Annotated in this window: 55 protein-coding genes, 3 tRNA genes and 2 pseudogenes (1 of these 60 only partly in view); 23 read left to right on the plus strand and 37 right to left on the minus strand. The window is 66.7% G+C overall.

Annotated elements, in window-relative coordinates; translation table 11 throughout:
* Window positions 1–336: 336 nt before the first annotated feature.
* Window positions 337–531 (minus strand): annotated as a pseudogene (locus GGR47_RS19140) (IS5/IS1182 family transposase); the annotation flags it as partial.
* Window positions 532–617: 86 nt separating this feature from the next.
* Here GGR47_RS19140 and GGR47_RS19375 point away from each other — a divergent pair.
* Window positions 618–1,253: pseudogene (locus GGR47_RS19375) on the plus strand (site-specific integrase).
* Window positions 1,254–1,267: 14 nt separating this feature from the next.
* Here GGR47_RS19375 and GGR47_RS10830 read toward each other — a convergent pair.
* The 6 genes from GGR47_RS10830 to GGR47_RS10855 all read right to left on the minus strand — a co-directional run bounded on the left by GGR47_RS10830 (window position 1,268) and on the right by GGR47_RS10855 (window position 7,175).
* Window positions 1,268–1,343, minus strand: a tRNA-Lys gene (locus GGR47_RS10830).
* A 117-nt stretch (window positions 1,344–1,460) separates the two neighbouring features.
* The gene (rodA, locus tag GGR47_RS10835; RefSeq protein WP_147034642.1) at window positions 1,461–2,570 is read right to left on the minus strand and encodes a rod shape-determining protein RodA; all 1,110 of its coding nucleotides are present in this window, start codon (window positions 2,568–2,570) and stop codon (window positions 1,461–1,463) included.
* Window positions 2,567–4,672 carry a penicillin-binding protein 2 gene (gene mrdA, locus GGR47_RS10840; protein WP_147034643.1) on the minus strand — a complete coding sequence of 702 codons (2,106 nt, stop codon included), beginning with the start codon at window positions 4,670–4,672 and terminating at the stop codon, window positions 2,567–2,569. The genes rodA and mrdA overlap by 4 nt, the downstream gene beginning before the upstream one ends.
* Window positions 4,669–5,196, minus strand: coding sequence for a rod shape-determining protein MreD (gene mreD / locus GGR47_RS10845; RefSeq protein WP_017979040.1), 528 nt, complete (start codon window positions 5,194–5,196; stop codon window positions 4,669–4,671). The genes mrdA and mreD overlap by 4 nt, the downstream gene beginning before the upstream one ends.
* 4 nt (window positions 5,197–5,200) lie before the next feature.
* Entirely contained in the window at window positions 5,201–6,079 is an 879-nt protein-coding gene (locus GGR47_RS10850; protein WP_147034644.1) for a rod shape-determining protein MreC, read from the minus strand.
* Window positions 6,080–6,134: 55 nt separating this feature from the next.
* On the minus strand, window positions 6,135–7,175 hold the full coding sequence (locus GGR47_RS10855; protein ID WP_018250722.1) for a rod shape-determining protein: 1,041 nt from the start codon (window positions 7,173–7,175) through the stop codon (window positions 6,135–6,137).
* A gap of 132 nt (window positions 7,176–7,307) precedes the next feature.
* Here GGR47_RS10855 and mutL point away from each other — a divergent pair, with 132 nt between their 5' ends.
* Window positions 7,308–9,134: a DNA mismatch repair endonuclease MutL gene (gene mutL / locus GGR47_RS10860; protein WP_147034645.1), complete on the plus strand. Its 1,827-nt coding sequence runs from the start codon at window positions 7,308–7,310 to the stop codon at window positions 9,132–9,134.
* Here the strand turns inward: mutL and GGR47_RS10865 are convergent.
* The 5 genes from GGR47_RS10865 to GGR47_RS10885 all read right to left on the minus strand — a co-directional run bounded on the left by GGR47_RS10865 (window position 9,043) and on the right by GGR47_RS10885 (window position 11,657).
* Window positions 9,043–9,540, minus strand: a complete 498-nt coding sequence (locus GGR47_RS10865) for a hypothetical protein (RefSeq protein ID WP_167509672.1) — start codon at window positions 9,538–9,540, stop codon at window positions 9,043–9,045. The two genes, mutL and GGR47_RS10865, sit on opposite strands and share 92 nt — an antisense overlap.
* Before the next feature lie 312 nt (window positions 9,541–9,852).
* On the minus strand, window positions 9,853–10,458 hold the full coding sequence (gene rplI / locus GGR47_RS10870) for a 50S ribosomal protein L9 (RefSeq protein WP_017979034.1): 606 nt from the start codon (window positions 10,456–10,458) through the stop codon (window positions 9,853–9,855).
* A 12-nt stretch (window positions 10,459–10,470) separates the two neighbouring features.
* Window positions 10,471–10,695, minus strand: coding sequence for a 30S ribosomal protein S18 (gene rpsR / locus GGR47_RS10875; RefSeq protein WP_007403456.1), 225 nt, complete (start codon window positions 10,693–10,695; stop codon window positions 10,471–10,473).
* Window positions 10,695–11,117 (minus strand): 30S ribosomal protein S6, encoded by a 423-nt coding sequence (gene rpsF / locus GGR47_RS10880; protein WP_017979033.1) that lies wholly within the window; start codon window positions 11,115–11,117, stop codon window positions 10,695–10,697. The genes rpsR and rpsF overlap by 1 nt, the downstream gene beginning before the upstream one ends.
* 195 nt (window positions 11,118–11,312) lie before the next feature.
* Complete coding sequence (locus GGR47_RS10885) at window positions 11,313–11,657, minus strand: RcnB family protein (protein ID WP_017979032.1); 345 nt, start codon at window positions 11,655–11,657, stop codon at window positions 11,313–11,315.
* 206 nt (window positions 11,658–11,863) lie between these two features.
* Between GGR47_RS10885 and fabD the strand changes: the two genes are divergently transcribed.
* The 6 genes from fabD (at window position 11,864) to mltG (ending at window position 16,777) form a co-directional block, all read left to right on the plus strand.
* Window positions 11,864–12,823 carry an ACP S-malonyltransferase gene (fabD, locus tag GGR47_RS10890; protein WP_147034647.1) on the plus strand — a complete coding sequence of 320 codons (960 nt, stop codon included), beginning with the start codon at window positions 11,864–11,866 and terminating at the stop codon, window positions 12,821–12,823.
* Window positions 12,824–12,854: 31 nt separating this feature from the next.
* Window positions 12,855–13,283 carry a GxxExxY protein gene (locus tag GGR47_RS10895; RefSeq protein WP_147034648.1) on the plus strand — a complete coding sequence of 143 codons (429 nt, stop codon included), beginning with the start codon at window positions 12,855–12,857 and terminating at the stop codon, window positions 13,281–13,283.
* Window positions 13,284–13,286: 3 nt separating this feature from the next.
* Window positions 13,287–14,027 (plus strand): 3-oxoacyl-[acyl-carrier-protein] reductase, encoded by a 741-nt coding sequence (fabG, locus tag GGR47_RS10900; RefSeq protein WP_043059642.1) that lies wholly within the window; start codon window positions 13,287–13,289, stop codon window positions 14,025–14,027.
* A 119-nt stretch (window positions 14,028–14,146) separates the two neighbouring features.
* A complete protein-coding gene (locus GGR47_RS10905) occupies window positions 14,147–14,383 on the plus strand; it encodes an acyl carrier protein (protein ID WP_017979028.1) in 237 nt (78 codons plus the stop codon).
* A gap of 158 nt (window positions 14,384–14,541) precedes the next feature.
* On the plus strand, window positions 14,542–15,798 hold the full coding sequence (gene fabF, locus GGR47_RS10910; protein WP_147034649.1) for a beta-ketoacyl-ACP synthase II: 1,257 nt from the start codon (window positions 14,542–14,544) through the stop codon (window positions 15,796–15,798).
* A gap of 10 nt (window positions 15,799–15,808) precedes the next feature.
* Window positions 15,809–16,777, plus strand: coding sequence for an endolytic transglycosylase MltG (gene mltG, locus GGR47_RS10915; protein ID WP_147034650.1), 969 nt, complete (start codon window positions 15,809–15,811; stop codon window positions 16,775–16,777).
* On the opposite strand, the gene GGR47_RS10920 is transcribed toward mltG, so the two are convergent.
* From GGR47_RS10920 to GGR47_RS10960, 9 genes are all read right to left on the minus strand, one after another.
* Window positions 16,778–17,170: a hypothetical protein gene (locus GGR47_RS10920; protein WP_147034651.1), complete on the minus strand. Its 393-nt coding sequence runs from the start codon at window positions 17,168–17,170 to the stop codon at window positions 16,778–16,780. It abuts the gene before it with no gap.
* A gap of 209 nt (window positions 17,171–17,379) precedes the next feature.
* On the minus strand, window positions 17,380–17,985 hold the full coding sequence (eda, locus tag GGR47_RS10925; protein WP_017979024.1) for a bifunctional 4-hydroxy-2-oxoglutarate aldolase/2-dehydro-3-deoxy-phosphogluconate aldolase: 606 nt from the start codon (window positions 17,983–17,985) through the stop codon (window positions 17,380–17,382).
* A gap of 16 nt (window positions 17,986–18,001) precedes the next feature.
* Window positions 18,002–18,967, minus strand: a complete 966-nt coding sequence (glk, locus tag GGR47_RS10930; RefSeq protein ID WP_147034652.1) for a glucokinase — start codon at window positions 18,965–18,967, stop codon at window positions 18,002–18,004.
* Between the two features lie 120 nt (window positions 18,968–19,087).
* Complete coding sequence (edd, locus tag GGR47_RS10935) at window positions 19,088–20,899, minus strand: phosphogluconate dehydratase (RefSeq protein WP_063685136.1); 1,812 nt, start codon at window positions 20,897–20,899, stop codon at window positions 19,088–19,090.
* Between the two features lie 124 nt (window positions 20,900–21,023).
* Complete coding sequence (gene pgl, locus GGR47_RS10940) at window positions 21,024–21,728, minus strand: 6-phosphogluconolactonase (RefSeq protein WP_116462172.1); 705 nt, start codon at window positions 21,726–21,728, stop codon at window positions 21,024–21,026.
* Between the two features lie 209 nt (window positions 21,729–21,937).
* Window positions 21,938–23,401, minus strand: coding sequence for a glucose-6-phosphate dehydrogenase (gene zwf, locus GGR47_RS10945; protein WP_017979020.1), 1,464 nt, complete (start codon window positions 23,399–23,401; stop codon window positions 21,938–21,940).
* A gap of 14 nt (window positions 23,402–23,415) precedes the next feature.
* On the minus strand, window positions 23,416–24,345 hold the full coding sequence (gene argC / locus GGR47_RS10950; RefSeq protein ID WP_147034653.1) for an N-acetyl-gamma-glutamyl-phosphate reductase: 930 nt from the start codon (window positions 24,343–24,345) through the stop codon (window positions 23,416–23,418).
* On the minus strand, window positions 24,342–24,731 hold the full coding sequence (locus tag GGR47_RS19150; RefSeq protein WP_244304909.1) for an SH3 domain-containing protein: 390 nt from the start codon (window positions 24,729–24,731) through the stop codon (window positions 24,342–24,344). Before GGR47_RS19150 ends, argC begins: the two co-directional genes overlap by 4 nt.
* On the minus strand, window positions 24,667–24,987 hold the full coding sequence (locus tag GGR47_RS10960; RefSeq protein ID WP_043059634.1) for a MarR family transcriptional regulator: 321 nt from the start codon (window positions 24,985–24,987) through the stop codon (window positions 24,667–24,669). The genes GGR47_RS19150 and GGR47_RS10960 overlap by 65 nt, the downstream gene beginning before the upstream one ends.
* Before the next feature lie 388 nt (window positions 24,988–25,375).
* Here GGR47_RS10960 and secG point away from each other — a divergent pair, with 388 nt between their 5' ends.
* Entirely contained in the window at window positions 25,376–25,735 is a 360-nt protein-coding gene (gene secG / locus GGR47_RS10965) for a preprotein translocase subunit SecG (RefSeq protein ID WP_147034654.1), read from the plus strand.
* A gap of 89 nt (window positions 25,736–25,824) precedes the next feature.
* Window positions 25,825–27,459, plus strand: coding sequence for a CTP synthase (locus GGR47_RS10970; protein WP_147034655.1), 1,635 nt, complete (start codon window positions 25,825–25,827; stop codon window positions 27,457–27,459).
* Between the two features lie 102 nt (window positions 27,460–27,561).
* Here the strand turns inward: GGR47_RS10970 and GGR47_RS10975 are convergent, their stop codons facing one another.
* Together GGR47_RS10975 and dld are read right to left on the minus strand one after the other, a co-directional pair.
* Entirely contained in the window at window positions 27,562–28,791 is a 1,230-nt protein-coding gene (locus tag GGR47_RS10975; RefSeq protein ID WP_147034656.1) for an NAD(P)/FAD-dependent oxidoreductase, read from the minus strand.
* Between the two features lie 104 nt (window positions 28,792–28,895).
* Window positions 28,896–30,620 (minus strand): D-lactate dehydrogenase, encoded by a 1,725-nt coding sequence (dld, locus tag GGR47_RS10980; protein WP_147034657.1) that lies wholly within the window; start codon window positions 30,618–30,620, stop codon window positions 28,896–28,898.
* A gap of 211 nt (window positions 30,621–30,831) precedes the next feature.
* Here dld and GGR47_RS10985 point away from each other — a divergent pair, with 211 nt between their 5' ends.
* The 5 genes from GGR47_RS10985 (at window position 30,832) to GGR47_RS11005 (ending at window position 37,871) form a co-directional block, all read left to right on the plus strand.
* Window positions 30,832–31,689 carry a protein phosphatase 2C domain-containing protein gene (locus GGR47_RS10985; protein ID WP_147034658.1) on the plus strand — a complete coding sequence of 286 codons (858 nt, stop codon included), beginning with the start codon at window positions 30,832–30,834 and terminating at the stop codon, window positions 31,687–31,689.
* A gap of 274 nt (window positions 31,690–31,963) precedes the next feature.
* A complete protein-coding gene (locus GGR47_RS10990) occupies window positions 31,964–34,588 on the plus strand; it encodes a TonB-dependent receptor plug domain-containing protein (RefSeq protein WP_244304911.1) in 2,625 nt (874 codons plus the stop codon).
* Window positions 34,589–34,685: 97 nt separating this feature from the next.
* A complete protein-coding gene (locus GGR47_RS10995; protein WP_017979009.1) occupies window positions 34,686–36,242 on the plus strand; it encodes a sodium:solute symporter in 1,557 nt (518 codons plus the stop codon).
* Between the two features lie 4 nt (window positions 36,243–36,246).
* On the plus strand, window positions 36,247–37,140 hold the full coding sequence (locus GGR47_RS11000; protein WP_183949549.1) for an N-acetylmuramic acid 6-phosphate etherase: 894 nt from the start codon (window positions 36,247–36,249) through the stop codon (window positions 37,138–37,140).
* A 2-nt stretch (window positions 37,141–37,142) separates the two neighbouring features.
* The gene (locus GGR47_RS11005; protein ID WP_147034661.1) at window positions 37,143–37,871 is read left to right on the plus strand and encodes a GntR family transcriptional regulator; all 729 of its coding nucleotides are present in this window, start codon (window positions 37,143–37,145) and stop codon (window positions 37,869–37,871) included.
* A gap of 15 nt (window positions 37,872–37,886) precedes the next feature.
* Here the strand turns inward: GGR47_RS11005 and GGR47_RS11010 are convergent, their stop codons facing one another.
* The 3 genes from GGR47_RS11010 to GGR47_RS11020 form a co-directional block, all read right to left on the minus strand.
* Window positions 37,887–38,429 (minus strand): hypothetical protein, encoded by a 543-nt coding sequence (locus GGR47_RS11010; protein WP_147034662.1) that lies wholly within the window; start codon window positions 38,427–38,429, stop codon window positions 37,887–37,889.
* Window positions 38,430–38,482: 53 nt separating this feature from the next.
* Window positions 38,483–39,592, minus strand: coding sequence for a lactonase family protein (locus tag GGR47_RS11015; RefSeq protein WP_147034663.1), 1,110 nt, complete (start codon window positions 39,590–39,592; stop codon window positions 38,483–38,485).
* Between the two features lie 84 nt (window positions 39,593–39,676).
* A complete protein-coding gene (locus tag GGR47_RS11020) occupies window positions 39,677–40,594 on the minus strand; it encodes a LysR family transcriptional regulator (protein WP_147034664.1) in 918 nt (305 codons plus the stop codon).
* Window positions 40,595–40,685: 91 nt separating this feature from the next.
* Here GGR47_RS11020 and GGR47_RS11025 point away from each other — a divergent pair, with 91 nt between their 5' ends.
* The gene (locus tag GGR47_RS11025; RefSeq protein WP_147034665.1) at window positions 40,686–41,720 is read left to right on the plus strand and encodes an aldo/keto reductase; all 1,035 of its coding nucleotides are present in this window, start codon (window positions 40,686–40,688) and stop codon (window positions 41,718–41,720) included.
* 13 nt (window positions 41,721–41,733) lie between these two features.
* The gene (locus GGR47_RS11030; RefSeq protein ID WP_147034666.1) at window positions 41,734–42,897 is read left to right on the plus strand and encodes an MFS transporter; all 1,164 of its coding nucleotides are present in this window, start codon (window positions 41,734–41,736) and stop codon (window positions 42,895–42,897) included.
* 23 nt (window positions 42,898–42,920) lie between these two features.
* Here GGR47_RS11030 and GGR47_RS11035 read toward each other — a convergent pair whose 3' ends face one another.
* The 6 genes from GGR47_RS11035 to GGR47_RS11060 form a co-directional block, all read right to left on the minus strand.
* On the minus strand, window positions 42,921–43,457 hold the full coding sequence (locus GGR47_RS11035; RefSeq protein ID WP_147034667.1) for a GNAT family N-acetyltransferase: 537 nt from the start codon (window positions 43,455–43,457) through the stop codon (window positions 42,921–42,923).
* Window positions 43,454–44,371 carry a bifunctional helix-turn-helix transcriptional regulator/GNAT family N-acetyltransferase gene (locus tag GGR47_RS11040; protein ID WP_147034668.1) on the minus strand — a complete coding sequence of 306 codons (918 nt, stop codon included), beginning with the start codon at window positions 44,369–44,371 and terminating at the stop codon, window positions 43,454–43,456. Before GGR47_RS11040 ends, GGR47_RS11035 begins: the two co-directional genes overlap by 4 nt.
* A 255-nt stretch (window positions 44,372–44,626) precedes the next feature.
* Window positions 44,627–44,703 (minus strand) — tRNA-Pro (locus tag GGR47_RS11045).
* A gap of 44 nt (window positions 44,704–44,747) precedes the next feature.
* A tRNA-Ile gene (locus tag GGR47_RS11050) sits at window positions 44,748–44,823 on the minus strand.
* 172 nt (window positions 44,824–44,995) lie between these two features.
* A complete protein-coding gene (locus tag GGR47_RS11055) occupies window positions 44,996–45,259 on the minus strand; it encodes a hypothetical protein (RefSeq protein ID WP_017978999.1) in 264 nt (87 codons plus the stop codon).
* A gap of 156 nt (window positions 45,260–45,415) precedes the next feature.
* Window positions 45,416–46,825 carry a M28 family peptidase gene (locus tag GGR47_RS11060; protein ID WP_147034669.1) on the minus strand — a complete coding sequence of 470 codons (1,410 nt, stop codon included), beginning with the start codon at window positions 46,823–46,825 and terminating at the stop codon, window positions 45,416–45,418.
* Between the two features lie 190 nt (window positions 46,826–47,015).
* On the opposite strand from GGR47_RS11060, the gene ettA reads away from it, so the two are divergent.
* Together ettA and GGR47_RS11070 are read left to right on the plus strand one after the other, a co-directional pair.
* Complete coding sequence (gene ettA / locus GGR47_RS11065; protein ID WP_017978997.1) at window positions 47,016–48,695, plus strand: energy-dependent translational throttle protein EttA; 1,680 nt, start codon at window positions 47,016–47,018, stop codon at window positions 48,693–48,695.
* Window positions 48,695–49,123: a ribose-phosphate pyrophosphokinase gene (locus GGR47_RS11070; RefSeq protein ID WP_147034670.1), complete on the plus strand. Its 429-nt coding sequence runs from the start codon at window positions 48,695–48,697 to the stop codon at window positions 49,121–49,123. The genes ettA and GGR47_RS11070 overlap by 1 nt, the downstream gene beginning before the upstream one ends.
* Here GGR47_RS11070 and GGR47_RS11075 read toward each other — a convergent pair.
* From GGR47_RS11075 to GGR47_RS11095, 5 genes are all read right to left on the minus strand, one after another.
* The gene (locus GGR47_RS11075) at window positions 49,120–49,680 is read right to left on the minus strand and encodes a Uma2 family endonuclease (protein ID WP_167509673.1); all 561 of its coding nucleotides are present in this window, start codon (window positions 49,678–49,680) and stop codon (window positions 49,120–49,122) included. The two genes, GGR47_RS11070 and GGR47_RS11075, sit on opposite strands and share 4 nt — an antisense overlap.
* A gap of 34 nt (window positions 49,681–49,714) precedes the next feature.
* Window positions 49,715–50,500, minus strand: coding sequence for an NYN domain-containing protein (locus GGR47_RS11080; RefSeq protein ID WP_043059619.1), 786 nt, complete (start codon window positions 50,498–50,500; stop codon window positions 49,715–49,717).
* 166 nt (window positions 50,501–50,666) lie between these two features.
* On the minus strand, window positions 50,667–50,909 hold the full coding sequence (locus GGR47_RS11085; RefSeq protein WP_147034672.1) for a hypothetical protein: 243 nt from the start codon (window positions 50,907–50,909) through the stop codon (window positions 50,667–50,669).
* Window positions 50,910–50,958: 49 nt separating this feature from the next.
* A complete protein-coding gene (locus GGR47_RS11090) occupies window positions 50,959–51,444 on the minus strand; it encodes a GreA/GreB family elongation factor (RefSeq protein WP_147034673.1) in 486 nt (161 codons plus the stop codon).
* 5 nt (window positions 51,445–51,449) lie between these two features.
* Window positions 51,450–53,474, minus strand: a complete 2,025-nt coding sequence (locus GGR47_RS11095) for a lytic transglycosylase domain-containing protein (protein WP_147034674.1) — start codon at window positions 53,472–53,474, stop codon at window positions 51,450–51,452.
* A 79-nt stretch (window positions 53,475–53,553) separates the two neighbouring features.
* On the opposite strand from GGR47_RS11095, the gene dapA reads away from it, so the two are divergent.
* The 4 genes from dapA to GGR47_RS11115 form a co-directional block, all read left to right on the plus strand.
* Window positions 53,554–54,438: a 4-hydroxy-tetrahydrodipicolinate synthase gene (gene dapA / locus GGR47_RS11100; RefSeq protein ID WP_147034675.1), complete on the plus strand. Its 885-nt coding sequence runs from the start codon at window positions 53,554–53,556 to the stop codon at window positions 54,436–54,438.
* Between the two features lie 80 nt (window positions 54,439–54,518).
* Window positions 54,519–55,064, plus strand: coding sequence for a DUF805 domain-containing protein (locus GGR47_RS11105; protein ID WP_078462324.1), 546 nt, complete (start codon window positions 54,519–54,521; stop codon window positions 55,062–55,064).
* A 41-nt stretch (window positions 55,065–55,105) separates the two neighbouring features.
* Window positions 55,106–55,588, plus strand: coding sequence for an SsrA-binding protein SmpB (smpB, locus tag GGR47_RS11110; protein ID WP_017978988.1), 483 nt, complete (start codon window positions 55,106–55,108; stop codon window positions 55,586–55,588).
* Window positions 55,589–55,608: 20 nt separating this feature from the next.
* On the plus strand, window positions 55,609–55,929 hold the 5' portion of the coding sequence (locus tag GGR47_RS11115) for a DUF2062 domain-containing protein (protein WP_017978987.1). The gene runs 243 nt beyond the window's last position; the window shows 321 of its 564 coding nt (coding positions 1–321); its start codon is at window positions 55,609–55,611; its stop codon lies off the right edge, out of view.

Raw genomic sequence — 55,929 nt, forward strand, 5'->3', positions numbered from 1 at the left:
CGCGAACGGCACGCCCGCCATACCCGTCACACCGCTCGACAAACGGGGTCCCTTTTGGACGCCGATAGGGGGTCCTTTTTGGACGCCGATTGACATGCAGTGATCATCGCTGCCGTGTCGCATGGGGTGCCCAATAATGTTGTCGAGGGGGGCAACCTGCTGCCGGTCATCGCCACTTTGATACCGGCGGCTGGCTGTATCATCGTCCTGAGCCTGCTTGTGCGACAGCCGGGCAGTGAAGCATCGGGAAATCAAGCTTGCTTAGGCGCGCAAGACCTTAGGCCGACGTCTTGATAGGATTGTCGGTTTATGGAGGATGCTACGGCTGAGACTCAATCAGAGCCAGAATGCGAGCGCGGTTGCGATGGCGACGCCTGAGAGGAAGTTGACGGCGAGCTTATCGTAGCGGGTAGCGACACGGCGGAAGTCCTTGAGACGGCAGAAGGCGTTCTCGATCAAGTGGCGGCCGCGGTATCTGTCTTTATCATATCGGATCGTGCGTTTGCGGTTTCGCCGTCCGGGAATTACGGGACGGCTCTGGCATCACGTAGATAACGGCGCATCGTAGCCCTTGTCGATCAACGTTCAAGACCTACACGAGGAACGGCAAGGTTCGGGTGCGCTGGCTGACTCATGCGCAGGTCGATCGTCTCCTCGGGGAACTCCCGGCTCATCAGCAGGACCTGATGCTGTTCGCGCTCGCCACCGGGCTGCGGCAGGGAAATATTAAGAGGCTGACCTGGGATCAAGTCGATCTCACCCGCCGCATCGTCACGATCGAGCACGGGGAGACCAAGAATGGCGAGGCGCTGGGCGTACCGCTCAACGATCTCGCGGTCTCGGTTCTCGAGCGGCAGATGGGCAAGTAGTGCGAGCACGTATTCACCTATGCCGGGCGTCCGATCGGGCAGGTGAATACGCGGCATTGGCGGGCTGCCTCGACGCGGGCCGGCATCGCCGATTTCCGCTGGCACGACCTGCGCCATACCTGGGCGAGCTCGCTACGGCAGAATGACGTGCCCACCTGGGTGCTTCAGGAGCTGGGTGGCTGGAAATCGGAAGCGATGGTGCGCCGCTACGCGCACATGTCGACGAAGCATTTGCAGCCCTACGCAGACCAGCTGATTTTCGAGGGCACAAAGGCTCCGGCCCGACCCTCGGGCATCAACCCCGGTCAAGGACACAAAAATGATCACAGCGAGAGACCGACCAGGCTCCGGCTCGCCGCCGAGGCGGACTTAAGTCATTCATAGTGAAGAAAAGGAGGTGGTGGACGCACTTGGGCTCGAACCAAGGACCCGCTGATTAAGAGTCAGCTGCTCTACCAACTGAGCTATGCGTCCATGACCTGGCCTGTTTGGTGGCGCTTTGGAGAGGCGCCGGCCCCGTCGGGAGGCGGCCAATTAGCAGGCGTTTCGGATCGTGCAAACCCTTTTTTGCGTTGCGGCGGATTTTTTCGCTTACCAGCGAACGCGGCGGCGATTTTCGCGGTCGATCGACATCAAAATACCTAGGCAAAACAGCACGGTAAGCTGGGCTGAGCTGCCGAAGCTGACCAAGGGCAACGGAATGCCGACGACCGGTGCCAGGCCCATCACCATCGAGAGGTTGATCGCGACGTAGAAGAAGATCGTCGTGGCGAGACCCGCCGCGGTGAGGCGGGCGAAGCGCGTGTTCGCCTGCTGGCCGACGTTCACGCCCCAGCGGATCACGAGCAGGAAGGCGAGGATCAGCAGGCAGCCCCCGACGAGGCCCCATTCCTCGGCCATCGTCGCGAAGACGAAGTCGGTATGGCCTTCGGGCAGATAGTCGAGGTGGCTCTGTGTGCCGTTGAGGAAGCCTTTGCCCCACAATCCGCCCGACCCGATTGCGATCTTGGACTGGCTGATGTGATAGCCGGTGCCGAGCGGGTCGCTTTCGGGATCGAGGAAGATGAGGATGCGATTTCGCTGATAGTCGTGCAGCGCATATTGGAAGGCGAGGGGGCCTGCGACCGCGATCCCGAGCGCGCCGCCGACGAACAGGCGCATCGGGACGCCCGCCAGGAACATCACCGCGATACCGCCGCCGGTGACCATCAGCGCGGTGCCGAGATCGGGCTGTTTGGCGATGAGCGCGGCGGGGATGCCGATCAACAGGCAGGCAGGCCAGATCGCGCCGAAGCGCCGCGTCTCGCCGGGCGGGAGCATGTCGTAGAAGCGCGCGCAGGCCAGCACGATGGCGGGCTTCATGAATTCGGACGGTTGCAGCTTGATGCCGACGTCGAGCCAGCGTTGGCTGCCGCCGCGCACGGCGCCGACCAGTTCGACCAGCACCAACGCAATGACGATGACGACATAGGCCGGCAACGCCGCCGATCGCCAGACGCGTTCGGGCACGTAGGAGACCGCCAGCGCCATGCCGAGCAGGATGAAGAAGCGGACGCCCTGCGACAGCGCCCAGGGTTGTAGGGAGCCGCCGGCGGCGGAATAGAGTACGATCTGGCCGAAGGTGCCGATCGCAATAATCAGCAAAATGACCCGCCAGGGCAGCCGCGCGATCGGATCGGGGATCAGATGGCCACGGCTCACTGCGTGTTGCCCGCGGCGTCGTCGGGAGAATCGGTGTCGCTCGGCACGTCGCCGTTGGCGACGGCGGGGCCCATCGCCGCCTGCGTCGCATTGGCGAGATCGGTCGCCGCCTCCACAGCATCCGAATCGCTGGGGACGGTGGAATCGGTCTTGGTGGCGTTGGCCGCGGGCTGCGGCGCCTGGGCGGCGCGATAGGCGGCGGCTTCGGCGGCCATGCGCGTCTTGATGTCGCCGCCCCAGGTGGGTTCGACGTCAGCGAGGCTCTTCATCGCGCGGTCGCGATCGAACAGCCACGTCATGATGTCGCGGCCGATCATCGGCGTGTCGAGATTGCGGACGGTGTGGCCATTGTGTTCGAGCACCACCGCGGCGGCATAGCGGGGATTGTCGGCAGGGGCGAAGCAGACGAACAAAGCGTGGTCGCGCAGCTTGAAGGGCAATTGCCCGTTCTTGAGCACGCCCGCGCGCCGTTCCGCCATGGTGATGCGGCGGACCTGGGCGGTGCCCGTCTTTGCCGCGATGGCGACGCCCGGGATCAGCAGCCGCGCCGCACCGCCGGTGCCGCCCTGGTTCACCACGCCGTACATCGCGTCGCGCACGATCGCGAGATGCTCCGAGGCGAGCGGCAGCGCCGGTGAGTCGAGGTGGACGTGATGCGAAAGCAGGCTCGGCTGCAACGCGCGACCCGACGCGAGCCGCGCCGCCATGACCGCGAGCTGCAACGGGTTGGCGAGCACATAGCCCTGGCCGATCGACGCGTTCAGGCCGTCGGCGACGGTCCATTTCGTCTTATATTTCCGCAGCTTCCATTCAGAATCTGGCACCGTGCCGTAACGCTGCGTCGCCAGTGGCAGATCGAACTTCTGCCCCAGCCCCATCATCCGCGCGATCGGGGCGATCTTGTCGTAGCCGACACGGCGGATCATCTCGTAGAAATAGATGTCGCAGCTCTGCTCGATCGCGCCCTTCAGGTCGAGCGGACCGTGGCCGCCACGCTTGTGGCAGTGGAAGACACCGGTGCCGACGCGCATCGCGCCCGAGCAGACGACGCGGTCGTGCGCGCCGACGCCCGCGGCGAGCAGCGCGAGACCGTTCATCGGCTTCACCGTCGATCCCGGCGGGTACAACCCCTGCGTCACCTTGTTCATCAAGGGGACGTGATCGTTATCCGACAGCATCTTCCATTCGAGATGGCTGATGCCGTCCGAGAAGCTGTTGGGATCGTAAGCGGGCATCGACACCATCGCGAGCATCTCACCGGTGCGACAGTCGATCACCACCGCCGAGCCCGAATTGGTGCCGAGCCGGCGCGCGGCATATTCCTGCAGCCCGGCGTCGATCGTCAACTTCTGCGTCTTGCCGGGGACGTCGGCACGGGTGGGCAGTTCGGCGACGACCTTGCCGCGTGCGGTGACTTCGACACGCTTCGCGCCCGGCGTGCCGCGGAGTTCACTTTCCAGCTGCTTTTCAAGGCCATCCTTGCCGAGCTTGAAACCCGGTGTGACGAGCAGGGGGTCGTGCGTCTTCTTATATTGTTCGGCGTTGGCCGCGCCGACATAGCCGGTCAGGTGCGCGACCGCGGCGCCGGCCGGGTAGTTGCGCGCGAAGCCGCGCGTGGGTGCGACGCCGGGCAGTTCGGGCTGGCGCAGGCTGATCGCGGCGAAGCGATCCCAGCTGATGTTTTCCGCCACCTGCACCGGCTGGAAGCCCGCCGCCCCCTTCAGGTCGATGCGAATCCGCTCGACCTCGTCGGGCGGCAGGTCGAGTAGCGTGGCGAGCCGGGCGAGCACGCGATCGCGACCCGCGTCGCCGCCCTCCAGCCGATCGGGGATGATGTCGACGCGGAAATCGGTGCGATTGTCGGCGATGGCGGCGCCATGACGATCGACGATCCAGCCGCGCCGGGGAGGGATCATCGTCAGGTTGACGCGATTGCTTTCGGCCAGAAGATTGTACTTCTCGTTCTGGGCGATCGCGAGATAGCCCATGCGGCCGGCGAGCATGACGCCGACGGCGCCCTGCGCGGTGCCGAGCAGCCACGCCCGACGCGAGAAGCTGTATGCCTGCATCGCTTCGGTGACGATCCGGGAGGAACGCTTCACGCGGTCGGCCCTCGCTTGCGATCGATCCAGGCGACCAGACGGGCCGACAGGGGGAACAGCATCACGGAGATCATGGTCTGTGCCAATAGCACAGTATCGACGTGCGCGCCGATGGGAACCGCGATCCAGCGGCCGATTGCGGTGCAAAAAACGATCGCGCCGCTGGCGATCAGCCAGTCCTGCCAGAAATCGCGGGTGACGAGGCGCTGCTCGATCAATTCGATCGCGATGAAGCAGAGCGACCAGAGCAGCATCGCCGATCCCAGTGGCTGGCCGCTCACCAGATCGTCGAACAGGCCGAGCGGCGCCGCGGCCCAGGGGCGCAGTGCGAAGCGCGCGAGCAGGCGCCAGCTGAGCAGCAGGATCAGCCCCAGCGGTGGCATCAACGGCAGGCTGGCGACCACCGGCACGATGGCGGTCAGCGTCGATGCCGCCAAGACGCTGACCCAGGGGAGCGCGCGCGCCCGCCCGGGGGGCAGCGGCGCCTGGAAGGGCCGATAGTCGATCGAATTGCGGGTCGTCACCGGATCACGGCACCGCCGGGCGGGCCGGCGGGGGCGGCGGCATCGGGACGTAGGGGCGCTCGACCACCGCGAAATCCAGCGCATCGGGGGCCATGAACGGCGTTGCGACGACGCTGTCCATGCCGTTGCGATCGACCTGCGCCACCGGAACGCCGGGCGCGTACAGGCCGCCCGTGCCCGAGGTCACGAACATGTCGCCGCGATTGAAACGCACGTTGGTCGCGTCGACCGAGCGGATATCGACGCGTCCGTCGCCGCGCCCTGCCGCGATCGCGGCGACGCCGTCGCGGGTGCGGCGGACGGGGACGAGGCTTTCGGGATCGGTGATCAGCAGCACGCGCGCGGCGATCGGCCCGGATTCGAGGACGCGGCCGACGAGGCCATCCGGCCCGCGCACCGGCATGCCGGGCTGCACGCCCTGCAAGCGCCCGGCGTTGAGCAGCGCGAAGCGTCGCCCACTGCTGGCGGTCGATCCGACGAGGCGCGCGGCTATGACGACTTCGGGCGTACGGTCACGGACGCGCAGCAGCGCGCGCAGGCGACGATTGTCATAGGCGATGATCCGCGCACGGGTCAGCAGCGCGCGGCTGCGCGCGACTTCGGCGCGAAGCTGCGCATTCTCGCCATGCACGCCGATCCACGTGCCGATCGCGCGCGGCACGGAGGCGATGGCATCCACCCCCGCATCGAGCACGCCGGCGATCGGTGCGGTGACGCTCGCCACGGCCATACGCGCCGTGCCGAACGCCGGCGGGTGGACCGTGGACACGACGAGCAACACGGCCCCCACCACCGCGCCCGCCACCGCGAGCACGTAGCCGATGAACGTCGAATATTGCCGTCGCCGCGAAAAACCGGTGCGACGGTCGCGGGCAGGCGCCATGCGCCGGGTCCCCCGTCCTGTAAGTGTGGGTCAGCCGTTACGTCGTTGCGGGCGCTCAGCCGGTTTGCAGCACGCCGCGGAACATCGGATCCTCCAGCGCGCGACCGGTGCCGAGCGCGACGCAGGTCAGCGGGTCTTCGGCGACGGTCACCGGCAGGCCGGTCTCGTCGCGCAACACCTCGTCCAGCCCTTCGAGCAGTGCGCCGCCGCCGGTCAGCACGATGCCCTGGTCGACGATGTCCGCCGCCAGTTCCGGCGCGGTGTTTTCCAGCGCGACGCGCACGCCCTCGACGATCGTCGCGACCGGCTCGCTCAAGGCCTCGGCGATCTGGCCCTGATTGATCTGGATCTCCTTGGGCACGCCATTGACGAGGTCGCGGCCCTTGATGTGGATGATCTTGCCGATGCCGTCGACCGGCGGCCGGGCGATGCCGACTTCCTGCTTGATACGCTCGGCGGTGGCTTCGCCGATCAGCAGGTTGTGGTTGCGGCGGACGTAACTGACGATCGCCTCGTCCATCTTGTCGCCGCCGACGCGCACCGAGGTGGTGTAGGCGAGACCGCGCAAGCTGAGCACGGCGACTTCGGTGGTGCCACCGCCGATGTCGACGACCATGCTGCCGATCGGTTCGGTGACGGGCATGTCGGCGCCGATCGCAGCCGCCATCGGCTCCTCGATCAGATAGACTTGGCTGGCGCCGGCGTTCGACGCGGCGTCACGGATCGCGCGGCGTTCGACCTTGGTCGAGCCCGACGGCACGCAGATCACGATTTCCGGCCAGCGCGCGAACTTGCGGGGGCCGTGGACCTTGCGGATGAAGTGCTTGATCATCTCTTCGGCGACGTCGATGTCGGCGATGACGCCATCGCGCAACGGACGGATCGCCTCGATCGACCCCGGGGTCTTGCCCATCATCAGCTTGGCGTCGTCACCGACCGCCTTCACCCGCTTGACGCCGTTGATCGTCTCGACCGCGACGACCGACGGCTCGTTGAGCACGATGCCGCGCCCGCGGACGTACACCAGCGTATTCGCGGTGCCGAGATCGATCGCCATGTCGTGGGACATGAATTTGAAGAAGCGGGGGAGAGCCATGGAGCGCAGGGTTCCGTGTTCGGGACGCACAAAAAGTACCGCTTCATCCGTCGCAGGCCGTGTCGGCCAGGAGGTTCGTCACGTCTTGCGTAGGGCTCGCGGGATGCGTCCGCTTGGTATAGAGCTTGCGCAGTGTCAATACGCCGTCTGCCCGAACATCTCGTCAACCGCATCGCCGCCGGTGAAGTGGTGGAAAGGCCCGCCAGCGCGTTGAAGGAGCTGGTCGAAAACGCCATCGACGCCGGTGCGAATCGCATCGCGGTGATGCTCGCGAACGGCGGGCTCGCGCGGATCGAGGTGGTCGACGACGGCTGTGGCATGGCACCGGCCGACATGGCGCTGGCGCTCGAACGGCATGCGACGTCCAAGCTGCCCGACGAAGCCATTGAAAATGTGACGACCATGGGCTTTCGCGGCGAGGCCTTGCCCTCGATCGCCAGTGTCGCGCGGCTGACGATCGAAAGCCGCGTCCGCGGCGCGGAGGGCTGGGCGCGGACGGTCGACAATGGCGTCGTCGCGCGCGAAGGGCCCGCAGCCCTGCCGCCGGGGACGCGCGTGATCGTCGAGGATCTGTTCGGGCGCGTGCCGGCGCGGCGCAAGTTCCTGCGCTCGCCCCGTGCCGAATATGCCGCCTGTCTCGATACGGTACGCCGGCTTGCGATGGCGCGGCCCGATATCGCCTTCACACTGGAGCATGACGGCCGCCGCGCGCTCGCCGCGATGCTGGCCGAGGACCGGCCGGCACGCGTAGCCGGGCTGACCGACCGGGCGCTCGCCGACAATGCGGTGACGATCGATCTGGAGCGGCCGACCGATTCGGGGCCGATCGTGCTGGGCGGGGTGGCGAGCATCCCGACCTACAATCGCGGTGTCGCAGACCACCAATATCTGTTCGTTAACGGCCGACCCGTGCGCGATCGCCTGTTGATGGGCGCAATCCGCGGCGCCTATGCCGAGATGCTGCCGCGTGATCGGCATGCCGTGGTGGCGCTGTTCCTCGACGTACCGCCGGCGGAGGTGGACGTGAACGTCCATCCCGCGAAGACCGAGGTGCGCTTTCGCGATCCCGCGATGGTGCGCGGCATGATCGTGTCGGGGCTGCGGCGCGCGCTGGATGCGGCCGGGCACCGCAGCGTGCAGCGGCCGGCCGAGGATGCGCTGGCGATGTGGCGGCCGGATCCGGTAGCGCCCCATCCCGCGGGCGCGGTGGCGGGCGAGGCGTGGGCCGCGCCGGCGATGGGGGGCGTTGCGTCTGGAGCGGCGGATGGCGCGGGGCTGTTCGCGCAGCGCTACGTTAACGATGCCCGCCCGACGTTCGCCCCGCCGCCCCCCGCCGCGCGCGCCGAGCCGGCCTATGCGCTGCCGCCATCGACCGTCGCCCATCCGCTGGGCGTCGCGCGCGGTCAGGTGGCGCGGACCTATATCGTCGCGGAAGCGGAGGACGGGCTGGTGCTCGTAGACCAGCATGCCGCGCATGAGCGGCTGGTGCTCGAACGCATGCGCGCGGGGCTGGCCGGTGGGCGGGTGGCGGCACAGGCGCTGCTGATCCCCGAAGTGGTCGAGCTGGACGAGCCTGCCTGCGACCGCCTCGAATCGCGGATCGGCGAACTCGCCGAACTGGGGCTGGAGCTGGAGCGGTTCGGGCCGACGGCGATGCTGGTGCGCGCGACGCCGGCCTTGCTGGGTCAGGCCGATCCGTCCGGACTCATCACCGATCTGGCGGACGAACTCGCCGCGTTCGACGAGGCACTGTCGCTACGCGAGCGGCTGGATGCGGTCGCCGGCACGATGGCCTGCCATGGGTCGGTGCGAGCGGGCAGGGTGCTGGGCGTCGCCGAGATGAATGCGCTGCTGCGCGAGATGGAGGCTACGCCGCACTCGGGCCAATGTAACCATGGTCGGCCGACATGGGTGAAGCTGGCGCATGGCGATATTGAGCGTCTGTTCGATCGTCGCTGAACAGCCAGGCTTCCGCTTCCGCACGGCTGAAGAAATGGGCGACGCCCTCGCGATCGGGCGGATTGAGGCGTTTGGCCTGATGGCGGGACAGCGACATGCCGACGACCATCGCGAGCCGCCGGCCCTGCCGCACCGGATCGCGCACGATGGTGGTGAAGGCGTTGACGACATCCTGCGACTGGATGCTCATGTCCGAAATATCGCAGAGCGTCAGATGCGCATTGGGCGCGCAGCGCAGGAGGCGATGTGCCTGCGCCCATTCCCGATCGAAGGCGGCGACGTCGGGCAACAGGAAGAATCCCGACAAAGTGATGTAGGTGACACCCCGGGCGGTATCCGGTTCCACGCGAAATCGAGCAGGAGAATGCAGACCCATGAATGTGTCCATATCGGTGCGGACTTTCATGGACGTTAATGCCCCGGGTTAAAGGAACATGACTTACCCGAGACACCGAGGGCGGCGGCTGTTCACGAACACGCAACCTTTGCATCGGGTGCGCATTGGGCATTGGGAATCGCAAGGACCCGATGATGAAGCAGATTTTTCCCGTCGTTCTGGCCCTGATCCCGCTGGCGGCGGTCGTGAGCGCCTGCGTGACCTGCCCCTGAGGCGTCGGTCGCCGGACCTGCCGGCGGTATGTCGGACGCACGAAAAAGGGCCGCCCGGTACGCACCGGACGGCCCTTTTTCTTGGATCGGCGATCGCCGACGCGGGGGATTAGCCCTGCGCCTGCTCCGTTTCGGCGCGATCGTCGCTCTGCACTTCGGCAGTGGCGCCCGGCTCGGCGTTGGGATCGTAATCCTCGGTGAAGCCGGCTTCGTCACGCTCGAACATCGATGCCATGACATCGACGCCCGACGCCTGCATCTCGGCCTCTTCGGGCGAGCGGGCGACGTTGACCTTGACGGTCACGGCGACTTCCGGGTGGAGCGCGACGCGCACGTCGTACAGGCCGATCGACTTGATCGGCTTGTCGAGCACGATCTGGCTCTTGGTCACCTTGTGGCCATCGGCGACCAGCGCCTCGACCAGGTCGCGCACCGCGACCGAGCCGTACAGCTGGCCGGTGTTCGACGCCTGACGGATCAGCGTGACCGACACGTCCTTGAAGTTGACCGCTTCCTTCTCGGCTTCGCCGCGACGGTTGGCGTTTTCCGACTCGATGCGGGCGCGGTTCGCCTCGAACACCTTGCGGTTGGCTTCGTTGGCGCGCAGCGCCTTCTTGTTCGGCAGCAGGAAGTTACGGGCGAAACCGTCCTTCACCTTCACTACGTCGCCGATGGCGCCGAGCTTCTCGACGCGCTCAAGCAGAATGACGTCCATGGATCGGACTCCTTACTTAACGACGTAGGGCAGCAGGCCCAGATGACGGGCGCGCTTGATCGCCTGGGCGAGTTCGCGCTGCTTCTTGGCGCTCACCGAGGTGATGCGCGACGGAACGATCTTGCCACGCTCGGACACGAAGCCCTGGAGCAGACGGACGTCCTTATAGTCGATCCGGGGCGCATCCTTGGCGCTGAACGGGCACGACTTGCGGCGGCGGAAAAACGGGCGAGCCATTATGCGGCCTCCTCTTCACGGTCACGACGCGGGCCGCGGTCGCCACGGGGGGCGCCGTCACGGCCGCCTTCACGGTCGCTGCGACGCTCACGGTCGCGCTCCTGCTTGCGCATCATGACGGTCGGACCCTGCTCCAGCTCGTCGACCTTGACGGTCATGTAGCGGATCACGTCCTCGTTGATCTGGGTCTGGCGCTCCAGCTCGGCCACCACGTTGCCGGGGGCGTCGATCTCGAGCATCACGTAATGCGCCTTGCGGTTCTTCGCGATGCGATATGCGAGGCTGCGCAGGCCCCAGGTCTCGGTCTTGACGACCTTGCCGCCATTATCTTCGATGATCTTCGTGGCGGTTTCCGCCAGCGCGTCCACCTGCGCCTGTGCCAGATCCTGGCGCGCAAGGAACGTGTGCTCGTACAGAGCCATGCCTTGTCCTTCGTTGGCCGATCGCTGACGCCGCCCCATGCGGCGCCCCTCCGGCTGTCGTCCCCGTATCGCTCTCACTCAAATCGCAATACGAACCGGGGCGGAGAGACTGGCTCTCCACCCCGGATGTGGCGTCCCCTAACGGGTTCGCGCCAAAAGGCAAGGCTTAACGGCCCGCCTGATGAACGGCCAGGCTCAGCGGAACGAGCGCTGGATCACGCGGATGACCGTGCCGTTGTTGCGGACCAGCACCGCATCGCGACCCGAGCGCGCCCAATAGGCACCGCGCGGCGGCGGGGCGAGGCGATAGGTGCGGTAGTCGCGCACGATGCGATAGTTGGCCGCGCGACGGCGATCGAAGCGCTGGCCGGCGCGCCAGCCGCGGGTTTCGGTCGTGCGCGTCGTCACCACGGTGCGGCCGTTGGCGCGTTCCTTGACGGTAGTGACCGTGCGCTGCTGCGGCGCGGCTTCGGCGACGCTGGCAACCATCGGGCTGGCGACCAGCGTGGCGGCGATCGCGCTCAGGATCAGCTTCTTCATCGTTCATACTCCCGTTGAACATGCATTGGATACTGGCGCCGTTTTTCGTGGCGTCGGAAGGAGATATGGGCGCCACCTGTCGCACGCCTCTCCCACCGATCCGTCAAAACGGTCGCAAGGTGTCGCAACTCCGCGATCTTCGTTCAGGTTGCGTGAGGCCCGCCGCGGCCCTAGTGGCGCCCTCCTGCGAATTAAGGAGAGTCCAGATGCGGGCATTCATCTTCCCCGGCCAGGGCAGCCAGGCGGTCGGCATGGGCAAGGCGCTGGCCGACGCGAGTCCCGTGGCGCGCGAGGTGTTCGGCGAAGTCGACGAGGCGCTGGGCCAGCATCTGTTCCGCCTTATGGTCGAAGGACCCGCGGACGATCTGACCCTGACCGAAAATGCCCAGCCCGCGATCATGGCCAACGCCATCGCGACGCTGCGCGTGCTGGAGCGGGAAGGGTGCGTGTCGCTCGCCGACAAGGCCGATTACGTCGCGGGTCACAGCCTTGGCGAATATAGCGCTTTGTGCGCGGCGCAGGCGTTCGACCTGTCCACCACCGCGCGCCTGCTGAAACTGCGTGGGCAGGCGATGCAGGCGGCGGTGCCGGTGGGCGAGGGCGCGATGGCGGCGCTGCTCGGCGCGGATCGCGACAAGGCGCAGGTGATCGCCGGGGCGGCGGTCGATGCGATTCTGGCGGAGGGCGGTGAGCAGTTCGTCTGCACCGTCGCGAACGACAACGACCCCTCGCAGGTCGTGATTTCCGGCCACCGTGCCGCGATCGAACGCGCGGTCGCGCTGGCCAAGGACCTGGGCGCCAAGCGCGCGGTGTTGCTGCCGGTGTCGGCACCGTTCCACTGCCCGCTGATGCAGCCCGCTGCGGACGCAATGGACGCCGCGCTGGCCGACGCGCGCATCGGAGCGCCGCTGGTGCCGGTGTTCGCCAACGTCGATGCCGCGGCGATCGCCGATCCGGGCGCGATCCGCGCGTCGCTGGTCGCGCAGGTGACGGGCATGGTCCGCTGGCGCGAATCGGTGCTGGCGATGGTCGAGGCGGGGGTCACCCAGTTCGTCGAATTCGGCGGCAAGGTCCTCACCCCCATGGTCAAGCGCATTGCCCCCGACGCTGATGCGATCAGCGTGGTGACGATGGACGACATCGAGGATTTGCTTAAGAAGGTTTGATCACGCGGAGACGCGGAGACGCGGAGAAGAAGTGAGAGACATTGACCAGATCAGCGGTGACGTGCTCGACCTTGTGTTGAGGATACGCCGCGATCTCGGTCCCGGCCTTCTGGAAAGCGTCTACGAAACCGTCCTCGCGGGCAAACTATCGGCGGCAGGCTATCGGGTCGCGCGTCAGCGACCGGTGGCTATTGAATTCGAGGGAATGCGGTTCGATGCCGCATTTCGCATCGACCTCCTTATAGACGAGCGACTGCTCGTCGAGGTCAAGTCGATCGAACGGCTGACTATCGTTCACGCCAAACAATTGCTCACCTATCTTCGTCTCACCCATCAGCCCGTAGGGCTGCTGATCAATTTTGGTGGCGCGACGCTCAAGGAGGGAGTGCGACGGATCGTCAACGACCATCGCTCCTCCGCGTCTCCGCGTCTCCGCGTGAATCAAAATCTTGGAGATTAAACGATGTTCGATCTTAGCGGCATGACTGCGCTCGTTACGGGGGCTTCGGGGGGCATTGGGTCCGCTATTGCCAAGGGGTTGGCGGCGCAGGGCGCGCGGTTGGCGGTTTCGGGTTCGAATGCCGAGAAGCTGGAGGCGTTTCGTGCGGGCCTTGGCGGGGATCACGTCGCGGTGCCGTGCAACCTGTCGGATGCCGCGGCGGTCGACGCGCTGGTGCCGCAGGCAGTCGAGGCGCTGGGTGGGCGGATCGATATCCTGGTCAACAACGCGGGCGTCACGCGCGACAACCTGGCGATGCGGATGAAGGACGACGAATGGGATCAGGTGATCCGCGTCAATCTGGAGGCTGCGTTCCGGCTGATCCGCGCCGCCGCCAAGCCGATGATGAAGCAGCGCTTCGGCCGTGTCGTGTCGATCACCTCGGTTGTCGGGCAAACCGGCAATCCGGGACAGGCGAATTATGCCGCGTCGAAGGCGGGCCTTGTCGGCATGTCGAAGGCGCTGGCGCAGGAACTGGCCAGCCGCAACATCACGGTCAATTGCGTCGCGCCCGGCTTCATCCGATCGGCGATGACCGACGTGCTGCCGGACGCGCAGAAGAGTGCGCTGCTCGGCCGCATCCCGGCGGGCGACCTGGGCACGGGCGAGGATATCGCCGCGGCGGTCGTCTATCTGGCGTCGAAGGAGGCAGGGTACGTCACCGGCCAGACGTTGCACGTCAACGGTGGCATGGCGATGATCTAACCCCTTGTTAAGGCGGTTGGCCGACGCCAACCCTTAACAGACGCTTGCCAGCCGGACGGCCCCGTTCTACGGGCTGTCGGGAATTACTGAAAACCCCCCAACGTGAAGAGGGAATACACATGAGCGAGACCGCCGACCGCGTGAAGAAGATCGTCGTCGAGCATCTCGGCGTCGAAGCCGACAAGGTGACCGAGGACGCGAGCTTCATCGACGACCTGGGTGCCGACAGCCTCGACATCGTCGAGCTCGTCATGGCGTTCGAGGAAGAGTTCGGGGTCGAGATCCCCGACGATGCCGCCGAGAAGATCACGACCGTCAAGGACGCGATCACCTACATCGACGAGCATAAGGCGTAATCGCCTGAGGCCGGGCCTTTCGCCTCGCCTCGCGCCCGCAAGGGCATGATTGAAGCGGCTCCCCGTCCCCGTTGTGAGAGGGCGGGGGGCCGTTTTTCGTAACAGCCGGGCGCGGAACCCGCGGCCGGGGACGTACATGGACTGGATGGAGTAAGGGTATGCGGCGCGTTGTCGTAACCGGATTGGGCCTCGTGACGCCGCTCGGCGCGGACGTCGAGACGGCCTGGGCCAATCTGATCGCCGGCAAGTCCGGCGCGGGGACGATCACCCGCTTCGATACCACGGGCCAGAAATGCACGATCGCGTGCGAGGTGAAGCCCAAGGATCACGAATATGGTTTCGACCCTGACAAGCGCGTCGACCACAAGGTCCAGCGTCAGGTCGATCCGTTCATCATCTATGGCATCGACGCCGCCGGGCAGGCGCTGGAAGACGCCGGTCTGACCGAGATGGACGAGGCTACGAAGCTGCGTGCGGGCGTGTCGATCGGCTCGGGCATCGGCGGCCTGCCGGGTATCGAGATAGAATCGATCAACTTGCACGAGCGTGGCCCGGGCCGGGTCAGCCCGCACTTCGTCCACGGTCGCCTGATCAACCTGATCTCGGGCCAGGTCAGCATCAAATACGGCCTGATGGGCCCGAACCACGCGGTCGTCACCGCCTGCTCGACGGGCGCGCATTCGATCGGCGACGCCGCGCGGATGATCCGCGACGACGATGCCGACATCATGCTGGCGGGCGGTGCGGAAAGCACGATCAACCCGCTAGGCGTCGCCGGCTTCGCCCAGGCGCGCGCGCTCAACATGAGCATGAACGATCGCCCGACCGAAGCGAGCCGTCCCTATGACAAGGACCGCGACGGCTTCGTGATGGGCGAGGGCGCGGGCGTGGTGGTGCTCGAGGAATATGAGCACGCCAAGGCACGAGGCGCGAAGATCTACGCCGAGGTCGTCGGCTATGGCCTGTCGGGTGACGCCTATCACGTCACCGCGCCGCACCCGGAAGGCAAGGGCGCGGAGAATGCGATGCGGATGGCGCTGCGCAAGGCGGGCATGGAGCCGTCGGACATCGATTACATCAACGCGCATGGCACCTCGACCATGGCGGACACGATCGAGCTCGCCGCGGCGAAGCGCGTGTTCGGTGATGATCTCTCGGGTGCGTCGATGTCGAGCACCAAGTCGGCGATCGGGCATCTGCTCGGCGGGGCCGGTGCGGTGGAGAGCATCTTCTGCATCCTGGCGCTGCGCGACCAGATCGTGCCGCCGACGCTGAACCTGCATAATCCCGACGAGGGCACCGAGGGCGTCGACCTGGTGCCGCTGACGGCGAAGAAGCGGGAGGTGAAGGCGGTGCTGAACAATTCGTTCGGCTTCGGCGGCACCAATGCGTCGCTGGTGATGAAGGCGATCTGAGCCGCATAGGATGCGCAAGGTCGGCTGCCTCGGTCTGCTGCTCGGGCTCGTCGCGATCATCGCGGCGGTCGTCGTCGTGCGCAGCTGGGGCGGCAGCGGCCCGGCGCAGCGGACGGTGACGGTGCAGGTGGCGGAGGGCAGCAGCCTCGCCGCCGCCGCGCGGGAATTGGAACGGGCAGGGGCGATCCCCTCCGCCGGCCGTTTCCGCCTGTTCGCCCGCGTGTTCGGGGCGGATGGCTCGATCAAGGCGGGCGAATATCGCATCCCGCCGCACACCAGCCAGGCCGATATCCTGAAGATGCTGCAGGGCGGCAAGGTGCTCCAGCGCCTCGTCGTCGTGCCCGAAGGCTATCCGTCGGTGCTGGTGCATGATGCGCTCTCCAAGGCGGATGGCCTGACCGGCAGCGTGCCGGTGCCCGCCGAAGGATCGGTGCTGCCCGACAGCTACGCCTTCCAGCGCGGTGACACCCGCGCGTCGGTGGTCGCGCGCATGCAGGCGGCGATGAAGGCGTATCTTGCCCAGGCCTGGGCGAAGCGGAAGCCCGGTATCGCGGTGACGACGCCCGAACAGGCGATCATCCTCGCCTCGATCGTCGAAAAGGAAACCGGCAAGCCGTCCGAACGGCGCATGGTCGCGGCGGTCTATGGCAACCGGCTGAAGCGCGGCATGCCGTTGCAGGCGGACCCGACCGTCATCTATCCGATCACCAAGGGGCGGCCGCTGGGCCGGCGGATCCTGCGCAGCGAATTGCAGGCGAAGAACGGCTACAACACCTATGCCGAGGTGGGGCTGCCGGCCGGGCCCATTGCCAATCCGGGCCGGGCGTCGATCGACGCGGTGCTCGATCCGGCGCAGTCAAACGCGCTGTACTTCGTTGCGGACGGCACCGGTGGCCATGTGTTCGCCGACACGCTGGCCCAGCACAATGCCAATGTGCAGAAATGGTATGCGATCCGCCGCCAGCGCGGCGAGATGTGATCAGGCGGGGGTAAGCTCTTGCGGGGTGGTGGCAAGCTGCGCCGCCAGCCAGTCACGTGCCGCCGTCTCGTCCAGAAAGATTGCCGCCGCGGTCGTACCGAGCGAGCGTTCCGCCTGCAATTTGACGAGCATGGCAGAGAACAGCAGGCAAACCGGCCGCTCCTGACTGCTCGCCCGGCCGATCACGCTGGCGAAGCCCTCGGCCAGTGCGCCGGTCTGTACCTGATATTCGCTGCAATCGACGAAGACGCCATAGCGGCCATAGCGCCGGGCTTGTCCGACGCTGCGCGCGGTCACCTCGTCGACGAAGGCCGCCAGAACCGGCGGTGTCCAGAAGCCTTGGAGCCGTATCGTGAAGATGCGAGCCTGTTCGTCGAAGGCGAAGGTGTACATGCCCTTCACCCTGCACCGATGGGATGGAGGATCGGTTAAACTAGCGGCGTGATTCGATCATCTTGACGCCGATTGCCCCGTCGAAATGGCCCCGGCGAAGGGGCGGCTGTGGCGCGCGATATAATCGTGGCGGACGGGGACCGGGGCGGCCGTTACGCACAGCGATGCCGGAACGGGCCCGGCATCGCTGATGGTGTTTGTGATGGGCCTCAGCGCCGCAACGCGCTCGCCGCGCGTGCCTTGGCTTCGACGTCGGCCATGCTGCCGCCCGTGACCCAGCTGCCGCCAACGCACAGGACGGGGTCGAACGCCAGCCAGTCGGGCGCAGACGCTTCGGTGATGCCGCCGGTGGGGCAGAAGCGGCACTGGTAGAAGGGCGCGGCGAGGGCCTTCAGCGCCTTCAGCCCGCCGCTGGTTTCGGCGGGGAAGAATTTGAAGTGCGTGAGGCCGAGGTCGAGCCCACGCATGATGTCGCCCGCCGTGGCGGTGCCGGGCAGATAAGCGACGCCAGCGTCCAGGATCGGGCGCGCGAGCCGTTCGGTGAGGCCGGGCGAAACGATGAATTCGACGCCAGCGTCGATCACCGCCTTGGCCTGCGCTTCATTGACGACGGTGCCTGCGCCGACGATCGCGCCGGGCACGGTCTTCATCTCGGCAATCGCCTCCATCGCGGCGGGGGTGCGCAGCGTAACCTCGAGAACGCGCAGGCCCCCGGCGACGAGCGCTTGCGCCAGTGGCTTGGCGGTGGCGGCGTCGTCGATCACCAGCACCGGGATGACGGCGCTGGTCTGCATGATGGTGGCGATATCGGTCATGCTGGATGCTACCTTTTTATGCGTGTTCTTGGGCGAAGGCGGCCGCCGCGCCGAACAGGCCGGGCTGCGGGTGGGTGATGAGCTTGACGGGGATGCCCGCCATCAGCGTCTGGAACCGCCCCTTGGCGACGAAGCGCTGGTCGAAACCGGAGCGGATCAATTTGTCCTTGATGCGCAGGCCCAGGCCACCGGCGATGACCACGGCCTTGGCGCCATGGGCGAGCGCGAGGTCGCCTGCCACCGCGCCCAGCGACAGGCAGAACCGATCGAGCGCGGCGAGCGCGATCGAATCGGTCCCGTCCAGTGCCTCCGTCCAGATCGCCTTGTCGTCGAGGTTCGGCACCGCGCGGCCTTCCAGCGCGGCGAGCGTTTCGTAGATCGCGACGATGCCGGGGCCGGAGCAGATGCGCTCGGTCGACACGCGGGTGAACTGGCGGCGCAGGCGCTTGACGAAGGCGTCCTCGATCCCGTCGAGCGGGGCATAATCGACGTGGCCGCCTTCGGTGGCGAGGACATGGTAGCGATCGCTGGTCTTGAACACCTGTGCGACGCCGAGGCCGGTGCCCGGGCCGCAGACGGTGGTCACGCCCTGTTCGGGCAGGGCCAGGTCGGGGCCGCAGAGATGTTCGAAGTCTTCCGCGGGCAACTGGGCCACCGCGTGGCCGACCGCGCCGAAATCGTTGATGACGGTGTAGATGTCCGCGCCAAGCCGTTCGGGGATCAGCGAGGGACGAATCACCCAGGGATTGTTGGTCAGGCGGATGATGTCGCCGGTGATCGGCGAGGCGACCGACAGCGCCGCCGCCTTTGGCAGCGGCGTGCCGTGGATCGAGGCGAAATGCTGCCATGCGGTCTGCAAGCTGGCGTGTTCGGCGGTCTTCAGCGTCACCGGTTCGCCGAGCGATATGACGCGGCCGTTCTCCACCTCCGCGATGGCGAAGCGGGCGTGGGTGCCGCCGATGTCTACGCTGACCAATTGCATTGCGTTTCCTCTCTTATCGTTCCGACCCGCCCTCACCCTGTCGCCGGCTTCGCCGTCTCTTCCCTCTCCCGATGGGAGAGGGAGGGAGGCACGCAGTGCCGGATGGGTGAGGGTAGCCGCTTACAACCCAGCCGCCGCGAGCATTCCCGACGCGCCCTTTTCGGCTTCGTCGGCGAGGCCGCGGAACATGCCGAACAGCTCACGGCCCATGCCCGTCGCCGCGCCCGGTGCGTCGCAGAGCGGGCGCTCCAGCCATTCGGCGGGGTCGACCAGGGCATCGAGCGTGCCGTTCACCGCGTCGACGCGGATGATATCGCCATCGCGGATCTTGCCGATCGCGCCGTTGCCCAGGGCTTCGGGCGAACAGTGGATCGCGCAGGGCACCTTGCCGCTGGCGCCCGACATGCGGCCGTCGGTGACCAGCGCGACCTTGAAGCCGCGGTTCTGGAGCACGCCCAGCGGTGGGGTGAGCTTGTGCAGTTCGGGCATGCCGTTGGCGCGCGGGCCCTGGAAGCGGACGACGACGACGACGTCCTGCTCCAGCTCGCCGCGCTTGAACGCTTCGAGCACGTCGAGCTGGTCGTGGAAGACGCGTGCGGGCGCCTCGATCACCCAACGCTCGCGATCGACCGCCGACACCTTGATGCAGGCGCGGCCAATGTTGCCGGCGAGGATGCGCATGCCGCCGTCGGGCGAGAAGGCTTCGGCGACGGGGCGCAGGATGCTGGTGTCGCCGCTGTCGCCGACCGGCTCCCACGCCAGCTGGTCGTCGGCGATGACGGGCTTCTGTGCATAAGCGGCGAGGCTGTCGCCGCTCACCGTCGTGATGTCGCCGTGCAGCAGACCGGCCGAGAGCAGTTCGCGGATGACGAAGGGCATGCCGCCCGCCGCCTCGAACGCGTTCACGTCGGCCGAACCGTTGGGATAGACGCGGGCGATCAGCGGCACTGCCTGGCTGAGGCGATCGAAATCCTCCCAGTCGATGACGATGCCCGCCGCGCGCGCGATGGCGGGGACGTGGAGCAGGTGGTTGGTCGAACCGCCGGTGGCGAGCAGGCCGACCGCGGCGTTCACGATCGCGCGTTCGTCGACGCAATGGCCCAGCGGACGATAGTCGTCGCCGCGCCAGCCCATGCCGGCGAGGCGATGCACCGCGGCGCGCGTCAGCTCCTGGCGCAGCTTGGTGCCGGGATTGACGAAGGCGGCACCGGGCATATGCAGGCCCATCACCTCCATCATCATCTGGTTGGTGTTGGCGGTGCCGTAGAAGGTGCAGGTGCCCTTCGAATGATAGGCCGAGATTTCGGCGTCGAGCAGTTCCTCGCGCCCGGCCTTGCCCTCCGCATAGGCCTCGCGCACCGCGGCCTTCGCCTTGTTGGGCAGGCCCGACGGCATCGGACCGCCGGGGATCAGCATCATCGGCAGGTGGCCGAAGCGCAGCGCGCCCATCAGCAGGCCGGGCACGATCTTGTCGCAGATGCCGAGCAGCGCCGCGCCTTCGAACGTGCCGTGGCTGAGTGCGATCGCGGTCGACAGCGCGATCGTGTCGCGGCTGAACAGCGACAGCTCCATGCCCGGATAGCCCTGCGTCACGCCATCGCACATCGCGGGTACGCCGCCCGCCACCTGCGCCGTCGCCCCGACCTCGCGCGCCCAGACCTTCATGAGTTCGGGATAGCGATAATAGACCGCGTGCGCGGACAGCATGTCGTTGTACGCGGTGACGATCCCGATGTTCATCGCCTGGCCGGCGCGCATCGTGTCGCGATCTTCCTCCGTCCCGGCATAGGCGTGGGCAAGGTTGGCGCAACCCAACTGCGGGCGGCGCGCGCCATTGTCCCGCTCGCGCTCGATCAGCGACAGATAGGCGGCGCGGCTGTCCTTCGACCGGGCGATGATGCGGTCGGTGACGGCGGAGACTTCGGGGTTCATGGCGCGGGTTCCTGGGGAGGGGTGGGGCGCGGGTGATCCCTCTATACCGTTCGCCCTGAGCTTGTCGAAGGGCGGTGGGTCTCACCGTGCTTCGACAGGCTCGGCACGAACGGTAGGAGGGAGTTTACGGCGCCCAGTGGATGTCGACGGGCAGCTCGGCATCGGCGAGGACGCGACCGATCGGATAGGGCGACGACGGGCCCTGCTCGATAGCCTGTTCCAGCACCTTGCGCTTGTCCTTGCCGGTCAGTGCGATCATCAGCGCGCGCGCCGTCACGATGCCCTGGCGGCTGAGCGTGACGCGCGCGACCGGCGCCTCGGGCGGCAGCGGATCGGGCATCACACCGAGCATGCGGCGTTCCTTGGGGCCGTTCAGCGCTTCGTCGAAATCGGGGCCCGGGAAGATCGAGGCGGTATGCCCGTCGCCACCCATGCCGAGCAGGCACAGGTCGAGCGGCCAGTGCAAATCCTGCATCAGCGCATCGGCGGAGCGGCCGGCGGACTTATAATCCTCGGTCTGCTTGGGCACGATCGGGATGACGCGCGCGCCCTTTGGGATGAACAGCTTGCCGAGTTGCGTCACGTTCGACAGCGGGTCGCCGAGCGGCACGATGCGCTCGTCGCCCGGCACGATCGTCACGCGCTTCCAGTCGAGCTTGGCGCTCGCGAGCTTTTCATAGGCCGGGAAGGGGGTCTTGCCGCCGGCGAGTGCGATGACCGCGGAGCCGCGCGCGTCGATCGCGCTTTCGATGACGAACTGGATGTCGCCAGCGATCGCGTCCGCGAGCTCGCCCGCGTCGTCATACTCCCACCATTCGATCTCGGTCATGGGTACAGCCTTCTCATGTCGGCGCGCGGGGCTCGCTTAGCGGAGTGGCCCACGCAAGGTAAGTGCCCCCGCATACGTATGGGGGACAGAAATGTTCGCGTAAGTACTTCGTCACCCCGGCCCTGAGCCGGGGTCCCGCTTTTTGGCTGTCACGTAGGACTGTGAAAGGAAGCGGGACCCCGGCTCAAGGCCGGGGTGACGAAAGAGCCTCAATCGTCCTGCCAGGTCACCCCGTCGCGCTCCGTCAGCGCGATCGCGCCCGCGGGACCCCAGGTGCCAGCGGCATAATGCTTGGGCTTGGTCTGGTTCGCATCCCAGCCGGCGCGGATCGCATCGATCCAGGTCCATTGCGCCTCCACCTCGTCGCGGCGGACGAACAGCGTCTGGTCTCCCTCGATCAGGTCGAGCAACAGGCGCTCATAGGCGATGCGGCGGCGGGTGCCCGCGAATTCGGCGTCGAGGCTGAGGTTCAGCGGCACCTCGCGCAGGCGCAGGCCGTCGCGGTCGAGGCCCGGCTCCTTGGTCATCACCAGCAGCTGGATATATTCCTCCGGCTGCAGGCGGATCACGAGCGTATTGGGCTGCAGCACGCCGCCGCGGCCCGAGAACATCGAGTGCGGCACGGGCTTGAACTGGATCGCAATCTCGCTGCGGCGCTTGGCCATGCGCTTGCCGGTGCGCAGGTAGAAGGGCACGCCCTGCCAACGCCAATTGTCGATATGCGCCTTGATCGCGACGAAGGTCTCGACATTGCTGTCATAGCCCAGTTCGTCGTCATAGCCCTTGACGACCTTGCCGCCGACCGCGCCTTCTTCATACTGGCCGGTGACGGTGCATTGCGGCACCTGCTCGGGCGTGATCTTGCGCATGCTGCGGAAGACCTTGGCCTTTTCGTCGCGGATCGCGGTGCCGTCGTACAGCGCCGGCGGCTCCATCGCGATCAGCGCGACGAGCTGGAGCATGTGGTTGGCGACCATGTCGCGCAGCGCGCCCGCGCCTTCGTAGTAGCCGGCGCGATCCTCCAGACCCACCGTTTCGGCGATGGTGATCTGGACGTTGTCGATCCCCTGCGCGTTCCAGATCGGCTCGAACATCGAATTGCCGAAGCGCAGCGCGAGGATGTTCTGGACGGTTTCCTTGCCCAGATAATGGTCGATCCGGAACGTCCGCTCTTCGGGGAAGGCGCTGGCGACGGTGTCGTTGATTTCCTTCGATGAGGCGAGGTCGTAGCCCAGCGGCTTTTCGAGCGCGATTCGCACGGTCGGCCCGGTCAGTCCGACCTTCTCAAGGCCCTGCACCGCCGATTCGAACAGCGAGGGCGCGGTCGAGAGATAGATGGCGAGGCCGCCCGACACGTCGCCGATCTTGTCGGCGAGCGGCTGGAAGCTGTTGGGGTCCGACAGATCGGCAGGCTGGAACTGGATGCGCTGCATGAAGGTGCCGAGCGCGCTTTCGTCCTTGCGGTCGGCGGGGAGGAATTCGTCGAGCGCCTTCTTCACGACGTCGCGATAGCCATCGTCGTCCATGTCGCCGCGCGCCGAGCCGGTGATCGTCAAATCCTTGGGCAGCAGGCCGTCGGCGTGCAGGCCATACAGCGAGGGCAGCAACATGCGCTTGGCGAGGTCACCGGTGGCTCCGAACAGGAGCAGCTTGCCGACGGGATTGCGCTGCATGACGATCCTTTACGTTACAGGATGAGGCCGGCGAGCGGATCGAGCCCGGCCATGATGTTGAGGTTCTGCACCGCCGCGCCGCCCGCGCCCTTGCCGAGGTTGTCGAGCGTCGCGATCAGCCGGACGTGGCCGGTGCCGGGATTGCCGCAGACGCGCAACGTCATGCGGTCGGTGCCCGCATTCTCCTCGATGGCGATCGCGGTGACGTCGCCCGGCGCGACCGAAATGAGCGCGCTGTCGGCATAGGCCGCGGCCAGCGTGTCCTCGATCTGCGCGATGCTGGGGCTGCCCGGCAATTGCGCGAGCGGCAGCGGCACTTCGGACAGCATGCCGCGATTGAGCCGCGTGACCGACGGCGCGAAGATCGGCGGGTGGGCGAGGCCGGCGTGCGTCTTCATCTCGGGCAGATGCTTGTGCGCGAGGGTGAGGGCATAGACGCGGAAGGCGGTGTCGGTGCCGCCCTCTTCGAACTCGGCGATCATCGCCTTGCCGCCGCCCGAATAGCCCGAGGTGGCATTATAGGTCAGCGGCCAGTCGGCCGGGACAAGGCCGGCGCGGATAAGCGGGGCGACGAGCGCGAGGAACGCGGTGGGGTAGCAGCCGGGGTTGGAGACGCGGGGCGAATGCGCGATCCGGTTCGCCTGGCCTGCGTCGAGTTCGGGGAAGCCATAGGTCCAGCCCGCCGCGACCCGATGCGCGGACGAGGCGTCGATGATCCGCGCGCCACCGTCGCGGACCAGCGCCGCGGCTTCCTTCGCAGCCTCATCGGGCAGGCAGAGGATCGCGAAATCGGAGTCGTTCAGCGCCTCGGCCCGCGCGGTGGCGTCCTTGCGACGCGCCTCATCGAGCGTGACGATGGTGAGATCGCTGCGGCCGCTCAGCCGTTCGCGGATGTCGATGCCGGTGGTGCCGACCGCACCGTCGATGAAGACCGAGACGCTCATGCCGCGTCATCCTGCGGCACGGCGATATCCAAGGCGGTGCGATCGACATAGCCGACGAGGTTCTGCGCCGTGGCGCGGCCCCAGGCGTGGTTGCCGGCAAGCTCCAGCACATCGAACGTGTCGCCGACGCTGAGTTCCGCGACCTGCTCGCTGAGGTTGCGATCGCCGAACAGTCCGACCGCGCGCGACACGACGGTGACCATCGGCGCGGCATAGTGGGGCGCGAAAACCTGTTCGGCGAGGCGGACGTCGGCCAGATCGCCGCGAACGGCGTGGGTACGCGGATCGAGATCGACCGAGGGGCCGGTCAGCGCAAAGGCTTTACGCGAGGGCCGGTTGACGTGCGTGTGATTCGCCGTCGCCGAGGAATTGCCCGAACTCTTCAAGAAACTCTGCCCCTTCGGATGTACGTGCGACGAAGATATTGCGCTTGTCGCTGTCGTCACGCTGACGGCGCAGATAGCCGAGGGCGCCCAGCCGATTCAAGGCGCGCGTGACGACGGGCTTCGACACGTTGAGCGCCCGGGCCAGGCCGCGCACCGTATGCGGGCCGGGATTGAGGTAAACGAGAAGGAGCAGTGCCATCTGCCGATTGGTGAGATCGGGCTCGCCCGACCGCACGTAATCCACCAGGGCGCTCATCCACGTCGCGAGTGATTGCGCGGCTGTTCCCACGTGCAAATATCCGTTTCTGCGCCATTTTCGGGCTTTGTTTCGGGGTCATAACGCCGCGGTGCGGTGGTGGTTTCCGGGAAATGAACGGTGGGCGGAATAAACGGGGCGGCGCGGGTTTGCGCATTGGCATCTCGCTTCACGCCGTTATTCCCGCGGAGGCGGGAATTCGTAGCCGCTATCGTTATTTATGGAGTCGACACGGTAGCACGTCTGGATCCCCGCCTGCGCGGGGATGACGAAGAAAGGCGGCGCCAGGTTGGTAGGCGAGGCGCCCAAACCCCATCCCCACGCCGGTTGATCGTTCGGCGCGCCTCGCCTATGTGCGCGCCTTCATCCGTTTTTCCCAAGGTCGTCGATGTTCACCTTCCTCCTCGTCGTTCATGCCATCATCGCCGCCGCGCTCGTGACGGTGATCCTGATGCAGAAGTCGGAAGGCGGCGGCCTCGGCATGGGCGGCAGCCCGTCGGGCCTGATGTCGGCGCGCGGCGCGGCGGATTTCCTGACCCGCATGACCTCGATCCTCGCGACGGTGTTCGTCTGCATGTCGATCGCGCTCGCCTTCATCGCGGCGCACCGCCAGACGCAGACGATCGACACCTCGCTCGCCCGTCCGCTCCCTGCGGCGCCGGCCCCGGCGGCCCAGCCGCTCGCCCCGGCGCAGGATGCGGTGCCGAATGCGCCTGTCGATAATGGCGCGGTGCCGCTGCAGCGTTAAGCCGCACAACGTCTCGTCGTAAATCGCGCGCGGGAGACCCCCGCGCGCTCTTGTCGTTTGCCCCCCATCCAAGCTAGGCGATTCCTCCCATGGCGCGGTACATCTTCATCACCGGCGGCGTGGTTTCGTCGCTCGGCAAAGGCCTCATGGCGGCCTCTCTCGCAGCTCTGCTTCAGGCGCGCGGCTATCGCGTCCGGATCCGGAAGTTCGATCCCTATCTCAACGTCGATCCGGGCACGATGAGCCCGTATCAGCACGGCGAGGTCTATGTGACCGACGACGGCGCGGAGACGGATCTCGACCTCGGCCACTACGAACGCTTCACCGGCGTCGCGAGCCGTCAGTCGGATAACGTCACCTCCGGCCGCATCTACAAGACGATCATCGAGCGTGAGCGTCGGGGCGACTATCTGGGCGCGACGGTGCAGGTGATCCCGCACGTCACCGACGCGATCAAGGCGTTCGCGCGCGCGGAGACGGACGACCTCGACTTCGTGCTCTGCGAGATCGGCGGCACGGTCGGCGATATCGAATCGCTGCCGTTCATCGAGGCGATCCGCCAGCTGCGCAACGAAGAGGGGCGCAACAACGCGATCAGCATCCACGTGACGCTGGTGCCCTACATCGCCGCCGCGGGCGAGCTGAAGACCAAGCCGACGCAGCATTCGGTGCGCGAATTGGCTGCCCTGGGCGTGCAGCCCGATGTGTTGGTCTGCCGCTGCGAACAGCCGCTGCCGCCATCGGAGCGCGCCAAGATCGCGCTGTTCTGCAACGTGCCCGAAACCGCGGTCATCCCCGCGCTCGACGCCAAGAGCATCTACGCGGTGCCGATGCAGTATCACGGCGAGGGGCTGGATGCGGAGGTGCTGCGCGCCTTCGGCATCACGCCGTCGTCGGCCCCCGATCTGTCGCGCTGGAGCGACATCATGGATCGCCTGACCAACCCGGAGGGCGAGGTGACGGTCGGCGTCGTCGGCAAGTATGTCGGCCTGCAGGACGCATATAAGTCGCTCAACGAAGCGCTGGTCCATGGCGGCATCGCCAACCGCGTGAAGGTCAACGTCCGCTGGATCGACGCCGAACTGTTCGAGAATGACGACAGCGAGATCGTGAGCCAGCTCGAACCGTGCGACGCGATCCTCGTCCCCGGCGCGTTCGGCGAGCGTGGTGCGGAGGGCAAGATCAAGTCGGTCAAGTTCGCCCGCGAGCGTGAAATCCCCTATTTCGGCATCTGCTTCGGCATGCAGATGGCCTGCGTCGAAGGCGCGCGCGATACCGCGGGCATCGCCAATGCGTCGTCGACCGAATTCGGCCCGACGAACGAGCCGGTGGTCGGCCTGATCACCGAATGGATGGGGCGCGACGGGCTGGAGCAGCGCGAGGCGTCAGGCGACATGGGCGGCACGATGCGGCTCGGCGCTTATGAGGCCTCGCTCGACGGCAACAGTGTCGTCGCGTCGATCTACGGCGGCACGACCATTCAGGAACGCCACCGCCACCGCTACGAGGTGAACACGCACTATAAGGAAGCGCTGGAAAAGGGCGGCCTGGTGTTCAGCGGCATGTCGCCCGACGGCACGCTGCCAGAGATCGTCGAGCGTCCCGATCACCCCTGGTTCGTCGGCGTGCAGTTCCACCCGGAGCTGAAGAGCAAGCCCTTCGATCCGCATCCGCTGTTCGCCAGCTTCATCGCCGCTGCGGTGAAGCAGAGCCGGTTGGTGTGATGTGTTCGCCCTCCCCCGGTATGGCCGGGGGGAGGGTTTTGCGTTTCGGGATATTGGTCCCGCCGGCGCGCTAGTCGGCAGCGTGTTCGCTTCAGAAGCGTCTTAGACCGTCAGCGTCTTCAGCGGGATGTCGGTTTGCGCCAGTGTCGCGGCATCGGCGGCGGTGCGGGCGACCACCAGCGCGCGGCCTTGCACGTAATCCTTCGCGCTGTTGATCGCATCGATCGCGATCACCTGTCCGTCCTTGAGATAGATGGCGCTGAAGCTGCGTGAGGCGGGATCGCCGCGCACCACCACCTGATCGTGGCCGGTCGACAGGCCGACGGTCTGCAACTTCAGGTCATACTGGTTCGACCAGAACCATGGGACGGCGTCATAGGGTTCGGCCGCGTCGTGGATTGCGCGGGCGACGGTGCTGGCCTGATCGTTGGCGTTCTGCACCGATTCCAGTCGAATGACGGCGCCGTCCGCATAGGGATTGGGGTGGGCGGCACAGTCGCCGATCGCATAGACGTCGGGCAGGGTGGTGCGGCACATGGCATCGACGATGACGCCATTGCCGCACGCCGCGCCGGCTGCCTGGAGCGGTGCGATTGCCGGAATGATGCCGATGCCGACGATCACCATGTCGCACGGAACCACTTCCCCGTCCGCCAGCCGCACGCCGGAGGCCGCGCCGTTCGTGCCCTCGATACACTCCACCGCACAGCCCAGGCGGATGTCGACGCCATGCGCGCGATGCTCGGCCTCGAAGAACCGCGACACCGCTTCGCCCGCGACGCGCGCCAGCACCCGGTCGAGCGCTTCGATCAGGGTGACCGACTTGCCGAGCTTCGACAGCACCGCGGCGGCCTCCAGGCCGATATAGCCGCCGCCGATCACGACGACGCGATTGGTGTCGTCCAGCTCCGCCATCATGCGATCAACATCAGCGCGGGTGCGCACGGCATGGACGCGGGCGAGGTCGTGACCCGGGCAGGTCAGCCGGCGGGGTGCGCCGCCGGTCGCCCAGATCAGCGTGCCATAGCCGATGCTGTCGCCATCCTCGCGTGTGATGGCATGACCAACCGGATCGATCGCCGTCACGCGCTGCCCCAGCAGCATCGTCACCTCGCGTTCGCGCCAGAAGCTTTCGGGGCGCAGCAGCAGGCGATCGAACGATTTGTCGCGCGCCAGATAATCCTTGCTGAGCGGGGGGCGTTCATAGGGCAGCTCAGGCTCGTCACCGATGATCGCGATCGTCCCCGCAAAGCCGCGCTGGCGTAGCGCGATGGCGGCTTGCGCGCCGGCATGGCCCGCCCCGACGATCACAATGTCGAACCTGTCGCTCATTCCCGAAATCCCTCGCCCATTCCGAACACGTGCTTATGGTCCACCGGACCATAAGGAGCGGTGCCAGAAAAGCGACGGGTTGTCATGACCCGTCCATATCGATCCTAAAGCTTGGCGTGTTTGTGATCACTGCCGTCACTGTCGGCCCAATAACGCGTGCGGGGGGTCTGGCCGATTCCCGGATTGAGCTGATTCCGGGGGTCTATATCGCGATAGAATTCCGCCAGTTGGGCGGGAGCGACGTAGAGGTGGCCGACGTTGTGCTCGGCGGGATATTGGGCGCCGCGCGCGTCGAGCAGCGCCCAGAGCGCATGTTCAAAGGCGAGGGGATCGTTACCGCGTCGGACGATATAGTCCTGATGGAAGACGTGGCAGAAGAAATGGCCGTAATAGAGCGTGTGGATCACCTGGTCGGCCAGCGCTGGCGGCAGGTCCTCGACCCAGGCCTGCGCATTGCGCGGCAGCGCGACGTCGAGTGCGACGATGTCGGCGACCTCGCCGGCATGGACCGCCCGATATCGGACGGCCGCCCCCGCCACCACGAACCGGTGGAGAAAGGTCTTGGCGCTGTCCGACGCGCTGCATTCCCGATGGTCGCCCACGGCGTCGCCCGGAAACAGCCGCGCCAGCAGCGCGCGGGTGTCGGCGCGCTGATCGCCCGACACCTTCAGGATCAGGTGATGCGCAAAAAGATCGCGATAGGCGCGCATCCAGCCGGGCAGATGATCGGGCATGAACCGCGACGACCATTGCATCAGGCGGTCGCCCAGCCCCTTCGACACGCGATCCGCGACTGCATCGAACCGGGCCTTGGCGGCCAGGAGGGCAGGGAGCCGATGCGTGCCGAGCCGCTCGATAGCGAGGAACGTATCGCGCCCATATCGATCCGCGACGTCGAAGGCGGTCCGGTGGATGTATTCGCCCGCGATCGGCAGCCGATCGAAATCACGCAGCATCGTTCGGCGCAGGTCGGTCAGCCGATCGGGATCGTTGGTGCCGATGTAGAAGGTCGCGCTATCCTCTTCGCGCGCGAAGGTGTCGAGGCGCACCGCGAAGACGATCAGCTTCCCCGCGCTGCCCGACGCTTCGAACAGGCACCGCGGGTCGGCGTTGAAGCGGGCGGGACTGTCGCTGTCGATCGCCCGGACATGCTCGGCATAGCTGTGGTCGTGCGCCCAGCGATCGGGGGTGGCCTCGACGTCTGCTTCGGTGAAATCGCCGGTGTCGAGCCGCGACAGGATCGTGTGCGGATCGTCGCCGAGGGCGATGCCGAGATGATTGACCAGTTTTAGGCTGCCGTCCGGTTGCACGGCGGCAAACAGGGCGAGCTGCGTATAGGCGGGGCCGCGCCGGATCAGCGATCCCCCCGAATTGTTGCAGACGCCGCCGACGACCGACGCGCCGAAGCAGGACGATCCGATCACCGAATGCGGTTCCCGCCCATAGGGTCGCAGCGTCTGTTCGAGCTCGTTCAGCGTCGCACCCGGCAGGCACACCACCTGCTCGCCGCCCCGGATCACGCGCAGCCGGGACAGACGGGTGGTGCTGATGATGACCAGGCCGCCCGGATAATCGTCGCCGTCGGGTGTCGAGCCGCCGATCAGTCCGGTATTCGACGCCTGCATGATGATCGAGACATCGGCGGCGACGCAGGCCTGCGCGACGCGCCACAGCTCGACCAACGTGGCCGGCTGCACGACCGCGATCGCCGGTCCGTCGCCGGTCCTGTATCCCTTGCGGAACCGCGCCGTGGCGCGCGGGCTGGCGAGCAGGTGACGCCCGCCCACAATGGCGCGCAGCCTCGCCAAGAGCGTCGCGGTGTCGGTCATGGCCGTGGCGCCGGGGTCATTGCGTCTGAACCTCCTGGTCGGTCATCGCACCCCTTCCATTCCCCCGGCCGATGTATGGGATGCATGTCAGCGCACGATGCCATCATGCGAATAAATACCAGTCCGGTACGGCATGCAAGTGGCATCATATTGGTTTGCGCGTCGGCTGCGAAGTTGGTAGCCTTCCACACGTACGGGCTGGGAGCATGTCATGTTGAGGATCGACGTCGCGCTGTCCGACGGGCAGGGCCCTGTCAACGAGGACGCGATCGGCCATCATGGGAATGCCGCCTGGGTGATCGATGGCGCCACCGGCATCGGCCCATCGATACTCGACGCGCCGAGCGACGCGGCATGGCTGGCCCAGACCGCCAACCGGCTGCTCGCCGAAGCGCTTGCAGACGATCCGGACTGCCCGACGATCGCGCTGCTGCGCACCGTCATGACGCGGTGCGCCGAAGCGCTGGCGCGGGTGCAATTGCGCGCGGATGTCGATCCCTGCGATCTTCCCTCGGCCGCCTTCGCCATGGTTCGCGTCATCGACGATGCGGTCGAGATCACCAGCCTTGCCGATTGCCGCGTGGCGGCGGTCGATGAGATGGGCGCGGCGCGATTGTACGGCGCGTCCGACCTCGAGATCGTCGAGGGGCGGACATTGGCGGCCGTGAAGGCGATCTACGACGCGGAGCCGACGATCGATCCCGATGCGCTGAAGTTGCGGCTGTTGCCCGGATTGCGCGTCAATCGCTGCCTGAAGAATTGCGAGGGCGGCTATTGGGTCTTTGGACCGGAGGCCGCGGCGGCGGACCATGTCTGGCAGACGAGGCTTCCCTTGCAGCCCGGGCAGCGCTTTGCGATCGCCAGCGACGGGTTCCTGCGCCTCGTTGAACTGTTCGGCATCGCGACGCCCGCCGATCTGCTGACGATCGCCACGCCGGAAGACGCGCAGGCGTGGCTGGCACGGCTGCGTGACATCGAACGCGAGCCGGACTCCCTGCACCGTCACACCCGGGTCAAGCGGCACGACGATGCCAGCCTGATCGTTTGCAGCTGGGACGTTCCGAGCTGACACCGACACCCGACGCCGATCCCTGCCATAATACCAATATGCCATACCACCTCTTTACAGGCATAAGACAGGTATGCATTATCCCTGCCTTGCCAGCGTCTCGCCGGGTCCCATGATGACCGGGCGGCGGCGCCGGGTTCGGGTTCAAGGGAGGAACTCCATCATGGTGACGTCGTACCGACATACCGTAGCCGTCGCGGCTCTGGCCATTGCCCTTGCACAGATGCCCGGTGTGGCGCACGCGCAGACCGTTCCCGCGGCGACGGACCCGAGCGTGCCCGTGACAGGCGACGACATCGTGGTGACGGGGACGCGGATTGCGATTCCCGGCCTGACCAGCAGCAGCCCCGTCGCATCGACCGGCGAGGAGCAGATCAAGCTGCAGTCCGCGCTGACGATCGAGGATTTCTCGACCAAGATCCCGCAGCTGTCGGGCGGCGTGCGCCAGGGTTCGCAGGGGAGCGATGCGTTCGGGGCACAGGTGCTGGAGCTGCGCAACTTCGGCCAGAGTCGGTCGCTGGTACTGATCGACGGCACGCGAGCGGCGCCGTTCAGCTTCCGCAACTCGGTCGACGTCAACGCCATCCCCGCCTCGCTCATCAAGCGCGTCGACGTGCTCACCGGCGGTGCCGCCGCCGTCTATGGCGCGGATGCGGTCGCGGGCGTCGTCAACTTTATCCTCAACGACGATTACAAGGGCCTGCGCGGAACGGCGACCAGCCGCCTGTCGGTCCATGGCGGCGCGCAATATGGCGCCTCGCTGATGATGGGCACCGGCATCGGCGATGCCGGCAATCTGGTGATCGCGGCGGACTATACCCAGCGCGATGGCGTGCGGGCCGGGCAGCGCGACTGGGCGGCGACGCCCAATCAGACGATCCCCAGCATCGGCGGCGTCTTCACCGATGTCGCCAGCGGCCGTCGCTTCGGCTTCACCGACGATGGCACGTTCACGACCAGCCCGTCCGCCACTTCGAACATCTCGGCGAGCTATCCGCTGATCTCGCCGTTGAAGCGGATCAATGTCGCCGCGCTGTATAAATATGCGATCACGCCGCAGATCGAGCTGTACGGCCGGGCGATGTTCACCAATGCGCGCACCGAAGAGACCGGCACGCCCGGCGCGGCGCCGGCCTCGGTCAGCCGCACGGTCGGGATCAGCGCCACCAATCCGTTCCTGACCGACGCGATCCGCAACCAGCTGACCTTCGTCAACGGCGTCGCGCAGGTGAACGTCTCGCGCTCGCTCACTGAGCTGGGCCTCATCACCTATGCGACCGAACGCAACACATTGCAGTTCCAGTCGGGGCTGCGCGGGCCGCTGACCGATGCGATCCGATGGAACGTCTATGCGCAATATGGCCGCTCGACCGAATCGTCGCTGATCTCGGGCGACGGGCTCGTCACCAATGCGGCGGGTGCGAACAACTTCGCCTCGATCGTCAACACCGTGAACATCTTCGGCCCGCGCCAACCAGGCCTCGCCGCCGCGCTCGGCAGCCCGATCAACGGCTTCGATCGCAAGCGCGACCAGTTCGTCACCGCGGCGACGATCAGCGGCAGCCTCGCCGACCTGTTCGCGCTGCCCGCCGGGCCGATCGGCTTTGCCGTCGGCGTCGAATATCGCCGCGAGACGGCGAGTATCACGCAGGACAGCGCGCTGCTGACCGGCAACACCTATCGCCAGGGCGTGCAAGCGGCATACAGCGGCGCGTTCGACGTACGCGAACTGTACGGCGAAGTACTGGTGCCGCTGATCCACGACACGCCGTTGATCCGCAAGCTCTCGGTGGGCGGCGCGTATCGCCTGTCGGACTATAATCTGTTCGGCACGCACGGGACGTGGAAGGTCGAGGGTAATTGGGAGGTGGATCGCAACCTGCGGCTGCGCGGCACCTATCAGCGCGTGCTGCGCACCCCCAATTTCGGCGAATTCGCCGCCACCACCTCATCGCTGCCGTTCAGCAGCCTCGTCACCGTCGATCGGCTGAAGCCGCGCTACGGCGGCGATCCGTGCGTGATCGGCACGGGCGATGCCGCGCAGTGCAAGCGGTTCGGCGCGCCGGCGGTGGGCTCGATCAATTCGAATGCCGCCAGCTACCTGACCGGCAATTATTATTATGGCGGCAACCCCGCGATCCAGCCGGAGACGGGCTATACGACGACCGCGGGCGCGGTGTTCACGCCGACGGTTATCCCCGGGTTGAACGTCACGGTCGACTATTACAATCTCGACCTGCGTGGCGCGGTAGGCGTGATCCAGCCGATCGCGGCGATCACGAGCTGCTACATCACCAATCCGACCGCGGGTAATCCGCTGTGCGGGCTGGTCACGCGCAACCCGAACGGCAGCTTCGCCGACGCCTTCGTCAACAACCAGAATCTCGGCCGGCTGCTGCAACGCGGCTTCGACATTTCGGCGGCCTATACGCTGCGGGCGGACTGGCTGCCGGGCAGGGGGCTGCGCGCCAGCTATCAGGGCAATATCGTCACGTCGTATCTGATCCAGGCGAACCCGACCGTGTCGGCGGTACAGTGCAAGGGCACGTTCGGCGCCACCTGTTCGAGCGACGGGACCACGCTGGTCCAGCCCGCCTATCGGCACACCGCGGGGATCGGCGTGCTGCTCGACAAGGGCGTGATCCAGTTCGACTGGCAGCGCATCGGCAAGGTGCGGTCGAGCACGGTCGGATCGACGGAGGTGATCAAGGCGCAGGACACGTTCGACCTGTCGGCCTCGTACGACTTTACCGACAGGGTGACGATGAGCGCGGGCGTCTACAATCTGTTCGACCGCAACCCGCCGCGCGTGTCGTCCGGCGGTGTCTTCAACACCTTCCCCGACACGTACGACATTCTGGGGCGGACGATCGGCGTTTCGCTGACTGCGCATCTGTGATCGCCCGGCATCAGGATCGCACCCGCCCGATCGACGGGGCGTGCGGGCCGTTCATCGGCCGCAGACATCCGGTCCAACGCAAGCGGAGCATGGCTCGATGATGTTGCCCTTTTCTGTCGCCGACTGGCTCGTCATCGCGGCCTATCTGCTGTTGCTGGTCGCGGGCGGATGGATGTTCACGCCCCGCAAGACCGAGTCCGCCCACGATTATTTCCTGGCCGGCGGCAACGTTCCCGCCTGGCTGGCGGCATTGTCCGTCCTGTCGGCAACCCAGTCGGCCGCGACGTTCCTGGGCGGGCCGGATTACGGCTATCGCGGCGACCTGACCTATCTGACCGGCAATATCGGCGGGCTGATCGGTGCGATCTTCGTCGCCCATGTGCTGATCCCGCGCTTCTATGCCATCCGCGCGACCACCGCCTATGAGTTGCTGACGCTGCGCTTCAGCGAACGCGCGACGCGCTGGGCGGGCGGCATGTTCCTGATCGGGCGCGTCTTTGCCGGGGGCGCGCGCGTGTATCTTGCCGCGATCGCACTGGCGATGGTCGTCACGGGCAGCGTCGGGGCGCAGGGGATCATGATCGCGGCGGCCGCGCTGATCGTGGCAAGCGTCGCCTTCACCTTCGTCGGCGGCCTGAAATCGGTGCTGTGGAACGACCTGATCCAGTTCATCGTCTACGTCGGGTCGGCGGTGGCGGTGGTCGTGTTCCTGCGCCTGTCGATCCCGGCGTCCAACGCCCAGATCCTGCACGCGCTGGCGCATACGCCCGAAGGCGTCGACAAGCTGCGTCTCTTCGATTTCTCGTTCGATCTGTCCCGGCCGTTTTCGATGCTGGCGATCGTGACCGGCATCGCGCTGCTCTACATCGCGAATGCGGGCATGGATCAGGACACCACGCAGCGGCTGCTGTCGTGCAAGGACGCCAAGACGGGCGCGCGCAGCCTGTACCTGTCCGTCCTGGCGACGGTGCCGACGGTCGGCATGTTCATCGTGATCGGCCTGCTGCTCTATATCTTCTACAACCGCCCGGACCTGATGGGCGGCACCGGTGCCGTCGCGGCCAGCCAGTTCGGCGGCGAGAAGATCAGCATCTTCATGCATTATATCCTCACCGAATTGCCCGGCGGTCTGCGCGGTCTGGTGACGATCGGCATCTGCGCCGCCGCGGTCGCGACGACCAATTCCGCGCTCAACGCGATGTCGTCGGTGCTGGTGCAGGACTTCTACCGTCCCTGGCGCGACCGGCGCGGACCGGTGGAGGAGCATCACTTCGTCCAGGCCGGGCGCGCGGGCATGGGGGTGATCGGCTTTGCGATGTTCCTGATGGCGGTCGCGTCCTACTATTGGCAGCGCCACAGTTCGATGGGTCTGCTGGAGTTTGCGTTGCAGGTGATGGTGTTCAGCTATGCTGGGCTGCTGGGCGTCTATTTCACCGCGGTCTTCACCACCCGCGGCACCACCGGATCGGCGATCGCCGCGCTGCTGATCGGCTTTGTCACGATCGTGTTGCTGCAACCCGCTATCGCCAAGGCGATCGGTCTGCCGCTGGTCCTCACCGGCCTGTCCTTTCCGTTTCAGCTGTGTCTGGGAACGGCCGTCGCCTTCCTGGTCTGCGCCGCGCCAGCCGGCCCGGCATCGCATCGAGGTCGTTGATATGATGAACACCGAAGCGCTCGATCCCCGGTTCCTCGAACTCGACCTGTGGCCGACCCAGTCGGCCGTCGAGGCGATGCTGGAGGGGCAGATGGCGGCCATCGCGGCGCTCCAGTCGCAGGTCGCCGCGATCGCGGATGCGGCGGAAGCGGCCGCTGCGCGGCTGGAGCATGACGGGCGGCTGATCTTCGTTGGGGCGGGCACATCGGGCCGGCTGGCGGTTCAGGATGGGACCGAGCTTCACCCGACCTTTGGCTGGCCGATGGATCGCCTCGTCTTTCTGATGGCAGGCGGCATGGGCGCGCTGACGGAAGCGCGCGAGGGGGCGGAGGACGATGTCGAGGCCGCGCACCGCGACATCGATGCCCGCGACCTCACCGCGTCCGACGTCGTCATCGGTGTCGCCGCCAGCGGGCGGACGCCCTATACCGTCGCCGTGATCGAACGTGCGCGGGCGCTTGGCGCGTTGACGATCGGCATCACCAACAATCCCGACATGCCGCTGAGCGAGCAGGCCGAGCACGTGATCATCGCGGACACCGGCAGCGAGGTTCTGGCCGGATCGACGCGGATGAAGGCGGGCACTGCGCAAAAGGCGGTGCTGAACCTGCTGTCGACCGCGGTGATGCTGCGGCTCGGCCTCGTCTATCGCGGGCGCATGGTGGCGATGCGCGTCTCCAATGCGAAGCTCTTGGTACGGGCGCGCCGCATGGTGCAGGACCTTGCCGGCGTCGATGCCGAGGTCGCCGCTCGCTCGCTCGAGCTGGCGGACAACGACATTCGGCTGGGCATCGTCGTCGCCATGGGGAACCCGGTCGAGACGGCGGCGCAGCTGCTCGACGCCCATCGCGGCAGCCTGCGTGACGTCCTGCACGCCATCGGCAAGCGGGAGGCGTAACGGTGCGCGACATCGCCTGGACGCGCAGCGACGAAGCGACGCCCTTGTACATGCAGCTCGCCCAGCGCCTGCGCGAGCATATCGACGGCGGCGGCATCGATCCCGGCAGCGCGCTGCCCTCCGAACGCGAGCTCAGCGAAATGGCGGGCCTGTCGCGCGTTACGGTGCGCAAGGGCATCAAGCAGCTGATCGATGAAGGCGTGGTGATCAGCAAACACGGGTCGGGCACCTTCGTCGCACGGCGGATCGAGACCGCAGGCGCGAAGCTCAACAGTTTCAGCGACGACACGCGCTCGCGCGGGCAGGATCCGGGGGTGGTCTGGATTTACAAATCCTATGCCCTGGCGACCGAAGAGGAAGCCGCCGTGCTGGAAGTGTCGCCGGATGTCCGCGTCGCGCGACTAGGCCGCGTACGGCTGGCTGGTGATGAGCCGCTGGCGATCGAACATGCGGTGATCCCGGCGGTATTCATGCCCGATCTCGATGCGCTGGGCGATTCGCTCTATCAAGCGCTCGACGTCCATGGCTTTCGGCCGACATCGGGCACGCAACGCATCCGCGCGTCGCTGGCGACCGAAACCGAAGCGGGGATCCTGAGCGTCCGCCAGCATTCCGAGGTCTTGCGGATCGAGCGCCGTACGCGGATTCCCGACGGTCGCATCGTCGAATTTACCCGCTCGGTCTATCGGGGGGATCGCTATGAGTTCGTGACGGACCTCAACGTCATTTGATCTGCCCTGCGGCGGTCAGTCGGCCTCGCCATCACGCCACGCGGCCATGGCCTCTCGATAGCGTCGCTCCTGGTCCGCGCGCGCGGTTTCCAGCCGTTCGCGCTCGCGATCCCGGTCGTTTTCCAGTGCCTGGCGCTCCTTGCGCAGCGCCGCCTCGCGCGCGGCGAGGTCGCGCCGCGCTACATCGTATCGTTGTTCCGCCTCCTCGATCGCCTGTTCGGCCTGATCGAGCTTGGAGCGAGAGGGGCGGGGCTTGGGCTTCGTGCGGCGGGGCTTGGCCGGGGGCGCATCCGTCGCGTCTGGCGGCTTGCGCTTGGGGTTGGCCGGCAAGGCGGCCATATGGTCGTCCACGGTGCCGCGCGTTTTGCGGATGACGTCGCCCGGGTGCGCCAAGGGCTCTTCCATCAGTGCGGCGTCCGTTACCTGCTCCGCGACACCGCGGGCGAACAGATCGGTCTCCGTACCCCAGGCCTGCAACGCGGCCTTCTGGCTGGGCGCCGCGACATAGGCGTCGTGAAACCCGATCGGGGTGCGGAAGACCTTTAGTTTGCGCGCCATGTGGCCTCAACGCGCGGTCAGCATCGAAGGTCTCCACGTAAAAGCCGGAGATCTTACTCGGTCAGAAACACGACACCCGGCACTGGGGTGGTGCCGACCGCGGGCCGCAAGCGACCGTCGCGCTCCAGCGGCAGGCGGGCGATGCCGCCCGATCGCTCATTGGCGACGAGCATGGTGTTCCGGTCTTCCATCAGCAGGAAGAAGCGCGGCCAGTGACCCCCGCATCCGACATGCTGCAGCAGGCTGAGATCACCGTTGGCGCCGATGGCGAAGACCGCGATGCTGTCGTGCCCGCGATTGGAGACGTAAAGGCGCGTTCCGGCCGCGTTTACCGCGATATGGGCCGCGAAGGACGTGCCGCTGAAGCCGGCGGGCAGGGTCGATACCTCGGCGCGCCGGCCAAAGCTGCCGTCCGTTTCGGCACGCAATACGGTGACCGTGTTGGCCAGCTCGGCGACGAGATAGGCGACCGGCAGGCGAGGGTGACGCACCAGATGCCGTGGCCCTGATCCTGCGACGGCACGATAGGCGATGCTGGTCTTCGCGATCCTGCCCGCCGCGCGATCGATATGATGCGAGAAGACGGCATCGGCACCGAGGTCGACCGAATGGAGGATGTCGCCGCTGCGATCGAAGCCCACCCAGTGTGCGTGCGGGCCGGCCTGTCGTTTGGCGTCTGGACCGCTGCCCTGGTGCTGGGCCACCGTAGGGCGGCCCGTCGGAAGCCCCGTCGCCGGATTCAGTGTCCATAGCGCGATGCTGCCACTCGAATAGTTCGCCGCCGCCAGCAGCGTGCCGTCGTGCGACAGGGCGATGTGGCACGGGTCTGCGCCCATGGTGGACGACATGGCGATCTGTCGCAGCGATGCGTCATAGACGCCCATCATGCCCTTTTGCTGCTCGTCCAGCAGATAGCGCAGCCGGTGACGTCGCGACACGACGCCGAAGGAGGCGTTGCGGATCGCGGCATCAGCGGCGCCGGCGGTCCAGCCGCCCTGTTCCGCGGCCAACGACACCAGCCCGGCGCCGCCTTCCTGCGCATAGGTGCCAGCGAACAGCCGTGGGATGGGGGCCGCGATGCCGGTGCGTGGCAGCAACCCGATCGCAAGCGCGCCGCCGATGACGGCACGGCGGGATGGGCGGAAGAGAGGCGTGTCGATCATGGCCCGCTTGAACCCGCCTATGCGCGTCGCGTCAACGTCGGGCTGCTTGCGGCGGGCCGTTCGATTGCGTTTGCGTCGCGCCCGCTATTCGAAGCGGCTGGCAAGCCTTTCGACGAGGAAGTCGACGAACACACGCACCCGCGCGGGCGTTGCGGCGCCGCCGACGAAGACCGCGTGGATCAGCTCGACATCACCGGGATTATAGTCTTCCAGCAGCGGCACGAGCCGCCCGTCCGCGATCTCGGCCGCGACGCTGAAGCGACCGACGCGAGTGATGCCGACCCCGGCGGCGGCGAGCTGGCCCAGCGTCTCGCCATTGTTGGCGACGATGCCGCCCTCGACGGACAGCGTGAAATCTTGGCCGTCGCGGCGGAACGGCCAGATCGGTTCGGCGCGGCGGAAGTTGAAGCTGAGGCAATTATGGGAGTGCAGGTCCTCCGGCACCTGCGGCGTGCCCGCCCGCGCGAGATAGTCGGGCGAGGCGACGATCACCCGGCCGGACTCGCCCAGCTTGCGCGCGGTCAGCCTGCTGTCGGCGAGCGGGCCGAAGCGGATCGCGACATCGGCCTGTCCGCCCGCGACATCGACCAGCGTGTCGGTCAACGCCATGTCGATCAGGATATGCGGATAGGCCCGCGCGAAATCGCCGAGCAGCGGCACGATACACAGCCGTCCGTGTGACAGCGCCGCATTGATCCGCAGCCGCCCGCGCGGCGCGCCCTGATCGGCGATCTGCTGCTCGGCATCATCGAGATCGGCGAGGATACGCCGCGCAGCGAGCAGATAGGCCTGCCCCTCGGCGGTCAGCGTCAGCGCACGGGTCGACCGCAGCAACAATCGCACGCCCAGCCGCGCCTCGATCCGGTCGACCGCCCGCGCCACTGCCGATGGCGTCAGCCCCAGCGTGCGTCCGGCGGCGGAAAAGCTGCCCGCCTCCACGACGCTCGCGAACAGGGCGAGCGACCGGGCGCGGTCCTCTTGTCCGGCAAGCTTTGCATCCAACGCACAAATCCTTTGCTCCGGCAGGGCATTCCGCCGCCCGGCCCGACCGTCCATTTATGCGCCCGACCAGGACATTCGCAAAGGATCTGTGATGGAATATCGGCAATTGGGATCGTCCGGCCTGCGCGTTCCGGCGCTGTCGTTCGGCGCGGGAACCTTCGGTGGCAAGGGGCCGCTGTTCAGCGCCTGGGGCACAAGCGACGCCACCGAGGCGCGTCGGCTGGTCGACATCTGCCTCGACGCCGGCGTCACGCTGTTTGACACTGCCGACGTCTATTCGGATGGCGCGTCGGAACAGGTGCTGGGCGAGGCGATCAAGGGGCGGCGTGATGCCGTCCTGATCTCGGCCAAGACCGGCTTGCCGATGGGCGATGGCCCGCAGGACTGGGGCGCGTCGCGGGCGCGGCTGATCGGCGCGGTCGAGGCGGCGTTGCGACGGCTGAGCACCGATCGGATCGACCTGCTTCAGCTTCACGCCTTCGACGCCTCCACCCCGGCGGAGGAGGTAATGGGTACGCTCGACCGGCTGATCGCCGACGGCAAGGTGCGTTATGCCGGCGTCTCCAACTATCCCGGCTGGCAGATCATGAAGGCGCAAGCGTTGGCCGATCGTCATGGCTGGCCGCGTCTGGTCGCGCATCAGGTCTATTATTCGTTGATCGGCCGCGCCTATGAATGGGATCTGATGCCGCTGGCGGCGGATCAGGGTGTCGGCGCGCTGGTCTGGAGCCCGCTTGGCTGGGGCCGGCTGACCGGAAAGATCGGGCGCGGACGGCCGATCCCGGCGGGAAGCCGCCTTCATGAAACCGCGCAGTTCGCGCCGCCGGTCGAGGATGAGCATCTCTACCGCGTCGTCGATGCGCTGGAGGCGGTGGCGGCCGAGGTGGGCAAGACCGTGCCCCAGGTCGCAATCAACTGGCTGCTGCGGCGACCGACCGTATCGTCGGTCATCGTCGGCGCACGCAACGAGGCGCAGCTGCGCGACAATCTGGGTGCGGTCGGCTGGGCGCTGTCGCCCGAGCAGGTGGCCGCGCTCGACGCGGCGAGCGACGTGCTGCCGCCCTATCCGCACACCCCATACCGGCAGCAGGAGGGTTTCGCCCGCCTCGCGCCGCCGATGGTTTGAGGGAGCCACGATCATGAAATTCAACCTCGGATTGCTCGCGCTGGCGGTCGGCGCCTTCGGCATCGGCGTGACCGAGTTCGCACCGATGGGCATGTTGCCGGTGATCGCGGGCGACCTGCACGTGTCGATCCCCGCCGCCGGGCTGCTGATCAGCGCCTATGCGATGGGCGTGCTGATCGGCGCGCCGCTGCTGACGCTCACCACCGGGCGGATCGACCGGCGTACTCTGCTGATCGCGCTGATGGGCATCTTCACGCTCGGCAACGCGCTGTCTGCCGCAGCGGGCGGCTACTGGATGCTGATGGCGGCGCGGGTCGTCACGTCGTTCAACCATGGCGCCTTCTTCGGCGTCGGATCGGTGGTGGCCGCCGGTCTCGTTCCGCCGGACAAGCGCGCCGGCGCGGTGGCGGCGATGTTCACCGGCCTGACCGTCGCCACGATCGGCGGCGTGCCGGCGGCGACCTGGGTCAGCGAGGCGATCGGCTGGCGCACCGCCTTTGCCGGGATCGCGGGCGTCGGTGCGATCGCGATGCTGTCGCTCCGCCTCGCGCTGCCACCGCTCCCCGCTGAAGAAGGCGGCGACATGCGTGCCGAACTGCGGGTGCTGACGCGCGGGCCGGTGGTGATGGCGCTGGCCCTGACCACGATCGGCTTTGGCGGTGTCTTCACCGTCTTCACCTATATCGTCCCGATCCTGCGCGATGTGACGCACGGCTCGACCGGTTATGTCACCGCGATGCTGATGCTGTTCGGGGTCGGTGCGACGATTGGCAATGGTTTGGGTGGTCGGCTGGCGGACTGGTCGGTCGAGCGGACGCTGATGACCATGCTGACGATCATGGCGCTGACGCTGCTTGCCTTCACGGTTCTCATGCAATGGCCGGTGACCGCCGCGGTCGCGATCGTGGTCTGGGGCATCGCCAGCTTCGCGATCGTGCCGCCGCTACAGATGCGGGTGATGGATGCGGCTTCGGACGCGCCGAACCTCGCTTCCGCGATGAACATCGGTGCGTTCAATCTCGGCAACGCCATCGGCGCCGCGCTGGGCGGGGGCGTGATCGGGGTTGGGTTCGGACTGCCCGCGGTATCGCTCGCGGGCGCGGCGATGGCGGCGGTGGCGCTGGCGATGCTGCTGACGTTCCGGCGTCAGCCGCGCACCGAGGCGTGTCCGGCCTGACGTGCGGCCCCGTTAGCGTCAAGTCACAGCCGCTTGCGCATGCGGGTCAATGGCACGACGACGCCCTCGACATGCGTATCGGCCCGCTCAATCGGCGCATAACCGCTCGCGGCATATAGCGGCACACCACCCGCCGTGCCCATCAGTTCGACCGCCGAAAACCCTGCCGCCCGCGCCGCCTGTTCGCAAGCGGCGAGGATCATTCGGCCGATCCCGCGCCGGACATGATCCGGGTGGGTATACATCGCACGGATTCGGGCGGCGTCCTTCGCCGGATCGAGCAACGCCGGATCGCGCAAGTCGGTGCTATGGTCGCCGCCATAGAGCGTCACGCGCCGGCTCCAACCGCCGCAGCCGACCGGCACGCCGTGATCCTCGACGACGAAATAGGTGCCGTCGCGCACCAATTGCGTGTCGAGCCCCATCACCGCCCGGCTGGCAACGACCTGCGCCGGGGTCAGCACTGCGGCCTGACCCCGATCGATCGACAGCGCCATCAGGTCACGTAGCTCCCCTAAATCGGCTTCGGTGGCGATGCGGATGGTCAGCGCGTCGCTCATGCGGCCAGCTCCAGTCGCCACGTTTCCCCTTGCAGCGGGACGCCGAACGCGTCGTGCATCGCGGTTTCGACACACACGAACCCCTGCGCGGCATAGATACGGCGCGCCGATTCCAACACCGTGTGCGTCCACAACATGAGCGTATGGTAGCCTGTATCCCGCGCGAAGCCGACACAGCGGGCGACCAGCGCATCGCCGATGCCACGGCGCCGGGCAAAGGGCTCGACATGCAACAGGCGCAGCCGGGCAACGCCGTCGCCTTCGTCGGTGACGAACACGGCGCCCGCCATGACGCCGTCGATGTCGGCGACCCAGCACTGCTCGCGCGCCGGATCGAAGTCGCGCAGGAACGCCGCGGTCACCTCGCTCTCGAGCGTTTCGAGTTGGCGACCCCAGCCATGGCTTTCGGCATAGAGACGTGACTGGCGCGCGGCTATCAGCGCGGGCTCGCCGGTGCGGAAAGGCCGGATCATGAACGGTCCACCCGATGCGGGATCGAGCAGCAACCGCGCGCGCGTCAGGGACTCGACCAGATCGCGCCGCGCCAGGCCGTCCATCGCGCCGAGCAGATCGCTGACGGCGTCGCGCTGGCGGTGGTCCACGATCGCGAACGCCTCACGACCCGCCTCGGTTAGCCGCAGATCGCGCGCGCGGGCATCATCACTTCGCCGTACGCGCGCGATCCAGCCGCGCTTTTCGAAGCGCGCGACCAGGCGGCTCAGATACCCCGCGTCCATGTCGAGCGCGTCCTGCAACACGGTTGCGGTGACGGGCTCGCGCGTCGCGATCTCGAACAGCAACCGCGCTTCTGGCAGGGTCGCCTCGGTCCCGAGGAACCGTGCATCAAGTGCGCCGATTGTCTGAGTGTAGAAGCGGTTGAACCGGCGGATCGCGGTGACGTCTGCATGTTCCATGTCCGCCATGCTGGTTCGGAATGGTTGACGGAGTCAAGTATCGCAATGGGGTTTTCGGCGCGGGGTGCTATGACCATAGCTGTGCTGGCGGAAGAAGATACACTGGCGCTGGGACGGGAGGCCCGACGTCGGCGGTCCGGTCGATCTCAATACATGGTCGCAGCGCCCTGCGAACCGTTTAGCCTGAATGCTGGAGCGGCAAAGCGTTTGTCACATGCCGCAGCCTGTGATCGTCCGGTGAGACCGCGAGGAATATGGTCGGGGAGACAGGATTCGAACCTGCGACATCCTGCTCCCAAAGCAGGCGCGCTACCGGACTGCGCCACTCCCCGACGTGGAATGCGCCTAGGCGGTGGAGGCCGTGGACGCAAGCATTTGGTGGGCCCGGCAGGACTCGAACCCGCAACCTAGCCGTTATGAGCGGCCAGCTCTAACCATTGAGCTACAGGCCCCGCCATGATGCTGGCCCGAGCGCTAGCCCAGCTTGGCGGGAAGCGAAAGATGGGAACCGCGTGATCGCAACAGAAACGGCAATAGAAAAGGGGCGCTTCCCGCATGGGAAACGCCCCTTTCGATCGTGCAACAGCAGATCGGCGCGTCGAGCGAATGCCCGACGCAGCGCGATTACATGTTGTCCGCCTTGGCTTCAGCGGCGTCACGGACGTTGTCCGCAGCGGCGTTGATGTTGTCGGCCTTGTTCTCGAGAACCGCTTCGGCAGTCGCGTTCGAGGTGTTGTCGGCCATGGCATCCAGGTTGTCGGCCTGCATCTCCATGTTGTCCGCCAGCATGTCCGCGTTGTTCTCAACGGCGGCGGCTTCAGGCGACTTCGAGCAGGCAGCGACGGACATCAGGCCGGCGGCAGCGAGAACGAAAGCGATCTTCTTCATTCGAATGCTCCCAAGCAAAGCAAAAATCGCGGCCGGCCCGATCGCCGTCGCGAGGCAGCCCAAATACCGCACGACTCCCCGCGGTCAATCATGAAATTCATCGAAATGAAAGCAAATGGGCCTTCTCCGCGGGTTAGGACGGGCCGCAACGGGGGTTCAGCGACGCGGCGTGACGGACCCGATCTCCTCCGGCGCGTTAGCGACGACGCCCAGCATCGTCGTCCAGGCAGCGACGTTCTGGCGCAGTTGCACGGGGTCGATCCGCTCCAGCGTATCGTCGGGCGTGTGGTGCGTATCGAAATAGCGCGTGCCGTCCTGGTTGAGATCGACCGCCGCGACGCCCAGCGCCAGCGTCGGGCCGACATCGGTGCCGTCGCCGCCCACACCGGCGCCACGCGCGATGCCGAGCGGCGCGAGCGCGCTTTGCAGGCGATCGGCCACCGGCTTCGCAGTGTCGGGCAGGTTGACCTCGAATCGCCAGACGCGGTCGGCGCCAAAATCGCTCTCGCTGGCGATGGCGTGGCGTTCCTGGCCGTGGACGCGGGCATAGTCCTTGCCGCCATAGCCGCCCGGCTCTTCGGCACCGAACCAGACGACGCGGATCGTGCGGCGCGGCCGCGGACCGTCGAGCAGGCGCTTGGCTGCCGCGGTGGTGATCGCGACGCCGCTGGCATCGTCGATGGCGCCGGTGCCGAGGTCCCAGCTGTCGAGGTGCCCGCCGACCAGCACGACGCCGGCCTTCGGATCGCTGCCCGGCACTTCGGCGATGACGTTGCCCGAGGTGCCGGTGCCCGCGAAGCGCGGCGTCAGCGTCAGCTTCAGCGTGATCGGCTTGCCGCGAGCGGCGATCCGCTCGATCTGGTCGCCATCGGAGACGGAGAGCGCCGCAGCGGGGATGGGGGCGGTGCCGGTCGGGAAGTTGGTGCCGCCGGTGTGCGGGTTGCGATGGGGATCGGTGCCGATCGATTTGATCACGATCGCCGCGGCGCCCATTTTCGCCGCCAGCGCCGGCCCGACGAAGCGCGCCGGGCCATAGGCGCCATAGCTCGACCCGTCCTGCGTCGGGTCCATCGCATTGCCGACATAGACGATCTTGCCGCGGACGCTGTCGGGCGCGGCATTGGCGAGGTCGCCATAGCTCTTGAACACGACGAGCGGCGCGGTGAGGCCGCTCGCCGGCGTCGCACCCGAATTGCCGAGCGCCACCAGCTTCAGCTGCTGCGGGAAGGGGGCGAGGACCTCCGCCGTTTCGACTCCGCGCAGCCAAACGGGCATCTGATATTCTTCGATATGCACGTTCTTGAAGCCGAGCGACTTGAGCTTCGCGACCGCCCAGGTGCGCGCGCGCGCTTCGGCATCGGTCGCCGCCAGCCGCTGGCCGACCTCGGTCGTCAGCCCCTCGACGATGTCATACGCCAGCGTGTCGGTCAGCGCCGCATCGCGCAGCGCGGCGACCTTTGGATCGACGGGGGCGGGGACGGGCGGGGCGGTCCGCTGCGCGAACGCGAAGCCGGGCAAGGCCGTGGTCGCGGCGAGGGAGAGCAGGGCGAGGGCGACGCGCGTCATATTCGGTAAATCCCCTTGTCGTTTTTATCGTCTGCCCACGCGTGCCCGAAGCGGCGCCGGCACACAAGCGGGTCAGCATAGACCCAGCGCGACACGGCCGTGGCGGCTGGCATTTGCACGCGCGCCGGCCAATCGCTACATGGCGGAGCAAATCTCCCAACCCTTTCCAGCCTTCAGGAGCCGTCGGCACATGGCCGTCCAGTATACCTACGTCATGAAGGGTCTGACCAAGACCTTCCCGGGCGCCAACAAGCCCGTGCTCAACAACATCCACCTGCAGTTCATTCCGGGCGCGAAGATCGCGATCATCGGCCCGAACGGCGCCGGCAAATCGACCCTGATGAAGGTCATGGCCGGCATGGACACCGACTTCACGGGTGAGGCCTGGGCGGCCGAGGGCGTGCGCGTCGGCTATCTGGCGCAGGAGCCGCAGCTCGATCCGACCAAGGACGTCATGGGCAACGTCAAGGATGGCGTGCGTCCGGTCGCGGATTTGGTCGATCGCTTCAACGCCATCTCGGCCGAAATGGGCGATCCGAAGGACGACACCGACTTCGACGCGCTGATGGAAGAGATGGGCGAGCTGCAGGGCAAGATCGACGCGGTCGACGGCTGGACGCTCGACAACCAGCTCGAAGTTGCCATGGAAGCGCTGCGCTGCCCGCCGGGCGACGCCGACGTCACCAAGCTGTCCGGCGGTGAAAAGCGGCGCGTCGCGCTGTGCAAGCTGCTGCTCGAAAAGCCCGACATCCTGCTGCTCGACGAACCGACCAACCACCTCGACGCCGAAAGCGTGTCGTGGCTGGAAAACTACCTCAAGGAATATACTGGCAACGTCATTCTCGTCACCCACGACCGTTACTTCTTGGATAACGTTGTCAACTGGGTGCTCGAGCTCGATCGCGGCCGCTATTACACCTACGAATCGAACTATTCGGGCTATCTGGAAAAGAAGGCCAAGCGCCTCGAGCAGGAAGAGCGCGAGGAGGCCGGCAAGCAGAAGGCGATCGCCGACGAGCTCGCCTGGATGCGCCAGACGCCCAAGGCCCGCCAGACCAAGTCGAAGGCGCGTATCCGCGCGTTCGAGGAACTGATGGAGAAGCAGGAGAATCGCGTCGCCGGCAAGGCGCAGATCCTGATCCAGCTGCCGGAGCGTCTCGGCGGCAAGGTGATCGAGGCCAAGGGCCTGACCAAGTCGTATGGCGACAAGTTGCTGTTCGAAAACCTCGACTTCACGCTGCCGCCGGGCGGCATCGTCGGCGTGATCGGGCCGAACGGCGCGGGCAAGTCGACGCTGTTCAAGCTGATCACCGGCCAGGAACAGCCGGATGCGGGCGAGATCAGCGTCGGGTCGACGGTGAAGCTCGGCTATGTCGACCAGAGCCGCGACGACCTCGATCCGAACAAGAACGTCTGGCAGGAAATCTCCGATGAGCTGGAGGTCTTCCGCTTCGGCAAGCAGGAGCTGGGCACGCGCGCCTATGTCGGCGCGTTCAACTTCCGCGGGCCGGACCAGCAGAAGAAGGTCGGCCAGCTGTCGGGTGGTGAGCGCAACCGCGTCCACATGGCCAAGATGCTGAAGGAGGGCGGCAACGTCCTGCTGCTCGACGAACCGACCAACGACCTCGACGTGGAAACGCTGCGCGCGCTCGAAGAGGCGCTGGAGACGTTCGCGGGCTGCGCGGTGGTCATCAGCCACGATCGCTTCTTCCTCGATCGCCTCTGCACGCACATCCTGGCGTTCGAGGGCGACAGCCATGTCGAATGGTTCGAGGGCAATTACGAATCGTACGAGGAAGACAAGCGTCGCCGCATGGGCGACGCCGCCGACCGTCCGACGCGTCTGGCCTACAAGAAGCTGACGCGCTGATGCCGGGCCGCCAGTCGCCGGGGGATACCCTTGGCGGCTGGCTGTTGGCGAATGGCCTCGATGCATCGGACGGGCCGGGCGGCATCGCCGACGTGGCGCGGGTTCGCGCGCTGCTCGTGGCGGCGGCGCGTGAGGGCCGGGCGATGACCTACAGCGAAATCCTGGGCGCGCTGGGCCACCGCTTCACCCGGCCGAAGATGCGTGCGCTATGCGCCACGCTCGACCGGATCGATACGGATGGCGCGTTGGTCGGTGAACCGGGATTGGCGGTGCTGGTCGTCCGCCAGTCGGATGGCTTGCCGGGGCAGGGCTGGTGGATCGGCACAGCGGCGGACGCCGGCTACACGGGGCAGTGGACGGGACCGGATGCCGAGACGTTCGTCCGCGGGCGGCAGGGGGAGGCGTTCCGCTATTGGGGGCGAGGCTAGAGAGACGTCGTATCGATGGCGAGGCCCTCGATTGTCTCCGCGGTCACGCGCGCGCCGAACGGCGTCGTGCGGTGGTGATCGTACCTATCGCTCTGCGCCGACCACAGTTGGTGGACGACGCGGTCATTGACGTTAACGATCCAATATTCCGGTATGCCAGCCCGCGCATAGATCAGCACCTTTTGGCCCATATCGCGGTCCAGCGTCGATGATGCGACCTCCACGATCAGGCCCACGGATTCGACGGGGATCGGGCCGGCCCCATTCGGTTCTCGGGTCAGAACGATGTCGGGCAGCGGCATGTCGTGAGCCGAGAGCCGGATGCTAGCAGACATGGCGTGGAGATCGCTGCCGATCGTTTCCAGAACGCGTCGGAAGGCGTAATGCAGCTCGCCCGCGATCCGACCGTGCGGCCGATATTCCGCGTTCATGATGATGACGTCCCCATCGAGCAATTCGGTACGGTCGGTGCCAAATACGCCAGTCTCGTCGAGGCGCAGGAAGTCCTCGACGGTCAGTCGGTATTTGCCCGGCGGGGGACGGTGCTGCACGGTCATGTGATGATCCATCGCGTTGCCGCTGGCAGCAATATCACCGCACCCGCTTGACGAACACCCCGTCGGGGCGGCGTTCCGACTGGAAGTTCGGCACCGCCTGGATCAGGTCGGACAGGCGCTGATAGCCGTAATTGCGGGTGTCGAAGCTGGACCGGTTGCCGGCGAGCTGCCCCATGGCGGACAGGCTGACATAGCCCTTTTCGTCCCGCTTTACCGATTGATAGGCGTCGATCAGCAGCGCGATCAGTTCGGGATCGATCGGCTTCTTCACCCGCGGCGTACCGGCGATCGATGGGGGCAGCGAATCGCCGATCGGGACGTCGACGTTCGTCGGCTTGGGCGTCGTTGCGGTGGTGCCAGCGGTGGCTTCCGCCTTGGCATCGCTTACCAGCGCGCCGACGTCGATGAAGCGGGTACAGGCCTGTTTGAACGCCTCTGGCGTCTTGGCATTGCCGAAGCCGTAGACGGGAATGCCGTCCTGCCGGATGCGCATGGCGAGCGGCATGAAGTCGCTGTCCGACGACATGATGCCGAACCCGCCGATCCGGCCGCGGAACAGCAGGTCCATGGCGTCGATCGTCATTTTCATGTCGGTGGCATTCTTGCCCTTGGTCAGGTCGAACTGCTGCTGCGGCTCGATGCCGTGCTTTACCGTCATGTCGCGCCAGCCCTTCAGTGCGGGCTTCGACCAATTGCCATAGACGCGGCGGATGTTCACCGTGCCGAGCTCGGCGAGCACGGTCAGCACGGGATCGATCGCGTGCCACGAGGCATTGTCGGCGTCGATCAGCAGGGCGATGTTACGGGTCGGCTCTTCCATGCGCGCGAGCCTTGCGGGGCGGGGCGGCGGGGTCAACCGCTATTGCGGGTAGCCTGCGGGAAACGACCTTCGCCCGATGGCGCGCAGCCTGTCGAAGAGTACGCGCCATCGGGCTGGGCCCAACCGTCGCCGGGGTGCGGGATGTTCGAGGCGTGTCGATCGCCGCCTAGCGGTTCGGCCCGCGATCGGCGGGCCGCGCCTGACGGTGGTCGATGTCGTCCTGCTTGGTCACGCGGTCATGGCCTTCGGGATCGTCGATCGCGCGCGTCAGGTCGTCCTGGCTGCCGACGTCCTGCGCCAGTGCGCCGCCCGCCGATCCGGCGTCGGCCTCGCCCGCCGGGATCATGCCCTCGATCAGGTCGCGATCGTCGGTGTCGCGTGCGGTGTCGGTCCGGGGATTGTCTGCCATGTCTGCTCTCCTGTGATGACTTCAACGGGGGAGCAGCGGCCAACGTTCCTCACTCTGCCGGGTACGTAACGGCAATCACCTCATATTCCTTTTCGCCCGCGGGCAGTAGCACGCGGCGCAGGTCGCCCACCGTCGCCCCGCGCAGCGCCCGTGCGATGGGCGCGTTCCAGCCGACGCGACCGGCACCTGCTTCCGCCTCGTCGTCGCCCACCAGGGTCAGCACGCGTTTATTGTCGTCCTCGTCGGCGATCGTCACGGTCGCGCCGAACCACACACGGCTGCGGTCTTCGGCGCGGGCCGGGTCGATCACCTTTGCCGCCTTCATCCGCTTTGCCAGCCAGCCCAGCCGCCGGTCGATCTCGCGCAGCCGCTTGCGGCCGTAGATATAGTCGCCGTTCTCCGAGCGATCGCCGTTGCCCGCCGCCCAGGCGATCGTCTCGACCAGCGCCGGGCGTTCGGTCGCGAACAGTCGGTCATACTCGCCGCGCAGGGCCGCATAGCCGGCGGGCGTGATGTAATTGGGGCGCTGTTCCATGCCGCTCAGCCCGGCCGTCCCTTGCCCAGATACCAACTGAGGTTGGCAGGCCCCCTGGACTTGGCATGCGCCGGGCTCATCAGGTCGTAGACGACGGCATTTTCCAGCACGCGCTGCACATAATTGCGGGTTTCCTGATACGGGATCGCCTCGATCCAGTCGACCATGTCGACCGCGCCCGAGCGGGGGTCGCCATTGGCGCGCAGCCATTTGTTCACGTTGCCGCCGCCCGCGTTATAGGCGGCGATGGCGAGCGGATAGCTGCCGTAATTGGCGAAGACGCGCTGGAAATAGCTCGATCCCAGCATGATCGACATATTGGGGTCGGTGGTCAGCGATGCCTGATTGTAGGCGAGGCCGATCTTCCCGGATTGCTCGCGTGCGGTCGCCGGCATCAGCTGCATCAGGCCGCGCGCGCCGGCGTGGCTCACCGCGGCGCGATCGAACTGGCTTTCCTGGCGGGAGATGGCGTGGATCAGCGTCCAATTGTCCTCATAGCCCGCAGGCACGCTCACCGTCGGGAAACCGGTCGCGGAATAATCGCTCAAGCCGTTCTGCATCGCGCTCCGCCCGACCATCACGCCGAGATCCGGCCGCCCGATCTGGCGAGACAGGTCGGCGGCGAGCACGTGGTCGGTATCGGTCGTCGCATCCGCAGCGATCTGACGGACGAAGGCAGTCTGATCCTGATACTGGCCGATCATGCCCAGGAAACGCGCGGCGCGCACCGTCTCGCGGTCCGCGAACGCCTGTCGCACCGCAGGCGCCACGGCGAGTGCGGGGACGGCGGGCGGCGCCGTCAGCGGCCGACCCGTCCGCTCCAGCGCCAATTGCCCGTAGAATTGGTCGCGATAGCCTGCAGCCCGGGCGTAATAGCCTGCTGCCTCCGCCGACTTGCCCGCCGCCTCCGCGGCACGGCCTGCCCAATAGAAGCCCTTGGCCCGCGTCTGCGGCGACTGGCTGCCACGGCCGTAGCGTTCGAACATCACCATCGCATCCGCCGGCCGCGACAGCTGCTTCAGCGCGACCTGCCCGGCGAGCCAAGCGAGGCTCGTGTAATCGTCGCGTTCGCCATAGGGCTTGGTCGATACGTCGGTGCCCGCCGGATAGGCATCGTCGATCTGCCGCGCGATGTCATAGGCGAGCTGATATTGATTGTCGGCGTTGGCGGCACGGGCGTTGGTCAGCAGCACCTCATACCATTTTTCGACATTGCCCGGCCGGCTGGCGAGGCTGCGCGGCCGCGCGAGCCAGGAGCGCGCCGTGGGAGAAGCGCCAGCACCCCGCAGATAACTGGCCCGGTCGGCGATATAGCCCGGATCGCTCGCAAACTGGTCCTGCGTCGTCATCGCCAGAGTCGCGGCATTGGCCGCATTGCTGCGGAAGGCGAGCCGCGCCTCGAACGCCGGACGCTCCGCGGGGCTGGTGAAGCCGATCTGCCGCGCGGCGACGCCGGTTGCATTCTGCCACAATAACGCGTCCATCCGCGCGTCCTGATCGTCGGGCGTCAACGCGCTGCCGAAGCCCGACAGCACCGCCGCTTCATCGTCCGCGGACAGCGCGCCCTTGCGCCACGCGGCGCGGGCGGCGGCCTGCGCTTCTGCCGTTCGGCCGAGCGACTGCAGGGCGCGCGCTTGGGCGACGAGGCCGGTGGCGGTCAGCGGCGGGAAGCGGGTGAAGAAGGCCACGACGCCGGTCGGGCTGGCGGTCGCCGCCTTACGCTCGGCGGCGCGGCGGTTCGCCGCTTCGTTCGGCCAGCCGGGATGCGCCATCAGGAAGCCGGCATAGCTGTCGAACGGAAAGGCGTCGGTCTGGCCGATCGACTTCCACTGCGCCAGAGCGGCGGCGATCGCCCCGTCTGCCGGGGTCTGCGGCGCCTGCGGCGACATGTTCGCCATCTGGGTGCGATAGCGGTCGAGCGCGTCGGGCACCGACGCGGACGGGGTCGTCTGCCCGTCTTGTTGCGGCGCGGCGGAAACACCGGCGAGAGTGGCGAGGAGCAAGCTGACGGGCAGGGTGGCGGAGTGCATGTGGACATCATAGGGCCTGCGCCCGTATCTGTCCTGAACGAAACGCTGCATCGGACGCAGCAGGAGCGCGCATTACCTCATGTTTTCAGGTTCGATTCCCGCCCTCGTCACGCCCTTCACCGATGGCGGCCAGTTCGACGAGGCCGCCTATCGCGCGCTGGTCGACTGGCAGATCGCCGAGGGCTCATCGGCGCTCGTGCCCTGCGGCACCACGGGCGAGGCGGCAACGCTGACCGCCGAGGAGCATTTTCACATCGTCGGCGTCTGCGTCGACCAGACCGCGGGCCGGGTGCCGGTGATCGCGGGCGCCGGATCGAACGACACGGTGGTCGCTGCCGCCAATATCGCGCGCGCGAAACAGGCGGGCGCCGATGCCGCATTGATGGTCCCGCCCTATTACAACCGCCCGAGCCAGGAGGGCATCTACCAGCATTTTGCGAAGCTGGCGGAGACGGCCGAGCTGCCGATCGTCCTCTACAACGTCCCCGGCCGTACCGTCACCGACATTCAGCCGGCCACGATGGCGCGGATCGTCAAAGCTTTCCCGCAGGTGTTCGTCGCGGTGAAGGACGCCAGCGGCGCCATCGCCCGTGTGTCGGCCCATCGCGAAGGTTGCGGCCCGGACTTCGTCCAGCTGTCCGGCAACGACGATATGGCGCTCGCCTTCAACGCGATGGGGGGCAGGGGCTGCATCAGCGTGTCCGCCAATGTCGCCCCGCGTTTGTGCGCCGCGTTTCAGGCGGCGTGCCAGTCGGGCGATTATGCCAACGCGCTGGCGTTGCAGGACCGCCTGTGGCCGCTTCACGATGCACTGTTCACCGATGCCTCACCCGGGCCGGTGAAATACGCGATGACCCGCGTCCGTCCCGACTTCCCCACGGGGTTGCGCCTGCCGATGACCTGGCCGTCCGAGGCTTCGCGGTCTGCGGTGGACGCGGCGCTGGCGCATGCGGGGCTGATTTAAACGCCAGAGGTTTGTAGAGGAGGTTCTTGCGATCACCCGTGCAATAGACGATCATCTCAGCAGTGGGAGGACCGGCTGTTATGCGAGGTTTTGCGAACCTTTTTAATTTTCGTGGTCGTGACACCAGGGCGCAATTCTGGCCTTATGCCGGCATTGTCGTCTGTTTGATGATGGCGGCTATGATGGTCGTCATGATGCCGCCGATACTGTCCAGCATGGAACGGATGCAGCGATTTGCAAACGAGCATCCCGACCTTGCCCAGGTCACTCAGGCTGGAGCTGGCTACGCTATTCGCGTCGAGGGTTATCATCCGGAGCTAATGCCAGATTTCGGTAACCTATTGTGGGGCATAGCACTGGTAACGGCGATGGGCGTTGCGCTGCTGGCCGCCGCAGTGGCGCGGAGGCTGCGTGACGCCGGTGTCGCTCCCATGTTGGGTGTACTACCTGTGCCGTTCCTGTTCCTCGGAATTGGAGCGATGTCGCGGGTTTTTGCGGCGACCGATTCCGCCATGGGGTGGTTCATGCTGCTGTTCGTCAATAACCTGCTATATCTCGGCTCACTGGTGGTATTGATCGTGCTGCTATGCCGCCCCAGCCGAACATCCGCGTCGATGGAACGGTAAGGCGCTTCCCTCCGACCCCGCCACTCCCTACATCGCCCCCAATGTCGCGTCCCAAGCCCGCCACCTTCGACAAGAAGAAGATCGTCGCCGAGAACCGCAAGGCGCGGTTCGAATACAGTATCGATACCGTCTATGAGGCGGGGATCGCGCTCACCGGCACCGAGGTGAAATCCCTGCGCTTCGGCGAGGGCAGCATTGGCGAAAGCTATGCCGAGGTGCGTGACGGGCAGGTGTGGCTGGTCAACGCCAACGTCCCCGAATTCAGCCACGGCAACCGCTTCAATCATGAGGCCAAGCGACCGCGTAAATTGCTGCTTCACGAACGCGAGATAAACAAGCTCCACGGCGCCGTCGCGCGTGAGGGCATGACCCTCGTGCCGCTCAGCGTGTATTTCAACGGGCGCGGCCGCGCCAAGGTGGAACTGGCGCTCGCCAAGGGGCGCAAGGATCACGACAAGCGCGCCGCGATCAAGGAGCGGGAATGGAAGCGGGAAGCCGGACGTATCATGCGCGATCGCGGCTGAGCCCGGCGGGGCGCCCCGGCATGATGCACAAGACGTTCGGCTGGTTGCGCGCCAATATGCCGACGCGCGAATCGATGGAATCGAACCGGCTGCTGCGCCCGGTCGCGCATCGCGTGATGGAGCCGGGCCTGTGGCGATTCAACCGCCGCTCCGTGCCGCGCGGCGTCGCGCTGGGCATGGTGGCAGGATTCCTGTTCCCGGTCGCGCAGATCGCCATTGCCGCGCTGTTCGCGCTGCCGTTCCGCGCCAACGTGCCGGTCGCCGCGCTGACGACCTTCATCACCAACCCCTTCACCACGCCGTTTTTGTGGTTCCTCGCCTATAAGATCGGCAGCTGGATC

Origin of the sequence: Sphingomonas aquatilis, from assembly GCF_014196115.1 — a bacterium.
Lineage (GTDB): Bacteria > Pseudomonadota > Alphaproteobacteria > Sphingomonadales > Sphingomonadaceae > Sphingomonas > Sphingomonas aquatilis.

Coding starts and splice junctions, on each gene's coding strand:
- GGR47_RS10850 (WP_147034644.1), bottom strand. CDS start 6,079: ATGGCGCCTGCCCGCGACCGTCGCACCGGTTTTTCGCGGCGACGGCAA.
- GGR47_RS10855 (WP_018250722.1), bottom strand. CDS start 7,175: ATGGCTCTCCCCCGCTTCTTCAAATTCATGTCCCACGACATGGCGATC.
- GGR47_RS10865 (WP_167509672.1), bottom strand. CDS start 9,540: ATGAAAGTCCGCACCGATATGGACACATTCATGGGTCTGCATTCTCCT.
- rplI (WP_017979034.1), bottom strand. CDS start 10,458: ATGGACGTCATTCTGCTTGAGCGCGTCGAGAAGCTCGGCGCCATCGGC.
- rpsR (WP_007403456.1), bottom strand. CDS start 10,695: ATGGCTCGCCCGTTTTTCCGCCGCCGCAAGTCGTGCCCGTTCAGCGCC.
- rpsF (WP_017979033.1), bottom strand. CDS start 11,117: ATGGCTCTGTACGAGCACACGTTCCTTGCGCGCCAGGATCTGGCACAG.
- GGR47_RS10885 (WP_017979032.1), bottom strand. CDS start 11,657: ATGAAGAAGCTGATCCTGAGCGCGATCGCCGCCACGCTGGTCGCCAGC.
- fabD (WP_147034647.1), top strand. CDS start 11,864: ATGCGGGCATTCATCTTCCCCGGCCAGGGCAGCCAGGCGGTCGGCATG.
- fabG (WP_043059642.1), top strand. CDS start 13,287: ATGTTCGATCTTAGCGGCATGACTGCGCTCGTTACGGGGGCTTCGGGG.
- GGR47_RS10905 (WP_017979028.1), top strand. CDS start 14,147: ATGAGCGAGACCGCCGACCGCGTGAAGAAGATCGTCGTCGAGCATCTC.
- fabF (WP_147034649.1), top strand. CDS start 14,542: ATGCGGCGCGTTGTCGTAACCGGATTGGGCCTCGTGACGCCGCTCGGC.
- mltG (WP_147034650.1), top strand. CDS start 15,809: ATGCGCAAGGTCGGCTGCCTCGGTCTGCTGCTCGGGCTCGTCGCGATC.
- GGR47_RS10920 (WP_147034651.1), bottom strand. CDS start 17,170: ATGTACACCTTCGCCTTCGACGAACAGGCTCGCATCTTCACGATACGG.
- eda (WP_017979024.1), bottom strand. CDS start 17,985: ATGACCGATATCGCCACCATCATGCAGACCAGCGCCGTCATCCCGGTG.
- glk (WP_147034652.1), bottom strand. CDS start 18,967: ATGCAATTGGTCAGCGTAGACATCGGCGGCACCCACGCCCGCTTCGCC.
- edd (WP_063685136.1), bottom strand. CDS start 20,899: ATGAACCCCGAAGTCTCCGCCGTCACCGACCGCATCATCGCCCGGTCG.
- pgl (WP_116462172.1), bottom strand. CDS start 21,728: ATGACCGAGATCGAATGGTGGGAGTATGACGACGCGGGCGAGCTCGCG.
- zwf (WP_017979020.1), bottom strand. CDS start 23,401: ATGCAGCGCAATCCCGTCGGCAAGCTGCTCCTGTTCGGAGCCACCGGT.
- argC (WP_147034653.1), bottom strand. CDS start 24,345: ATGAGCGTCTCGGTCTTCATCGACGGTGCGGTCGGCACCACCGGCATC.
- GGR47_RS10960 (WP_043059634.1), bottom strand. CDS start 24,987: ATGAGCGCCCTGGTGGATTACGTGCGGTCGGGCGAGCCCGATCTCACC.
- secG (WP_147034654.1), top strand. CDS start 25,376: ATGTTCACCTTCCTCCTCGTCGTTCATGCCATCATCGCCGCCGCGCTC.
- GGR47_RS10970 (WP_147034655.1), top strand. CDS start 25,825: ATGGCGCGGTACATCTTCATCACCGGCGGCGTGGTTTCGTCGCTCGGC.
- GGR47_RS10975 (WP_147034656.1), bottom strand. CDS start 28,791: ATGAGCGACAGGTTCGACATTGTGATCGTCGGGGCGGGCCATGCCGGC.
- dld (WP_147034657.1), bottom strand. CDS start 30,620: ATGACCGACACCGCGACGCTCTTGGCGAGGCTGCGCGCCATTGTGGGC.
- GGR47_RS10985 (WP_147034658.1), top strand. CDS start 30,832: ATGTTGAGGATCGACGTCGCGCTGTCCGACGGGCAGGGCCCTGTCAAC.
- GGR47_RS10995 (WP_017979009.1), top strand. CDS start 34,686: ATGATGTTGCCCTTTTCTGTCGCCGACTGGCTCGTCATCGCGGCCTAT.
- GGR47_RS11000 (WP_183949549.1), top strand. CDS start 36,247: ATGAACACCGAAGCGCTCGATCCCCGGTTCCTCGAACTCGACCTGTGG.
- GGR47_RS11010 (WP_147034662.1), bottom strand. CDS start 38,429: ATGGCGCGCAAACTAAAGGTCTTCCGCACCCCGATCGGGTTTCACGAC.
- GGR47_RS11015 (WP_147034663.1), bottom strand. CDS start 39,592: ATGATCGACACGCCTCTCTTCCGCCCATCCCGCCGTGCCGTCATCGGC.
- GGR47_RS11025 (WP_147034665.1), top strand. CDS start 40,686: ATGGAATATCGGCAATTGGGATCGTCCGGCCTGCGCGTTCCGGCGCTG.
- GGR47_RS11030 (WP_147034666.1), top strand. CDS start 41,734: ATGAAATTCAACCTCGGATTGCTCGCGCTGGCGGTCGGCGCCTTCGGC.
- GGR47_RS11035 (WP_147034667.1), bottom strand. CDS start 43,457: ATGAGCGACGCGCTGACCATCCGCATCGCCACCGAAGCCGATTTAGGG.
- GGR47_RS11040 (WP_147034668.1), bottom strand. CDS start 44,371: ATGGAACATGCAGACGTCACCGCGATCCGCCGGTTCAACCGCTTCTAC.
- GGR47_RS11055 (WP_017978999.1), bottom strand. CDS start 45,259: ATGAAGAAGATCGCTTTCGTTCTCGCTGCCGCCGGCCTGATGTCCGTC.
- GGR47_RS11060 (WP_147034669.1), bottom strand. CDS start 46,825: ATGACGCGCGTCGCCCTCGCCCTGCTCTCCCTCGCCGCGACCACGGCC.
- ettA (WP_017978997.1), top strand. CDS start 47,016: ATGGCCGTCCAGTATACCTACGTCATGAAGGGTCTGACCAAGACCTTC.
- GGR47_RS11070 (WP_147034670.1), top strand. CDS start 48,695: ATGCCGGGCCGCCAGTCGCCGGGGGATACCCTTGGCGGCTGGCTGTTG.
- GGR47_RS11075 (WP_167509673.1), bottom strand. CDS start 49,680: ATGACCGTGCAGCACCGTCCCCCGCCGGGCAAATACCGACTGACCGTC.
- GGR47_RS11080 (WP_043059619.1), bottom strand. CDS start 50,500: ATGGAAGAGCCGACCCGTAACATCGCCCTGCTGATCGACGCCGACAAT.
- GGR47_RS11085 (WP_147034672.1), bottom strand. CDS start 50,909: ATGGCAGACAATCCCCGGACCGACACCGCACGCGACACCGACGATCGC.
- GGR47_RS11090 (WP_147034673.1), bottom strand. CDS start 51,444: ATGGAACAGCGCCCCAATTACATCACGCCCGCCGGCTATGCGGCCCTG.
- GGR47_RS11095 (WP_147034674.1), bottom strand. CDS start 53,474: ATGCACTCCGCCACCCTGCCCGTCAGCTTGCTCCTCGCCACTCTCGCC.
- dapA (WP_147034675.1), top strand. CDS start 53,554: ATGTTTTCAGGTTCGATTCCCGCCCTCGTCACGCCCTTCACCGATGGC.
- GGR47_RS11105 (WP_078462324.1), top strand. CDS start 54,519: ATGCGAGGTTTTGCGAACCTTTTTAATTTTCGTGGTCGTGACACCAGG.
- smpB (WP_017978988.1), top strand. CDS start 55,106: ATGTCGCGTCCCAAGCCCGCCACCTTCGACAAGAAGAAGATCGTCGCC.